Annotated in this window: 43 protein-coding genes, 2 pseudogenes and 1 riboswitch (1 of these 46 running past the window's edge); of the genes and pseudogenes, 43 read left to right on the forward strand and 2 right to left on the reverse strand. The window is 40.2% G+C overall.

The features are described from left to right. The 6 genes and pseudogenes from K364_RS0121535 to K364_RS0121555 all read left to right on the forward strand — a co-directional run. Positions 1 to 1,241 carry the 3' portion of a trimethylamine methyltransferase family protein gene (locus K364_RS0121535; protein ID WP_028309717.1) on the forward strand. The gene continues 244 nt to the left of window position 1, outside the view, so only the last 1,241 of its 1,485 coding nucleotides appear in the window; its start codon lies off the left edge, out of view; it ends in the stop codon at positions 1,239 to 1,241. Between the two features lie 74 nt (positions 1,242 to 1,315). Further along, positions 1,316 to 2,569: an aspartate aminotransferase family protein gene (locus K364_RS0121540; RefSeq protein ID WP_028309718.1), complete on the forward strand. Its 1,254-nt coding sequence runs from the start codon at positions 1,316 to 1,318 to the stop codon at positions 2,567 to 2,569. Positions 2,570 to 2,649: 80 nt separating this feature from the next. Next, positions 2,650 to 4,263, forward strand: coding sequence for a PucR family transcriptional regulator (locus tag K364_RS0121545; protein ID WP_028309719.1), 1,614 nt, complete (start codon positions 2,650 to 2,652; stop codon positions 4,261 to 4,263). A gap of 211 nt (positions 4,264 to 4,474) precedes the next feature. Then, positions 4,475 to 4,900: pseudogene (locus K364_RS28025) on the forward strand (sugar diacid recognition domain-containing protein); the annotation flags it as partial. 117 nt (positions 4,901 to 5,017) lie between these two features. Beyond that, positions 5,018 to 5,326, forward strand: a pseudogene (locus K364_RS28030) (methyl-accepting chemotaxis protein); the annotation flags it as partial. Positions 5,327 to 5,470: 144 nt separating this feature from the next. Further along, positions 5,471 to 7,816: a Lon protease family protein gene (locus tag K364_RS0121555; protein WP_035270636.1), complete on the forward strand. Its 2,346-nt coding sequence runs from the start codon at positions 5,471 to 5,473 to the stop codon at positions 7,814 to 7,816. 47 nt (positions 7,817 to 7,863) lie between these two features. On the opposite strand, the gene K364_RS25220 is transcribed toward K364_RS0121555, so the two are convergent. Further along, positions 7,864 to 9,204 (reverse strand): histidine kinase, encoded by a 1,341-nt coding sequence (locus K364_RS25220; RefSeq protein WP_051534314.1) that lies wholly within the window; start codon positions 9,202 to 9,204, stop codon positions 7,864 to 7,866. Positions 9,205 to 9,387: 183 nt separating this feature from the next. On the opposite strand from K364_RS25220, the gene acpS reads away from it, so the two are divergent. From acpS to fdhF, 16 genes are all read left to right on the forward strand, one after another. Beyond that, the gene (gene acpS / locus K364_RS0121565) at positions 9,388 to 9,759 is read left to right on the forward strand and encodes a holo-ACP synthase (protein ID WP_028309722.1); all 372 of its coding nucleotides are present in this window, start codon (positions 9,388 to 9,390) and stop codon (positions 9,757 to 9,759) included. A gap of 11 nt (positions 9,760 to 9,770) precedes the next feature. Beyond that, positions 9,771 to 11,342, forward strand: coding sequence for a bifunctional ADP-dependent NAD(P)H-hydrate dehydratase/NAD(P)H-hydrate epimerase (locus tag K364_RS0121570; RefSeq protein ID WP_028309723.1), 1,572 nt, complete (start codon positions 9,771 to 9,773; stop codon positions 11,340 to 11,342). Between the two features lie 2 nt (positions 11,343 to 11,344). Continuing rightward, entirely contained in the window at positions 11,345 to 12,463 is a 1,119-nt protein-coding gene (alr, locus tag K364_RS0121575) for an alanine racemase (RefSeq protein WP_242841765.1), read from the forward strand. 122 nt (positions 12,464 to 12,585) lie between these two features. After that, a complete protein-coding gene (locus K364_RS0121580) occupies positions 12,586 to 13,155 on the forward strand; it encodes a xanthine phosphoribosyltransferase (protein ID WP_028309725.1) in 570 nt (189 codons plus the stop codon). Between the two features lie 96 nt (positions 13,156 to 13,251). After that, the gene (locus tag K364_RS0121585) at positions 13,252 to 13,527 is read left to right on the forward strand and encodes a CopG family ribbon-helix-helix protein (RefSeq protein WP_028309726.1); all 276 of its coding nucleotides are present in this window, start codon (positions 13,252 to 13,254) and stop codon (positions 13,525 to 13,527) included. A gap of 1 nt (position 13,528) precedes the next feature. Next, entirely contained in the window at positions 13,529 to 13,879 is a 351-nt protein-coding gene (locus K364_RS0121590; protein WP_028309727.1) for a type II toxin-antitoxin system PemK/MazF family toxin, read from the forward strand. Positions 13,880 to 13,956: 77 nt separating this feature from the next. Then, positions 13,957 to 14,658: a gamma-glutamyl-gamma-aminobutyrate hydrolase family protein gene (locus tag K364_RS0121595; protein ID WP_028309728.1), complete on the forward strand. Its 702-nt coding sequence runs from the start codon at positions 13,957 to 13,959 to the stop codon at positions 14,656 to 14,658. Positions 14,659 to 14,684: 26 nt separating this feature from the next. Then, a complete protein-coding gene (locus tag K364_RS0121600) occupies positions 14,685 to 15,881 on the forward strand; it encodes an amidohydrolase (RefSeq protein WP_242841766.1) in 1,197 nt (398 codons plus the stop codon). A 106-nt stretch (positions 15,882 to 15,987) separates the two neighbouring features. Then, positions 15,988 to 16,470, forward strand: coding sequence for a tRNA (adenosine(37)-N6)-threonylcarbamoyltransferase complex ATPase subunit type 1 TsaE (tsaE, locus tag K364_RS0121605; RefSeq protein ID WP_028309730.1), 483 nt, complete (start codon positions 15,988 to 15,990; stop codon positions 16,468 to 16,470). After that, positions 16,451 to 17,155 (forward strand): tRNA (adenosine(37)-N6)-threonylcarbamoyltransferase complex dimerization subunit type 1 TsaB, encoded by a 705-nt coding sequence (gene tsaB, locus K364_RS0121610; RefSeq protein ID WP_028309731.1) that lies wholly within the window; start codon positions 16,451 to 16,453, stop codon positions 17,153 to 17,155. The genes tsaE and tsaB overlap by 20 nt, the downstream gene beginning before the upstream one ends. Further along, positions 17,156 to 17,647, forward strand: coding sequence for a ribosomal protein S18-alanine N-acetyltransferase (gene rimI / locus K364_RS25225; RefSeq protein ID WP_051534315.1), 492 nt, complete (start codon positions 17,156 to 17,158; stop codon positions 17,645 to 17,647). Positions 17,648 to 17,651: 4 nt separating this feature from the next. Further along, positions 17,652 to 18,659: a tRNA (adenosine(37)-N6)-threonylcarbamoyltransferase complex transferase subunit TsaD gene (tsaD, locus tag K364_RS0121620; RefSeq protein WP_207640898.1), complete on the forward strand. Its 1,008-nt coding sequence runs from the start codon at positions 17,652 to 17,654 to the stop codon at positions 18,657 to 18,659. A gap of 268 nt (positions 18,660 to 18,927) precedes the next feature. Continuing rightward, positions 18,928 to 20,259, forward strand: a complete 1,332-nt coding sequence (locus K364_RS0121630; RefSeq protein WP_028309733.1) for a radical SAM protein — start codon at positions 18,928 to 18,930, stop codon at positions 20,257 to 20,259. 280 nt (positions 20,260 to 20,539) lie between these two features. Continuing rightward, positions 20,540 to 21,031: an NADH-quinone oxidoreductase subunit NuoE gene (gene nuoE, locus K364_RS0121635; protein ID WP_028309734.1), complete on the forward strand. Its 492-nt coding sequence runs from the start codon at positions 20,540 to 20,542 to the stop codon at positions 21,029 to 21,031. A gap of 15 nt (positions 21,032 to 21,046) precedes the next feature. Further along, on the forward strand, positions 21,047 to 22,834 hold the full coding sequence (nuoF, locus tag K364_RS0121640) for an NADH-quinone oxidoreductase subunit NuoF (protein ID WP_028309735.1): 1,788 nt from the start codon (positions 21,047 to 21,049) through the stop codon (positions 22,832 to 22,834). Between the two features lie 67 nt (positions 22,835 to 22,901). Beyond that, positions 22,902 to 25,592: a formate dehydrogenase subunit alpha gene (gene fdhF / locus K364_RS26485; RefSeq protein ID WP_084296146.1), complete on the forward strand. Its 2,691-nt coding sequence runs from the start codon at positions 22,902 to 22,904 to the stop codon at positions 25,590 to 25,592. A gap of 105 nt (positions 25,593 to 25,697) precedes the next feature. Here the strand turns inward: fdhF and K364_RS0121655 are convergent, their stop codons facing one another. Continuing rightward, a complete protein-coding gene (locus tag K364_RS0121655) occupies positions 25,698 to 26,519 on the reverse strand; it encodes a patatin-like phospholipase family protein (RefSeq protein WP_028309738.1) in 822 nt (273 codons plus the stop codon). Between the two features lie 55 nt (positions 26,520 to 26,574). Further along, a riboswitch (molybdenum cofactor riboswitch) is annotated at positions 26,575 to 26,691 on the forward strand. Between the two features lie 103 nt (positions 26,692 to 26,794). Between K364_RS0121655 and K364_RS0121660 the strand changes: the two genes are divergently transcribed. From K364_RS0121660 to K364_RS25240, 21 genes are all read left to right on the forward strand, one after another. Further along, positions 26,795 to 26,974 carry a hypothetical protein gene (locus tag K364_RS0121660; protein WP_028309739.1) on the forward strand — a complete coding sequence of 60 codons (180 nt, stop codon included), beginning with the start codon at positions 26,795 to 26,797 and terminating at the stop codon, positions 26,972 to 26,974. After that, complete coding sequence (locus K364_RS0121665) at positions 26,974 to 28,191, forward strand: molybdopterin molybdotransferase MoeA (protein ID WP_035270640.1); 1,218 nt, start codon at positions 26,974 to 26,976, stop codon at positions 28,189 to 28,191. The genes K364_RS0121660 and K364_RS0121665 overlap by 1 nt, the downstream gene beginning before the upstream one ends. Before the next feature lie 5 nt (positions 28,192 to 28,196). Further along, a complete protein-coding gene (locus K364_RS25230) occupies positions 28,197 to 30,164 on the forward strand; it encodes a molybdopterin biosynthesis protein (RefSeq protein WP_051534317.1) in 1,968 nt (655 codons plus the stop codon). Then, entirely contained in the window at positions 30,137 to 31,111 is a 975-nt protein-coding gene (moaA, locus tag K364_RS0121675) for a GTP 3',8-cyclase MoaA (protein ID WP_028309741.1), read from the forward strand. Before K364_RS25230 ends, moaA begins: the two co-directional genes overlap by 28 nt. 1 nt (position 31,112) lies before the next feature. Continuing rightward, positions 31,113 to 31,604: a cyclic pyranopterin monophosphate synthase MoaC gene (gene moaC, locus K364_RS0121680; RefSeq protein WP_028309742.1), complete on the forward strand. Its 492-nt coding sequence runs from the start codon at positions 31,113 to 31,115 to the stop codon at positions 31,602 to 31,604. Positions 31,605 to 31,641: 37 nt separating this feature from the next. Further along, complete coding sequence (locus tag K364_RS0121685) at positions 31,642 to 32,559, forward strand: MOSC domain-containing protein (RefSeq protein ID WP_028309743.1); 918 nt, start codon at positions 31,642 to 31,644, stop codon at positions 32,557 to 32,559. Positions 32,560 to 32,813: 254 nt separating this feature from the next. Further along, positions 32,814 to 33,896 (forward strand): rhodanese-like domain-containing protein, encoded by a 1,083-nt coding sequence (locus K364_RS0121690; protein WP_028309744.1) that lies wholly within the window; start codon positions 32,814 to 32,816, stop codon positions 33,894 to 33,896. A 104-nt stretch (positions 33,897 to 34,000) separates the two neighbouring features. Beyond that, a complete protein-coding gene (srrA, locus tag K364_RS0121695) occupies positions 34,001 to 36,208 on the forward strand; it encodes a respiratory selenite reductase catalytic subunit SrrA (RefSeq protein WP_422857249.1) in 2,208 nt (735 codons plus the stop codon). After that, positions 36,208 to 36,750: a 4Fe-4S dicluster domain-containing protein gene (locus tag K364_RS0121700; protein ID WP_028309746.1), complete on the forward strand. Its 543-nt coding sequence runs from the start codon at positions 36,208 to 36,210 to the stop codon at positions 36,748 to 36,750. Before srrA ends, K364_RS0121700 begins: the two co-directional genes overlap by 1 nt. A gap of 17 nt (positions 36,751 to 36,767) precedes the next feature. Further along, positions 36,768 to 37,928, forward strand: coding sequence for an NrfD/PsrC family molybdoenzyme membrane anchor subunit (nrfD, locus tag K364_RS25235; protein ID WP_051534318.1), 1,161 nt, complete (start codon positions 36,768 to 36,770; stop codon positions 37,926 to 37,928). Continuing rightward, positions 37,921 to 38,544, forward strand: coding sequence for a TorD/DmsD family molecular chaperone (locus tag K364_RS0121710; protein ID WP_028309747.1), 624 nt, complete (start codon positions 37,921 to 37,923; stop codon positions 38,542 to 38,544). Before nrfD ends, K364_RS0121710 begins: the two co-directional genes overlap by 8 nt. An 11-nt stretch (positions 38,545 to 38,555) precedes the next feature. Then, on the forward strand, positions 38,556 to 39,332 hold the full coding sequence (locus K364_RS0121715; RefSeq protein WP_028309748.1) for a rhodanese-like domain-containing protein: 777 nt from the start codon (positions 38,556 to 38,558) through the stop codon (positions 39,330 to 39,332). A 3-nt stretch (positions 39,333 to 39,335) separates the two neighbouring features. Then, positions 39,336 to 39,812 carry a rhodanese-like domain-containing protein gene (locus tag K364_RS0121720; protein ID WP_028309749.1) on the forward strand — a complete coding sequence of 159 codons (477 nt, stop codon included), beginning with the start codon at positions 39,336 to 39,338 and terminating at the stop codon, positions 39,810 to 39,812. A 327-nt stretch (positions 39,813 to 40,139) separates the two neighbouring features. Beyond that, entirely contained in the window at positions 40,140 to 40,430 is a 291-nt protein-coding gene (groES, locus tag K364_RS0121725; protein WP_028309750.1) for a co-chaperone GroES, read from the forward strand. 23 nt (positions 40,431 to 40,453) lie between these two features. Further along, on the forward strand, positions 40,454 to 42,082 hold the full coding sequence (gene groL / locus K364_RS0121730; RefSeq protein ID WP_028309751.1) for a chaperonin GroEL: 1,629 nt from the start codon (positions 40,454 to 40,456) through the stop codon (positions 42,080 to 42,082). Positions 42,083 to 42,348: 266 nt separating this feature from the next. Next, positions 42,349 to 42,588 carry a toxin HicA gene (locus K364_RS0121735; RefSeq protein ID WP_028309752.1) on the forward strand — a complete coding sequence of 80 codons (240 nt, stop codon included), beginning with the start codon at positions 42,349 to 42,351 and terminating at the stop codon, positions 42,586 to 42,588. Between the two features lie 23 nt (positions 42,589 to 42,611). Beyond that, on the forward strand, positions 42,612 to 42,983 hold the full coding sequence (locus K364_RS0121740; RefSeq protein WP_028309753.1) for a type II toxin-antitoxin system HicB family antitoxin: 372 nt from the start codon (positions 42,612 to 42,614) through the stop codon (positions 42,981 to 42,983). Between the two features lie 424 nt (positions 42,984 to 43,407). Further along, a complete protein-coding gene (locus K364_RS0121750) occupies positions 43,408 to 43,629 on the forward strand; it encodes a 4Fe-4S dicluster domain-containing protein (RefSeq protein WP_028309754.1) in 222 nt (73 codons plus the stop codon). Continuing rightward, entirely contained in the window at positions 43,619 to 44,752 is a 1,134-nt protein-coding gene (locus tag K364_RS0121755; RefSeq protein ID WP_242841767.1) for a 2-oxoacid:acceptor oxidoreductase subunit alpha, read from the forward strand. Before K364_RS0121750 ends, K364_RS0121755 begins: the two co-directional genes overlap by 11 nt. Next, positions 44,753 to 45,574 carry a 2-oxoacid:ferredoxin oxidoreductase subunit beta gene (locus K364_RS0121760; protein WP_028309756.1) on the forward strand — a complete coding sequence of 274 codons (822 nt, stop codon included), beginning with the start codon at positions 44,753 to 44,755 and terminating at the stop codon, positions 45,572 to 45,574. It abuts the gene before it with no gap. Further along, entirely contained in the window at positions 45,574 to 46,146 is a 573-nt protein-coding gene (locus K364_RS25240; RefSeq protein WP_051534319.1) for a 2-oxoacid:acceptor oxidoreductase family protein, read from the forward strand. The genes K364_RS0121760 and K364_RS25240 overlap by 1 nt, the downstream gene beginning before the upstream one ends. Positions 46,147 to 46,270: the final 124 nt, after the last annotated feature.

Below are 46,270 nucleotides of genomic sequence, written 5' to 3' on the forward strand. Positions count from 1 at the left end.
ATGATAGGGAAGGTCACTTAGCGGCAAATTTATCTGGAAATAATGTTTATTTTGACCCAGGTTCCTGTGCAATTAAAATGATTGAATCGGACGGCATTACCACTAGAAGTTCCCAAAGCTATGACTTGATTAATATATCAAAGGTCAATGATGCATTAGATAATTTGGCTTTACAGAGTTCAGCTGTTACCCCCTATGATGTTCCCAAGGTAATTGGGGACAGCTTTCGATTATACTTGTTGTTAAAGAATTCTCCCAAGGCTATAATCACCGGTGCTTTTAGTGTTGAAGGCATTTCCAAAATGAGAGATATGCTTGCAGTGGTAAGGGGTGGTTACAAGGAGTTGGAAGACAAACCATTGGCTGTTTTTGATATTTGTGCCTCACCCCCACTTAAGTGGACTAATATTAGTGCTCAAAACATGATTGACTGTGCTCGCTATGGACTTCCGCAAGAGTTTATTACAATGGCCATGCCTGGTGCAGCTTCTCCTGCAACACTGGCAGGTTCAGTTCTTGTTCAGGCAACTGAAACCTTAAGTGGTCTAACCCTAGCTCAATGCACTAGAGAGGGAGCTCCTTGTATCTATGGCAGTGCACCTGTAACCTTTGACATGAGGCATGGAACTACCCCCATGAGCGCCCTGGAGGCAACCATGATTGGTGCAGCTTATGTACAAATGGGCAAATACTATGGCTTACCTACCCACACCTATGCAGGACTTAGTGATTCAAAACTGGTGGATATACAGGCTGGTTTAGAAACTGCAATGAGTGGAATCATTGCTCAACTAGCAGGAGTTAATGTTATTTCTGGTGCAGGTATTCTGGATTTTGTTGGTTGCTTTAGCTTGGAAAAGCTAGTAATTGACAATGAAGTTTGTGGTATGGCCTTAAGGTTAAATAAGGGTATTGATGTTAATGATGAAACATTGGCAGCAGAACTCATTTCCGAATTAGGGCCTGGCGGAGATTATTTACTAGCAGATCATACCTTAAGATGGTATAAAAAAGAGCCTTATCTGCCATCAAAGATTATTGTCAGACAAAGCAACAGTGCCTGGGAGGCTGATGGGTCTAAAGGAAGCTTTGCACTAGCACAAGAAAGGGTAAGGGATATATTAGAAAATCATGTCCCCCATCAGATGAAGCCAGAAAAGGAAAAAGAATTAGACCATGTTGTAAAAGGTTTTATGAAGGAGCATGGCATTAAAGAAATTCCTAATGGACCAAATATGTAAATACTATATTAAGCATATTCATGATATTTTCTAATAAATTTGGTAAAAACTTCTAAAATGAGGAGTGGAACAATGTGGAACAAAAACCAAAGCTAAAACTTCAAAAGTCATTTGATTTGTTTGAAGAGGCCCAGCGTCTTTCTCCGGGAGGCTTAATGGGGATTCGCAGACCCTATAATTTTATACCTGGGGAATACCCAATTTTTATCGACCATGGCTATGGAGGCCACATAGTTGATGTAGATGGCAATGACTATATAGATATGCTTTGCGGCTATGGCCCAATAATCTTGGGATATAATGAAAAGGAAATTAATAATGCGGTAATTGAGCAAATGGATAAGGGATTCTGTTTTGCTCTGGTTCAGCCTATCCAAAATGAACTTGAAAAAAGATTAATTGACTTAATTCCTTCAGCTGAAATGGCCATATTAGTAAAGACAGGATCAGACGCAACTGGTGTAGCAGTTAGAATAGCCAGGGGCTATACTGATAAAAATATAATTTTACGTTGTGGTTATCATGGCTGGCATGATTGGTGCGTTGAGGTGCAGGGCGGTGTGCCGGATGCCATAAAGAACTTAACCCATGAGTTCCCCTATGGGGATCTAGACGCTTTGGAAAAACTGCTTAAGGAGCATGGCAATGATGTTGCATGCATAATTGTAACTCCTGTGGGCCACCCCCTGGCAGCCCCTGTTACAGTTCCTCCTGAAGGCTATTTAGAAGGGGTACGAGAACTGGCTGACAAATACAATGCTGTACTAATCTTTGATGAAATTAGAACTGGCTTTAGAGTATCTCTTGGAGGAGCCCAGGAAAGATATGGAGTAACACCTGATCTTTCTACCTTTGGAAAAGCCATGGCCAACGGCTATGCCATAAGTGCGTGTGTTGGCAGGGAAGAAATAATGAAGGTAGCAGAAAAAAAGGTGTTCATAAGCTCTACTTTTTTTCCCAACAGCCTGGAAATGGTGGCTGCAATGAAGTGCATTGATATATTAGAAAGAGAAAATGTTATTGATAGTCTCTGGAAGCGTGGGGAGATGTTTTTAGACAGACTTGGCAGCATTGTCACAAAATCACAGGTTCCTGCATTAGTATCTGGGATACCTCCAATGCCCTTCTTGACCTTTGAAAAGGCAGATGACCTATATAAAGAGCGCAGAAACTGTTTCTACACAGAGACAATTCGAAGAAATTTATTTATTCAACCATACCACCACTGGTATATTGCCCATAGACATACGGATCAAGACCTGTACTATGCATTAAATGCAATTGAAGAAGCCCTGGATATTGTTCGTAAAAAGTACCCTGTAACATAAACTTTCACATGGTCCAATTTAAAAGTGCATACTAGGAGCCTATCCTTTTATGCACTTTTATTGGGTTAAGGAGGAGCAAAATGTCATTTACCATAGAAAATATTCTTGACATTGATAATTTAAAGGGAGTTAAGCTTGTTGCAGGGGATAGAGGACTTAATAGACAGGTGAAATGGGTAACAATACTAGAAGTTCTAGATGAGTTAACCTATTTAGATGAGGGAGATTTGCTTGTAACAACTGGCTATGGACTTGCAGAGGACCAAGAACTGCAAAATAGCTTAATTGAACTGCTTGATAAGAAAAATATGGCAGGAATTGCAATCCAGCCAGGTTTTTCTCTTGCAGAAATTCCTGCAGCCTTGCTGGAGGAGGCAGACAAAAGGGGCTTTCCTGTCTTATACCTGCCAAAGGATTTTTCCTTTAGCAGATTTACACGTCATATATTGAAGCATCTTATTAATCACCAGTTTTATTTATTGGAATACTCACAAAAGATTTATAAACAATTAACAAAGCTTGTATTAAACAACCAGGGGCTAGACAGCATTGCCGGAACCCTTATGGAGATGATTAAAAAGCATGTAGTTATCCTGGATTTATTTTACAATCCAATTGTCCAGAACTTTACTTCAACTAAAGACCTTAAATTATTCTTTTGTCTTACCGAGGAAATAAAAAGCATTTCAAACCTGATAAGTGCCAAATCCCAATATGTTAGATTAAATAATGGTGATCAGGTTTATCTAGTTTCTATTACTACAGGGTCTGAGACTATGGGTTACTTATGTGTTTTAAATCCAGAGGATTCCCTGGAGGAAATGGATGCAATAGCAATAGAGCATGCAGCAACCCTGGCCGCCCTTGTAATGTTAAAGGAGATTGCAGTGAGAGAGACAGAAAATAGCTTAAGGGAGGATTTTCTAGAAGAAACATTGAAGGGAGTAAATCCGCCACAGATACTTGCAAAAAAGGCTGCCACCTTTGGTTACGATAAGAATAAGGGTTACCATTTGATCCTTTTTAATTTAACAAGTTGGGAGATAGTGGCTAATTGTAAAACTGAAAACCAATTGTTTAACCTAAAAAAGTATTTATTAACCTCTATTGAGCACTGTATTTCCAAGTACGGCCTTAGATACATGTATAAGTTCTCCCACGATAAAATACTGCTATTGCTCCAGGTAAGTAATGAAGATTTTCCCCTTGTTGAAAAAGCATCTCAAGAGATTATTGATATTATAAAAGCTAAGTATGGCAGCCATGGGATTGTGGCAGGTATAAGCAATTATTACAGCAAGCTTGAAAATCTAAACCTTGCATATCAAGAGGCATCCAGGGCAATAGAGTTGAGAGGAATAGCTAATAAAACGGTGACTTTATTTACAGATATTGAAATATACAATTTATTTTATGAAATTGCCCGCCAGGACTTTTCCCAAAGCTTTTTTAAAGAGAAGCTGGGCCTCTTAATAGATTATGATAAAAAGAATGGGTCCCAAATGGTGACAACCCTTGAACACTTTCTTGCCTGCAACTGTAATTTGCAGGAAACGTCAACAAGCCTGTATGTACATCGCCATACGTTAAGATATAGATTACAAAGAATAAAAGAAATTACAGGCCTAGATCCTTTAATACCGCAAGATAGACTAAAACTTCAAATGGCCCTAATGCTTTTAAAAGTAATATAATAGCAATTGGTGATAAAACCAAAGCAGTCACTCTAGAATGGCTGCTTTTGTTTTCTTTGGGATTTTTGAGCAAATAAAAAATAATCCATATATTTGGTAGGAAAATTAAATATTTTGTCAAATTGAATATAGGAATATATGAATTTGTTTTTGTGTTTGCTTAAAATGAGATGAAGACAGTGACCGGTGAAGAAACAAAGGGGGGTTGAAAATGAGTAAAGAAGAAAATGGACACTGGACGCACAGGGTTAAAAAGGATCTGGCACAAAGAGTTGTAGATATAATTCATAATATTACCAAGAACAACGTTCAATTCATGGGAAACGGCGGGGAAATAATAGCTACCACCCAACCAGAACGACTGGGAACTATACATGAAGGAGCAAAAAAGGTCATGTCTGGTATTAGTGATTTTGCTGCAATAACTGAAGAGGATGCAAAAAACATGACAGGGGTTTTACCAGGCTATACAGGTCCTATAGTTTTAGATGGAGAAAGAATTGCTTGTATTGGCATAACTGGAGATCCATTATTAGTTAAGCCTCTCCAGGAATTGGCTTCTGTAATCGTAGTTGAGGAAATAAAGAAATCCCAAATAAGCAGTTTGGTTCACAACCAGATACAAAACATCTCTGCAGTTATTCAAGAATTGACGGCAAGTGCTGAGGAAATAGCCTCTTATACAAAAGAGACAGAAAGCATTAGCCTTAAAGCCTTGGAAAAGTCTAACAATACAAATGAAATAATAGAAATAATCAGAACCATAGCCGACCAGACAAATCTACTAGGGCTAAACGCTGCAATTGAAGCTGCCAGGGCAGGTGAACATGGACGTGGCTTTAGCGTTGTAGCTGAGGAAGTAAGAAAGCTATCAACTAAATCCAAGGAATCAGTAAACAGCATAAACCAAACCATTATTGAAATCCAACGTGTAATAAATGATATATCAAGCATAGTCAAACAATCAGCTGAGATAACCGGACAGCAGTCCATGGCTTTACAGGGGCTTTCAGAAAGCATGGTAGGGATCCAAGAGGCAACAAATAAGTTGTTACAAAAGTAATAACCATTTATTTCCCACTTGCAAAGAATAGTAGTTAGTGGCGTTTAGACATGGGATAACATAGAATAGATAACAGGATATAAATAAAGGATAATAGTAGTCAATACCGAGCTTATATATGACTGTCTAAGAGGATGTGAATTGATGAGGAGATTTAGAGTTGGTATAGACGATTTAAGAAAGGTTTGTAAACCGGCTTCATTAGGCTTTAAAACCACAAAGGATGTAAAAACATTGGAAGGTATTATAGGTCAGGAAAGGGCAGTAAAGGCAATGAATTTTGGCCTGAGAGTAAACAATAAAGGATACAACATATACATGGCTGGAATAAACGGAACTGGAAAAACCAGCTATGCCAAGTCGCTGGCCTACAATGTAGCTTCTAAGGGGCAGGTGCCAAATGACATATGTTATGTATTTAACTTTAAGGAAATAGACAGGCCCATAATCATTGAAATTCCCCCTGGAACAGGAGAAAAGCTTGCTGCAAATATGGATGAATTAGTTGAAACTGTTAAAAAGGGGATTTCAAAGGCATTTACCGGCGAGGAATTCGATACCCAAAGAAGACTAATCAGAGATAAATATCAAAAGGATACCAGTGAATTATTACAGGAGTTGGATAAAATAGGCAAGGAAAAGGGCTTTGTTGTACGTCAAACATCCAAGGGTCTAGTTAGTGTTCCATTGGTGGATGGTAAGCCTGTAGACCAGATGGAAGAAGAATTAATAACTGAGGAAATTACAAAGGAAATTCAAGAAAAAATTCCAGAAATGCAAAAGCTCCTGGACGAAGTAACAAGAAAAATAAAGGTATTAGAGAAGGAAGCTTCTATGGAGCTTGTCTCCATAGAAAAAAAGATTGCCATGGCAGTAATTAAGCCCGAAATAGATATGGTGAGAGAAAAGTATAAGGATTATCTGAAGATACAAGTTTATTTAGACAATGTTGAAAAGGATATGGCAGATCACTTAAATGTCTTTAAGATAAAAGAGGAGGATCAATCACTAAATCCCTTATTACCCCTGCAGATGGAAAGCCATTTGAGCAGATATAAGGTTAATCTATTTGTAAATAATGCTAACCAGGAAGGGGCACCTGTAGTATGTGAAACCAATCCCAACTATTACAATCTATTTGGGAAGGTTGAAGGCAAGGCTAACATAGGCGGAATAAGCACAGACTTTTCCATGATAAAGTGTGGTTCTATACATAAAGCTAATGGAGGTTATCTTATAATACATGCCAAGGAGCTTCTAAAAGATCCCTTTGCCTGGGACGCCTTAAAGAGAACCCTGAAAAATCAGGAATCAGTAATTGAAAACATTGGAGAGCAATTCAAAATATTTCCAACTGCCACCATCAAGCCGGAAGCAGTACCTATTAATGTAAAAGTTATTCTCATTGGAAGCTCGTACATTCAGCAGCTGCTGTACAACTATGATGAGGATTTTAGCAAGCTCTTTAAAATTATTGCCCAATTTGATACTTCCATGGAAAGAAATAAGGATAATATACTCATGTTCTCCCAGTTCGTGAGTTCAGTATGCCAACTGGAGAAACTTAAGGAGTTTGACAAAACAGCCGTTGCCAGGATCATTGAGTTCAGCTCGAGATTAGCAGGCCACCAGAAAAGGCTTTCAACAAGATTTAATGAAATTGTTGAAATTGTCTATGAGGCAAGTGCATGGGCTGAAATAGAACAGAGCCAGGTTGTAAGCTCAACCCATGTGGAAAGGGCAATAGAGGAAAAAATTAATAGGGCAAACCTGCTTGAGGAAAAAATTCAGGAAAACATAATTGAAGGACAAATTCTTATTGAAACAGAAGGTGAGGTTGTTGGTCAGATAAACGGCCTTTCTGTATATAATCTAGGGGATTATTCCTTTGGAAAACCTTCAAAAATTACAGCCAGGGTATTTAAAGGAAAGAAGGGTCTTATAAATATTGAACGTGAAGCGAAAATGAGCGGAAAGATTCATGATAAGGGCGTTCTTATTCTCTCAGGATATATAGGTGGCAGGTATGCAAGAAAATCACCCCTGAGTATTAGTGCAAGCATTTGTTTTGAACAAAGCTATGGTGGTGTTGATGGGGATAGTGCTTCCTGTGCTGAGTTGGTTGTGCTTCTCTCAGCTCTTACTGATATTCCAGTTAGACAGGATCTGGCTATAACCGGAGCAATGAATCAAAGAGGCCAGGTTCAGCCAATTGGTGGTGTAAATCAAAAGATAGAGGGCTTCTATGAGCTGTGTAAAGAACGAGGTCTTACTAAAACCCAGGGAGTAATAATTCCAAAGCAAAATATCGTTAATCTAATGCTGAGTAAAGAGCTTGTAAAGGACTGTAAGGCAGGCAAATTTCACATCTACTCTTTTTCCCATGTAGATGAAGCCATAGAACTCTTAACCGGATTTTCTCCAGAAGAATTTTTTGAAAGGGTGCAAACAAAACTTGAGGAATTTGCCGGGGACCAGGATATTGATTAAATTAAGGGCCCTTATGCATCCACTTTGAAAGCATAAGGGCTCTAATACTATTGAGACTGTAGGGTGATCTCATTAATATATACATTTGATGTGTTAGGGCTATTCTCGTCAGATATTGAAGCCTTGATAGGAATTCTAAGCTGAACTGTGGTTCCTTGATCGGAACTTGAACAAATTCTCAACCCATAGCTTGGTCCATAAAGACTAATTAGTCTTTCGTGTACATTACTTAAGCCTACCCCATTTCCAGACCCATAACCTGGCTGAAGAACCAGGTGAATTTTTTCTTCGGGAATGCCAACACCGTCATCAGATACCATCATTACTAGAGTATCTTCCACCATACTGGCGGAAATCTTTAAGGTTCCTCCACCCACCTTGGGGGTTATCCCATGCTTTACAGCATTTTCCACAATGGGCTGAAGGCTGAGAAAGGGTATTTTTGTATCAAGCAGGCAATCGTCAATATCCTGGACGATTTTTAGTGAATCCTCAAAGCGAGCTTTTTCCAGTGTTAAATAAGTGTGAATGCACTCTAGTTCTTCCCCAAGGGTTATATAGTGTCCTCGTCTTCTGAGAGTTTGCCTGAAAAAGTCAGCCAGATGGATTAGAAGCTGCCTAGCCTTTTCAGGATTGGTTCGACTGTAAAGGACAATGGTATTAATTGTATTGAAAAAGAAGTGTGGATTAATTTGTGCATGTAAAGCATCAAGTCTGGCTTTAGTTAGAAGCTGAGACTGTCTGTCAAGCTCAGCTAATTCAGTTTGCATACTTAATAACTGTCCGATGCCCAAGGCAAGTCTAACTGATTGATCGGGAAGGGGGCCTGGACGAGTATCATATAGCTTTAGTGTCCCTATGACCTTGCCCTTAACCTTAAGGGGCACTATTATGGCTGCACCCAGGGGACAGCTGCAGTCCTTAACGGGACAGTTAAATCCTTCCGAGGTTTCAATAACCTTATATTTCCCGGTTTTTAAAACCTCTTTGGTAGCTGATGTAACTATGGGATCTCCAGGACGGTGCCTTTCGCATCCTACACCCAGAAAAGCCAGGATTTTTTCCTTGTCAGTTATAGCAACAGCCGGCAGCTGGCTGATCTTTTTTATAATTTCAGCCGTATTTTGGGCGGTGTTTTCGTCTAAACCATGCCGTAAGTAGGGGAGTGTCTCGTGGGCGATAAAAAGGCTTGTATTTGTGGCCTGCCTGTTTTCATCTTGACTTTTTGACGGCTTTGTGTATAACTTTAGTATTAACCAGAAGAAAGTAACGTTAGCAGGAATCAAAAGAAATGCCTTCAAAGCTACCTCCAGGGGAGCTGCTAGGAGAAACAGCCCTTCTAACAGGGAAAAAATTATAACACATAAAAAGATTAAGGTTTTGGACATTAAGGTTCCTCCACAACATGAATAGTTACATGAATAGTTAATTGTTATTGTCTCATAATTCTACTTTTTGTCAATCAACTCCTGCAAAATAAAAGATTTAAGAAGGAATTACCAGGATAATGTTGAAAATGATAGTGTGTAATATTTAAGCTTCACATATATAGTAAAGGAGAGAAGGTTTAGGTGGTAAAGGGAATAGGTACCGATATTGTTAGTATAGTAAGGATTAAAAGCTCCATAGCAAAATTCAAGGAAAAGTTCCAAAATAAGATATTTACCATGGATGAATGGAATTACTGCTGGAACAAAAAGAATCCCTATCCTTCCCTGGCTGCACGTTTTGCCGCCAAGGAGGCAGTATTAAAAGCCTTAGGAACAGGCAAGGGTAAGATAAAGTGGTTGGATATTGAGATCAAATTAGATCCTAAAGGTAAACCTGGTATTAACCTGTCTGGGTTGGCTGCTGAGACAGCAAGATCCCAATATATTAGCAATTTTAATTTAAGCCTGTCACATTGCTCTGAATATGCGGTAGCCTTTGTTGTAGCCGAATAGGGGGAGAAAAAGTGAAACTTGTTACTTCTACTGAGATGATAAATATAGATAGTACTGCAATAAGTAAATATGCTATACCTGGAATTGTATTGATGGAAAATGCAGGTTTGGCCGTGGTAAAGAAGATAGCTCAGATTTTTGGACATGACCTAGGCAGAAAGAGAATCATGATTTTTTGCGGTAAGGGCAATAATGGTGGAGACGGAATGGTCATTGCCAGACATCTTATCAATAAGGGTGTGGAAGTAAAGGTCTATTTATTGTGCAGTCCAGCAGAGATTAAAGGTGATGCAGCAGCAAATCTCACAATCCTACAATCCATGGGAGCCAAGATATATCCAATTATCAATGATAAAGATCTGCATAGGGTAGAAATATCCATGATGTATGCCGATTTAATTGTAGATGCTATTTTTGGTACTGGACTTAAGGGCGAACCCAGGGGCATAGCTGCAAAGCTTATCAAGCTCATAAACGAATCCAGGAGATTAACACTAAGTGCAGATGTGCCGTCTGGCCTGGAAGCTGATACTGGAAAGGTACATGGTGAGTGTATTAATGCCAATCATACCATTACCTTTGGTTTGGCCAAGATTGGTATATTTATTGAACCGGGGTGCAGGTATAGTGGAGAGATAGAAGTGGCTGACATATCCCTGCCACGACAGCTTTTAAATAGTCATACTTTAAATCGGGAATTAATAACTAAAGAATGGGTTAAGAGCAAGCTTTCAAAACGGGACCATAATACCCATAAAGGCACTTATGGTCACGTTCTAGTATTAGGAGGCTCACCTGGGATGACAGGTGCCGTTTATTTGGCAGCCACAGGAGCCTTAAGGGCTGGTGCCGGCCTTGTTACTGCGGCGGTACCCCGATCTCTAAATCCTATTCTTGAACAAAAGCTTACTGAGGTTATGACACGACCGCTGCCTGAGAGTGAAAAGGGCCTCCTTGGCAGAGATTCTCTGGAACCTATTTTAGATGTGGCTGAAAAAGCAGATACTATAGTTATAGGTCCTGGAATGGGTGTTTCTGCTGAAGGGGAAACATTATTAAAGGAGCTATTGCCCCAATTAAAAATTCCTGTAATCCTGGATGCTGACGGTTTAAACCTTTTTAATAAAATAATAAGGGACAAAAAGGAATTTTTTAAGCAAGTACAAACAGGTATGATTTTCACACCCCACCCAGGTGAAATGGCCAGACTATGCAAATTAGACAGCCAGGAGGTACAAAAAGACCGCCTCTCAATTGCAGAGGGTTATGCCAAAGAGTGGGGCGTCACCCTTGTACTCAAGGGCTCTAAAACCATTATTGCCTCGCCAAGGGGTAGAACCTATCTAAACATTAATGGAAATCCAGGTATGGCCACAGGTGGTTCTGGGGATGTTCTGGCAGGTATAATAGGAGCACTTCTAGCCCAGAAACTTGACATTGAAGCAGCGGCCTCTGTTGGTGTCTTTCTCCACGGATATGCAGGGGATAGGGCAGCAGAACAATTAGGTGAATACTCGTTGACGGCAATGGATATTATTGATTATCTCCCATGTGTATTAAGAGAATTAACTGAGGGTGAATAAATTTGCGACCAGCAAAAGCTGAAATAAATCTTAATAATCTTGCTCACAACGTTAGGGAATTAAGAAAACTGTCAAATTCAAGGCACTTCATGGCTGTTGTAAAGGCTGATGGTTATGGACATGGAGCTGTACAGGTTGCTGGAACAGCCCTGGAAAGCGGTGCTGATAATTTGGGAGTTGCTGCAATACAAGAAGGTATAGAGCTTAGAGAGGCTGGAGTAAAGGCCCCCATACTGATCTTTGGATGGACTCCCCATGAGTATGGAGATGTCCTTGTAAGATACGATCTTACCCAGACAGTGTTTTCCATGGAACAGGCTGAGCAGCTTTCCAAGGTCTCAAAACGTATTGGAGAAAAAATAAATATCCACTTGAAGATAGATACAGGTATGAACAGGCTTGGATTTCAAGCCACTGAAAAGTCAGCTGACGAGATAAAAAAGATTTTTGCCGCAGGGGGCTTAAGAGTACTGGGAGCCTTTACTCATTTTGCTGAGGCAGACAACAGATTCTCAGACTTTACTTCAATCCAGTTTAATCTATTTAAAGCCTTTATTTCAGAGCTAGAAAGTCAAGGTTTGGAATTTCCTGTTAAGCATTGTGCCAATAGTGCTGCCATTATTGATTATCCTGATACACATCTGGATATGGTCAGGGCGGGAATAAGTATATACGGGCTGTATCCTGATTTAATCATGAAGGATAGGATAGTGCTAAAGCCTGTCATGAGATTCCTGGCCAGGATTGCTCATATAAAGGATATTAGCAAGGGTGAAACGGTAAGTTATGGCAGAACTTTTAAAGCACAAGAAAATAAGAGGATAGCAACTATTCCCATTGGCTATGCCGATGGATATAATCGCTTGTTATCGAATAAAGGTAAGGTTATAATAAATAATAGTTTTGCTCCAGTTGTGGGAAGAGTCTGCATGGATCAATTCATGGTAGATATAACCCATGTTCCGCAAAGTATACGGCCAGGTGATGAAGTCATTCTTTTTGGAGCAGATGATAAAGGGCTAGAGGTTAGTGTAGATGAAATTGCCCAAATTACGGGAACCATAAACTATGAGATAGTCTGCATGGTCAGTAAAAGGGTACCAAGGATATATAAGACATAGGGACGGTCTTTTGTCTTATTTTCAAGTGTGATAAGGGGGACATGCTTATCACTGCAATAAAATGATATTTACTGCCGTATATATTTACAAAATTGGGAAACAAATATATAGGAGAGAACAATATGGAACTGCTAAAAGCAAAAATATTAGAAGAAGGTCATGTTTTATCGGCAAATATTTTAAAGGTAGATTCTTTTCTAAACCATCAAATGGATCCTGTTTTAATGTATAAAATTGGCCAGGAGTTTGCAGAAAGATTTAATGGCGAGAAAGTCACTAAGGTTTTAACTGTTGAAGCATCAGGTATTGCAGCAGCATTAATGACTGGTCTTGTATTGGAAGTGCCTGTCCTTTTTGCCAAGAAAAAAAAGCCTTCAACCATGAGTGAAGCCTTTTTTACCGGCCGAATACATTCCTATACCAAAAACGAAACTGTTGACATAGTTGTAGCTAAAAAGTATTTAAAGATGGAAGATAGAGTATTGATTATTGATGACTTTTTAGCTACAGGGGAAGCAGCCAGGGGTATGATTGAAATTGTCCATCAGGCAGGCTGTCATTTAGTTGGTGTTGGTATATGTATTGAAAAATCCTTCCAGGAAGGTGGAAGACAATTAAGGGAGCTAGGGGTGAGGGTTGAAACACTAGTAAGTATAAATGCATTGAATGATGGAAAAATTGACTTTGAATAGAATTATTGTTATTATTTGTCCTTGAACACATATAGCATAAAGGATATAATATAGTATAGCATATGCGCGGAAGTATTGTTGCAGGGGGTGCCCTTATTGTCTCGTGTCAAAAGGATTATGATAAGTATACCAGAAAACCTATTAAAGGAAGTAGATGGATTAGCTAATAGAGAAAAAAGAAATCGCAGCGAATTCATTAGGGAAGCTATGAAGTTATATATATCTGAACAAAATAAAAGGAATATTAGGGAGCAGATGAAAAAGGGTTATCAGGAGATGGCCCAGATTAATCTATGTTTAGCTGTGGAAAATTACGAGGTAGAAAATGAAGCACAGGAATATTATGAAGAGAAACTAGCGGAGTGTAAATAGAATGCATGTAAGAAGAGGAGATATTTTTTATGCCCAATTAAATCCAGTTGTTGGTTCTGAACAAGGGGGAACAAGACCTGTGCTTATCATTCAAAATGATATTGGAAACCAGTACAGTCCCACCACCATTGTTTTAGCAATCACTTCACAGATTTCCAAGGCAAAACTGCCAACTCACATTGAAATGCCAAGTAGTAAAAGTGGTCTTGAAAAAAACTCTGTTATCCTGGCAGAACAAATACGCACAATTGATAAAAGTCGATTAAAGCACAAGGTGGCTTATTTGGATGAGGAGTTTATGATTAAGGTGGATAAAGCTCTTGAAATAAGCTTGGGCTTAACGGAGATCTAAAAGTTTTTTCATGTCTACTTGATGTAGGCATTTTTATTTTCCCATTAGAATATGTAATGAAGCAAGGGGGGATAAAAATGGCTGCACCAAAAATTGGGATTACCTGTGGTGAAGATGTCAAAGAGGGCAAGGTTTTTTTAACAAATTACTATTTAAGATGTGTACAACGGGCGGGGGGCATCCCCTGGTTAATTCCATCAATAGAAAAGAATATAAGTGACTATTTGTCTAACCTGGACGGGATAATATTATCAGGAGGAGTTGATGTTGACCCATTATATTTTGGTGAAGAACCAATAATTGGAATGGGTGAAATAACGCCAGGGAGAGATAACTTTGAAATTAAACTGACACAAGCAGCAATCATCTTAGACGTGCCAATTCTAGCAATTTGCAGGGGTGTTCAGGTATTAAATATTGCCCTGGGAGGTAATATATATCAAGATATATTATCCCAGGTGCCAGGTGTATATAAACATACACAATATGCTCCCAAATGGTACCCAACCCATACTATACATATAATTCGAGACTCAATTCTAGAAGGCATATTTAAATCAGAGACAGCTAGGGTTAACTCATTTCATCACCAGGCTGTAAGCAGCCTGGCAGATGGCATAGTATCCATTGCCAGTACTTCAGATGGGATTGTTGAGGCCATTACAATGCCAAATAAAAAGTTTGTGTTAGGTGTACAGTGGCACCCTGAATGTATGGCAGACAGATTTCAGGATCAGCAGCAGATATTTAATGAATTTGTTAAAGCCTCCACTAGATAATGGTTATACAATATACATCAAGAGTAATGATAGAATATATGAAAGAAGGTGATATTTTGCTGGCATTGACAAATGGACGTATCATTACAGTTACAGGCCCTGTATATGAAAAAGGGACAATAGTAGCTGACGGTGATAAAATAAGCAGGGTGGGTTTGACCACTGACGTTCAAATACCATCAGGAAGCAGGGTTCTGGACCTTGCTGGAAAAACAGTTGTCCCCGGCTTCATTGAAAGCCACTGCCATGTAGGCATAATGGAAGAGGTGTATAGAATAGAGGGTGATGACTTAAATGAGACATCCAATCCAGTTACCCCTACTTTAAGGGCAATAGATGCAGTTTATCCCGGAGACCTGGCCTTTAAGGATGCCCTTGAGGCCGGAGTTACTACCATACACACCCTGCCTGGGAGTGCCAATGTAATTGGCGGCATCACACTTATAATGAAGACTCACGGACTGGTTATTGACAACATGGCAGTAAACCCCTGTGCCGGTCTTAAGGTGGCATTTGGTGAAAACCCAAAGCGGATATATGGAGACCAATCAAAAATGCCAAAAACACGAATGGCTACTGCAGCCATGCTGAGAGAACAAATGGTTAAAGCAATGAGCTACAGGGATAAAAACCAAAAGGCCAAATGTGATCCAGACAAGAAGCCTGAGAGGGACCTGGCCATGGAGGCGCTAGGCATGGTTCTAGATGGTACAATTCCCTTGAGAGCCCATGCCCATAGAACAGATGATATTATGACTGCAATTCGTATTGCAGAGGAATTTAAAGTTAAAATTATTATTGAGCATGGTACTGAGGCCCATTTAATAGCAGATGAGATTGCCGACAGAAGCATTCCTGTAGTTACCGGACCCAGCTTTACATCAAGAGCCAAGGTGGAGCTTGGACAAAGGACCTTTGAGACCCCCGGCATTTTATCCAGAAGGGGAGTCAAGGTAGCAATCATGACAGATCATCCTGTTATTCCCATTAATTATCTGCCACTTTGTGCTGCCCTGGCTGTTAAGGCAGGCATGGATTATGATGAGGCGTTAAAAGCCATAACAATAAATGCCGCGGAAATTCTTGGCATATCCAACAGGGTTGGGAGCATAGAGGAGGGCAAGGATGCGGACCTGGTTATTATGGACGGTGACCCACTAGAAATAAAAACAAAAGTCCTTGAAGTATTTATTAATGGTAACTCAGTGTACCAAAACAACTAGATTATTAGTATAAGGCCCACTGCCATGGTGGGTTTTCATTACTTTTTCCTTTACTTTGGCAATGGCCATTGGATATTATATGAGGTAGTGGAGGAGGCTCGGATCAATGATGGCTTTTCATGTTAATAATGAGACACAAACTTTAAAGCTGGGACAAGTTATTGGGCAAAACATGGTCCCAGGCATGGTAATTTGCCTCAAGGGTGATCTGGGTGCGGGAAAAACAACCCTGACCAGGGGAATTGTTAAGGGAGCCGGTATTGACAGCCATGTCACAAGTCCTACCTTTACAATTATCAATGAATATGAGGGTAAGTACAAGCTATATCATATTGATACTTATAGAATAGAAAGCCTGGATGAGATGATTGATCTGGGAGTTGAAGATTATCTTCCGGCAGGGGATGGAGTAACAGTAATTGAGTGGCCCGAGCTTATTGAGGATCTGCTCCCTGAAGATAGACTTATTTTAAATATTGTGCCTGAGGGAGTTCATGAAAGAAAGATTACAGTGCAAATACATGGGAAGAGCACTTCCTATGAAAAGCTTTTACAGGAGTTGAAAAACCATGATAGTATTGGGAATTGATAGCTCTACTCAAGTAAACACTATTGCCCTACTTCAAGACGGACAATTGCTTTGTGAAGCAATCTTAAATACCCGCAAAAACCATTCCCAGAGGCTTATGCCCATGATAGATATACTCCTAAAGGAGGCAGGGCTGACAATAGAAAATGTAGATGGTGTGGCTGTTTCCTCAGGTCCTGGCTCCTTTACAGGTTTAAGAATTGGAATGACAACAGGCAAGGCACTTGCCTGGTCTCGAAATAAGCCCCTGGTTGGCATTCCCAGCCTTGATGGAGTAGCATTTAACGCCCAGGGAGTAACAGGAACTATCTGCCCAATATTAAATGCCAAACGTAACGAAGTATATACTGCCCTCTATAAAATGGTCAAGGGAGAACTGCAAAGAATTTCTGATTACATGGCAGTGGAACCCCTAGAACTAATAAAGAGATTACAAAATCAGAGCCAGGTTACCCTATTGGGAGATGGAATTGAGGAGTTTATTTCCATATTTGCAGAAAACCTTGGGGACAGGCTTGCAGTACCCTCATCTGCAAACAGACTTCCAAGGGCTTCCCACATTGCCTATCTGGGGTGGAGACGTCTGTTAAAGGGAGAGGCAGATGATGTAATTAATCTGGTCCCTCTTTATGTAAGAAAGGCAGATGCAGAGATTAAACTGGAGTCAAAGGGACGGAGTACATAAATGGGTGAAGAATATACAATTAGAAAAATGATGTTTGATGATATAGAGCAGGTGCTGGAGGTGGAAAGGTTTTCATTTCCAAGTCCCTGGTCAAAGAAAGCCTTTGAGGCAGAGCTGCATGATAATCTCTTCGCTCACTATTTTGTTGCTGTACAGGGTGAAACTATAGTAGGTTATGCAGGAATGTGGATGGTTTTAGATGAAGCACATGTGACAAACATTGCGGTCCGCCCTGCCTTCAGGGGATTGAATTATGGCAAAAGACTTACCCAAGAGCTTATCATTCAAGCCTTTAAGCTGGGAGCTAATCGAATTACTTTAGAAGTAAGGGTATCCAACATGGTTGCAAGAAACCTTTACAAGGGCCTGGGTTTTCGTGAGGTAGGTATTCGCAAGGGTTATTATTCTGATAATAATGAAGATGCCATAATCATGTGGAAAAATATTCAGTTGAGTAATGATTATGTATCTTGTGATGAAGGCAGGGGGTGATACCATGTTGGTTTTAGGAATTGAGACAAGCTGTGACGAAACATCAGCAGCTGTTATCAGCAATGGAAATAAAATATTGAGCAATGTCATATCCAGTCAAATTAGCACTCACCAGCCCTACGGCGGTGTTGTTCCAGAAATTGCCTCGAGAAAACACCTGGAAAATATAATCCCTGTAATTAGTGAGGCAATGGACCAGGCTGATATATCTTTTAAGGAGCTTGACGCAATAGCAGTAACCTATGGTCCTGGTCTGGCAGGGGCCCTGCTGGTGGGTGTTTCTGCTGCTAAAGCCCTGGCTTATTCCCTTGGCAAACCATTAATAGGAGTAAATCATCTAGATGGTCATATTTATGCAAGCTTTCTTGAGCATACAATCCAGATGCCTCTTGTTTGCCTGGTGGTTTCTGGGGGCCATACAAGTCTTGTTTATATGGAAGACCATGACCATAGAATCTTACTGGGTGCTACAAGGGATGATGCCGCTGGAGAGGTTTTTGATAAAATTGCCCGGAAGATGAATTTAGGATATCCAGGGGGTCCTATTGTTGAAAAGATGGCCCTTGAAGGACAGGAAACAATTGACTTCCCAAGGGCATGGCTTGAACCGAACAGCTTTGATTTTAGCTTCAGCGGTTTAAAGACTTCAGTTATAAATTATCTCCACAAAAAAGAACAAATAGGAGAAGAAATAAATGTTCCTGATATAGCTGCAAGCTTCCAGAAGGCTATATTTGAGGTTCTCATAACAAAAACCATCAGGGCTGCAGAAGCCAAAAATGTTAAAATCATAGTGCTGGCCGGTGGAGTTGCAGCTAATACCTATTTTAAAAACTTGATGACACAGGAGGCAGGCAAAAAGGGGATAAAGGTATATTATCCATCACCAGTTTTATGCACAGATAATGCAGCCATGATTGCCTGTGCAGGCTATTACAACCTTTTAAGGGGCAAAACCGCCAATCTTGATCTTAATGCTGTTCCCAATCTCCAGATGGAGCTTGAAATGTGACAGGATTTCTAAATCTAATTGCAAGCCATTTACAGGTACCAGGTCCCATAAATACTTAGGACTTAAGTACCTGTTAGGAATAATTAGTAACATGTAATTGTGAGGAATGTGGAAAACTCCTTCAGGTTTTGGGGGTCAATTAACTTGACTGTGGATGATGGATTATAGAATAAAGGTTCGATTGCCTGTGGATATGTGGATAAATACTGTGGATAAAGAGTATGCTGTAAGAAAAAGTGTGGAAAGCAGGTTAACATAAAAAGACAAAATGGATTATCAAAAACAATTACTATTACAAAATGTCCATAAATTTAATATCTTACCGGTCACCTCAGTATGCAACACCTCGTGTATTTTTTGTTCCCATAAACAAAACCCCGGCAATTTACAGGTATACAGTTTTGGCAGCCTATCCATGGAGACCATTGATTTGCTGCTGTCTTTTTTGGACAAGAACAAGAAAATCATCATCGGGGAATCGGCTACAAGGCTTATAGAAGGGGAACCCTTCTGCAATCCGAATTTTAAGGAAATTTTATCTAAATTAAGACGCACTTTCCCAGATACACCCCTGTCAATCACCACTAATGGCATAATCCTTGATGATGAATGGTTTAAGTTTTTAACAGATATTAAACCATTAGAGATAAACTACTCAATAAACTGTATAAACCCAAAAAACAGAAAAATCATCATGGGCAGCAGAGTAACAAATAATCCTGAATATGTCCTGGGAAAACTGGCATCCCACTCAATCAATTATCATGGAAGCCTGGTGGCCATGAACTGGTTGACAGGCTGGGAGGAGCTTGAGGAAACCATCGCCCTGGTGGACAAAAATGCTGGCTCAACAATACGTGTGTTTCTTCCTGGTCATACAAAATTAGCACCACAAAGCCTTAGGTTTCCCCAAAGTTATGAATATGAACTAAGGGATAGTGTGGAAAAGCTTAGAACAAGATACAGTATTCCAATAACCCTGGAGCCGTCCCTTATTACCAATTTGGAACCTGAAGTAATTGGAGTTATCAAGAATTCACCAGCTGCTTTATGCGGAATTATCAAGGGGGATATTATAAAACAGGTGGATGGTGTTAATGTTTTAACAAGATATGACGCTTTTAGCCTTGTGAGAAAAAAGGCCAATACGAATTTAAAGCTTTTAAGGAAGGGAACTGGGATTCACATAGAGATGCTTAAAGCAGCAGGGGAAGCCTCGGGACTTGTAATGGACTATGACATTGACAGCTCAATTAGAGAGGATATTAGAAGAATTTGTATTAGGAATAGAAGAAAAAAAATTTGGATTATGGCTTCTAAGCTGGGTGCTCCCATTCTCAGGGAGCTTTTAAAAGACATGGATGCAGAAGCAGAGGTTGTGGAAACAGAAAATTTATTTTTTGGCGGCTCAATTGTGTGTGCAGGCTTATTGACAGTTGATGATTTTCTAATGGCTTATGAAAAGATCAGAGCTAGAGCTGCACAAGGGAACGTATTAGTCCTGCCGGCCATAGCCTTTGACCAGCAGGGCAGGGATTTAACAGGCTGCTATTATCATGAGGTTGAGAAAGAAACAGGCATAAGTACTATATTACTTTAATAACCTTTCCATGGATAACCATGGACTTTCAAAAATTATTAAGGTATTCTACTTACATTGAAAGGTTTTGTGAAAGTTAATTTTTTTATGTTTTATGTAAGGCTAATTAATAAAAGGAATCTATAATTTATTGTCGAATACCAGTTTTTATAGGTTTTTTCCTGGAAAACCTATACCTACTTTATGTAAAATATTAGTATATATTTAATTTTACTAGCAGTTGAAATTTATAGTGAATTCATAAATTTTGGGTTTTTGGAGAATGGAAGGAGGCAAAAACATGTGTCAATGCTGCTGTTCCAATCAGACAGTTGTGGATCCTAAAAGCCAACAACTAGAAGAGGCGCTAAAAAAGTACAGCGGTAAAAAAGGAGCGCTAATACCAGTACTACAAGAGGCGCAGGATATATATGGGTATCTACCGGAAGAGGTCATGGTGGAAATTGGGGAAAAGCTCAGTATTCCTGTAAGCAAGGTCTATGGTGTAGCTACTTTTTACGCTCAGTTTCACTTAAAACCAAGGGGCAGAAACATCATTAGAATTTGTTTAGGAACTGCGTGTCATGTAAGGGGAGGAGCCAAGATCTTAGAAAAACTAGAAGAGACACTGCAGATAAAAGACGGCGAGACAACGCAAGACTTGGAATTCACGTTAGAATCAGTTGCTTGTATTGGGGCCTGCGGTCTTGCCCCTGTAATTATGATTAATGACGATACACATGGCAGGTTAACTCCTGATGCTGTTTCTAAAGTGATAAAACAATATCAGTAGGGAGGTGCTCTTAAGTTGGATAAAAAACGAATTCTGATTTGTGCTGGTACAGGCTGTGTTTCTTCTGGCTCCAACAAGGTTGAAGCCAAACTAAAGGAAACAATTAAAGAAAAAGGGCTGCAGGATGATGTTCAAGTAGTCATTACTGGCTGCCACGGCTTTTGTGAACAGGGTCCTCTGCTAATTGTAGAACCAGAGGATTTATTTTATTGTCGAGTAGAAGAAACGGATATAGATGAGATTGTTGATAAAACACTAGTAAATAATGAGGTAATAGATAGGCTGCTATTTGAAGATCCCCAGAAAAAAGAAAAAGCTAAAACCTTCCATGACATTGATTTTTACAATAAGCAACAGAGGCTTGTATTAAAAAATTGTGGTCATATTAATCCTGAAAATATAGATGAATATCTAGCCCAGGATGGGTATGCTGCCTTAGAAAAGGTCTTGAAAAATATGAATCAGGTAGAAGTCATAGAAGAAGTTAAAAAATCCGGCCTCAGGGGAAGAGGTGGTGGCGGATTTTCCACTGGTTTGAAATGGGAATTTACTTATAAAGCTCAAGGTGATAAGAAATATGTGGTTTGTAATGCAGATGAGGGTGACCCTGGTGCTTTTATGGATAGAAGCCTTCTGGAGGGGGACCCCCATATCATTATTGAGGGTATGCTCATTTGCGGCTATGCTATTGGGGCAGATGAAGGCTATGTATATGTTCGAGCTGAGTATCCACTGGCAATAAAGAGGCTGCAGAGAGCCATCAGCCAGGCTGAAGAAAGGGGCTACCTTGGGACTAATATTCTGGGTACAAACTTTAGCTTTAAACTGAATATTAAAGCTGGTGCAGGAGCATTTGTTTGTGGTGAAGAAACTGCCCTGTTAATTTCAATAGAAGGCAACAGGGGAATGCCTAAAGTAAGACCTCCCTATCCTGCTACAAAAGGCCTATGGGATAAACCTACCACAATTAACAATGTAGAAACCTTCGGTAATATTCCGGTGATTTTTAGAAAAGGTGCAGAGTGGTTTGCAGGTATAGGAACAGAAAAAAGCAAGGGAACAAAGGTTTTTGCTTTAACAGGTAAAGTTAATAATACTGGCCTGGTGGAAGTTCCCATGGGGATTAGTATCAGGAAAATAATCTTTGATATAGGCGGAGGTATCAAGGATAATGGCCAATTTAAAGCCGTACAAATTGGCGGACCCTCTGGTGGATGTATTCCCTCAGAGCTTTTAGATCTGCCAGTTGATTATGATTCCCTGACACAAGCAGGGGCCATGATGGGCTCAGGAGGGCTTGTCATCATGGATGAAAAAACTTGTATGGTTGACCTGTCCAGGTTCTTTTTAAACTTTACACAAAAGGAATCATGCGGCAAATGCACGCCCTGCAGGGAAGGCACCAAGAGAATGCTTGAGATACTAATTAGAATTACCGAGGGTGCAGGAGTACCTGAAGATATAGAAATTCTAAAAAAACTAGGTGAAAACATTAAAAAGACTTCATTATGCGGATTGGGTCAGACAGCACCAAACCCGGTGCTTTCAACTTTAAGGTACTTTGAAGATGAATATTGGGCACACATAAAAGACAAGAAGTGCCCCGCTGGTGCATGTAAAGAGCTGGTAACCTACAGGATTAATCCAGATCTTTGTAACGGATGTACTTTATGTGCAAGGAGCTGTCCTGTTAATGCAATTACAGGGGAAAAGAAAGAAATTCACTTTATTGATCCTGATAAATGCACAAGATGTGGTGTCTGTATTACCAAGTGTAAAAAAGGCGCTATATATTTAGCTTAAAATCTAGTATTAATGGAGCTTTCACTTTCTAAAGGAGAAATATTAGTAAAAAAGGAGGGTGTCTAAAATGGGTAATGTATCCTTAACTATTGATGGGAAACAGGTACAGGTGCCTTCAGGAATTACAGTTCTTGAGGCAGCTCGCCTGACAGGAATAAATATTCCCAATCTTTGTTATGATAAGGAATTGACAAGTCCTGGGGCCTGTCGCTTATGTGTTGTTTCCATTGAAGGCGCAAGGAATTTACCTGCTTCCTGTGTTACAGAAGTATGGGAAGGCATGGTTGTTAATACTGCAACACCAGAGGTTTTAGAAGCAAGGAAAACAATTCTAGAGCTGCTCCTTGCAAATCATCCTAATGACTGTATGACCTGTGAAAAAAGCGGGGAATGCCGCTTACAGGATTATGCTTATGAATATGGAATTAGAGAGGTATCTTATAAGGGTGAAGTAACTTGTCATGAATTTGATGATACAAATCCCTTTATATTTAGAGATAACAATAAATGTATCCTTTGTGGCAAGTGTGTTAGAGTTTGTGATGAAGTTGTGGGAAGACATATTTATGGATGGGCAAATAGGGGTTTCCAGACCAGTGTGGTTCCTACACTAGGTAAGGATCTTGAGAAAACTGATTGTGTTTTCTGTGGAAGCTGTGTATCTGTATGTCCGGTAGGCGCTATAATTGAAAAGGATATGATGGGCAGGGCAAGAAAGTGGGAGCTTGAGAAGGTGAAAACCATCTGCCCATACTGTGGCACAGGATGTACAATTGAACTTAATGTTAAAGCTGGAAAAATCCTTGGGGTGACCTCCACAGAAGAGGGTACGGTTAATGGAAGGGCCCTTTGTGTTAAAGGACGCTTTGGTTATAGCTTTATTCAGCATCCAGATAGATTAAAGACGCCGCTGATTAAGGAAAATGGTAAATTTAGAGAAGCAACCTGGGAGGAAGCCATTAAATTTACTGCTGGAAAACTATCCAAGGTTAAAGAGCAGTATGGCAATGACAGCTTTGCTGCCTTAACATCAGCAAGGGTTACCACTGAGGATAATTACGTTTTTGGTAAATTCGCACGCGCGGTGATAGGGACTAACAACATTGATCACTGCGCCCGTCTCTGACACTCTGCTACTGTCGCTGGTCTAGCGGCTGCATTTGGTAGTGGAGCAATGACTAATTCAATTGATGAGATAGCAGATGCTGACTTCATATTCGCTAGTGGAACAAATACCACAGAAACCCATCCAATTATTAGTTTGAAAGTTAGAAAGGCCCTTGACAGTGGTGCAAAACTGGTGGTGGCCGATCCAAGAAAGACTGAAATGGCAGAGCTGGCACATACCTATCTGCCAATTGCTGCAGGCAGCGACCTGGCATTATTAAATGCCATGGCCCATGTCATTATCAAGGAAGAATTATATAATAAGGAATTTGTAGAGGAAAGAACAGAAGGCTTTGAGGAATTAAAGGCAGGTATTGAAAAATACACTCCTGAATACGCTGAGAGCATTACAGGCGTTGCTGCAGATGTTATCAGGCAGGTTGCCAGAGACTATGCTGTTTCTGAAAAGTCAACAATCCTTTATACCATGGGGATTACCCAGCATATTACCGGTACAGACAATGTCCTGGGAATTGCTAACCTGGCCCTTTTAACTGGACACATTGGCAGAAAATCTACAGGTGTTAACCCACTTCGTGGACAAAACAATGTTCAAGGTGCCTGTGATATGGGTGGTCTTCCAAATGTTTACCCTGCATATCAGCCTGTAAATGATCCAGAAGTTAGAGCCAAATTTGAAAAAGCCTGGGGAGTCCAGTTAAACCCAAATCCAGGCTTAACCCTTGGGGAAATGTTTAAAGAGGCGAGACATGGAACTATCAAGTCCATGTATATTATAGGTGAAAACCCTGCTATTAGCGATCCTGATACAAATCATGTTGTTGAAGCTCTAGAAAAATTGGAATTTCTAGTTGTTCAGGATATCTTCCTAACAGAGACTGCCCAGCTTGCAGATGTTGTACTGCCAGCGGCCAGCTTTGCAGAAAAGGACGGTACCTTTGTCAATACTGAAAGAAGGGTGCAGAGGGTGAATAAAGCCATTGAGCCTGTTGGAAACAGCAAGCCTGATTGGGAGATTATACAGCTAATAGCACAGGAAATGGGTTATCCAATGAACTACTCCTCGCCAGCAGAGATCATGGATGAGATAGCAGCTGTTGCTCCCTCTTATGGAGGTATAAGCTATAAAAGATTGGCACAGGAGAAGGATGGCTTACAGTGGCCGTGCCCAACAGCAGATCATCCAGGTACTGTCTTTCTCCATTCTGGGAAGTTTACAAGGGGTAAGGGAAAGATGTTCTTTGTTGAATATGTTCCTCCTGCAGAGCAGACAGATGAGGAATATCCCCTTGTACTGACAACTGGAAGGAAGCTGTGGCACTATCATACCGGCACCATGACCAGACGCTCTGCGGGCTTGGATTGGAAGCTTCCTGAAGAAAGAATTGAGATTAACCCGGCAGAAGCCAGGAAGTACTGCCTGCAGACTGGTGACAGAATCAGGCTGTCATCCCGCAGGGGAAGCATTGAATCAACTGTAGAGGTAACTGATAGGGTTCAGCCTGGTCTGGTATTTGGATCCTTCCACTTTAAAGAAGCAGCTATCAACAAGCTGACAAATACTGCCTATGATCCAAAGGCCAAGATACCTGAGCTAAAGGTATGTGCAGTAAAGCTAGAAAAAATTTAAGGAAAGGGGACACACCTGCTGAAGATGGAGTTATTCTCCAAGGCAGGAATGTCCCCAAATTTCAAGAATAAGGGGCCTTGCCTGCATTACAGGTAAGGCCCTATCTTAAACTAACAACTCTTTAAGAGCTGTTAGATTCTCATAAACAGCTTTTTTACCTATTTCCACCAATTCGGTAGTTTTATTAATCTCCCAGAAGTTGACTTTTCCTGTATTAGGCTCTATTATTATATTAGCGTAGGATGTAAGAATTGTTTCGCTAAGTCGTTTGCCCATGATGCTGATTGTCTGCATTATAAGATGAGGTGCACTGTCTATATTAGAGGATAAGCCAAAGTTTAGATTTACACCTACTATTTTTTCTGCACCCAAGTGCTTTAAGATGTCAGCAGGCACATGACTTACCAGAGAACCATCTACAAGGGTATCCTTACCTATTTTTTTTGGAACAAATATGGCTGGTATTGAAATACTGGCTCTTACTGCCTCCCAGGGTTGAGCCTGACTTGAAAAAGTATAATCCTTTGCTCTGGCTTTGGCCAGGTCTGAACTGGTAAATACTATTCCCCTGCCGGTTTCCACGTTTGTGGTAACCACAGCCAGCTTTGGTGAAAGCTGATTAAAGCTCTTACCCCTGGTTAAGGCTCTTAAGGCTACTTCTATGTAATCACCCTTGATTAAGCCTGCAGGAAACTTTAAAGCTTGTGTAGAATACCCTTTAGATAAAAGACTGTTTTCATATTGTGATACTAGCGACACCATTTTTGCTGGCGGTATTCCTGAGCAGTATAATAGTCCAACTATTGAACCGGCACTACTGCCGGCAATAATATCTGGATACAATGCGTTTTCTAAAAGACCCTGGAGGATTCCTATGTGGACGGCTCCACGGATACCACCGCCACTGAGGGCAAGACCAAATTTCAATGTAATCACTCTCCTTATGTAATGTATGCAGCTAAGCGTAAGGGTGTTACAAAAGAATAGAACTATCTCCGAGTCAATAAGTCTAAGGCTTTTGCTATGACTTTTGACCTGTAGGTATTAGGGGAAACCTTAATGCCTCCCGTATTTGGAAAGGAGGACTTGAATATAAGGCACCTTTCCTGAATAGGTGTTTTTTATTTTGCTGTACAGAGGGGGCTATCATGGGAATGGGTTTATTGGTGCTCCTCATGTAATAAAATAGGGAGGTGTATAAGATGGTTGAACAGTTGGACAAGATAGCCAGAGAAATGCAGTATATTGTTAAGGACGGAAAAATAACCTGTGCTCAGGCAAGGAAGCTGGCAGAAGACTTGAAGGTTTCCTATAGTGATGTGGGAGCCGCTGCCGATGAGCTGAAAATAAAGATTCATAAATGTCAATTGGGGTGTTTTTAATGCTCAATGTTTTAACAGTGGATGAAGCAATAGCTATTATCAATAAAAACTTTAAACCGTCTCTTGGTATTGAAAGGGTGGACTTGCTTAATGCATTAGGCAGGTGCCTTGCAGAGGATATTTATTCCAGGGAGTCAATTCCCGGGTTTACAAGATCCACAATGGACGGATTTGCAGTAAGCTCCTTTGATACCTTTGGAGCTTCCCCTTCCCAGCCCAGCTATTTGCAGGTGGTGGGAGATATTAAAATGGGAGAAGTTCCTAATGCAGTCCTTAACCCAGAGGAGGCTTTTAAAATTGCTACTGGAGGAGCCTTGCCTGGGGGAAGTGATGCTGTTGTAATGCTTGAGGAAACTGAATGGTTGGATGATAATACAATTGGTATACTCAAACCCGTAGCTCCAGGAGAAAATGTTATATTTAAAGGAGAAGATGTGAAAGAAGGGCAAAGGGTGTGCTGTAAAAACAGCATTATTAGACCCCAGGATTTAGGTGTACTTGCAGGAATAGGGATTACAAAGGTCCCTGTATTTAACAGAATAAAAATTGGCATTCTAAGCACGGGCAACGAAATTGTGGCACCTGAAATTAAAGAACTGCAGCCAGGAAAGATAAGGGATATTAATTCTTATACCATATATGGCCTTGTAAAGGAAATGAATGCGGAAGCCAGCTTTTATGGAATAGTTCCTGATGAATTCCAGATGCTTAAAAAAACAACAGAAAGGGCACTTAATGAAAATCATATAGTTGTTTTATCTGGTGGAAGCTCTGTTGGAACCAAGGACTTAACAGCTAGAGTATTGGAGGAGCTGCCCGGCTTCAAGCAGCTTTTCCATGGCATATCAATTAAGCCGGGCAAACCAACCCTGGCTGCTGCCAATGGGGATAAGCTTATTGTGGGGCTGCCAGGTCATCCTGTTTCAGCCATGGTTGTTTTTGATGTTATCATAGGCCCTTTCTTAACAGATAAATCAAAGGCACCTAAATGTACTGCCATCATGGGTTCTAATGTGGCTTCTTCCCCAGGGAGGCAGGATTATGTAAGGGTAAGGCTAATAGAAGAGAGCGGATATTTAAAAGCTGAGCCTATTTTAGGCAAATCAGGACTAATATCAACCATGTTAGACAGTGAAGGCTTTGTGGTAATACCATTGGATAAAGAAGGAATAGCAGCAGGTGAAAAGGTAGAAGTAGAATTATACGGGGGCAGGTGAAAAGGATGGGGAGAAAGATTTATCTAGAGAACAGGTCTAGGGATGAAGCACTGCAAAATTTAATTGAAGAATTAGAACTGACCAATTTTTTTGTGCAGGAGGATGAGGAGATTTTAGTTGATGAAAGTCTCGGCAGAATCACTTCCCAGCCCGTATATGCCAGGGTTTCAACCCCCCATTATCGTGCTTCTGCTATGGATGGAGTAGCAGTTATTGCGTCAAAAACATTTGGTGCGGCAGAAACAAATCCTGTTACTTTAAAACTTGGAGCTGATGGGGTAGTTGTGGATACAGGAGATCCCATTCCAGATGAATTTGATGCGGTAATAATGATAGAACATGTAAATTTTATAGATGACAACAGGTTCCAGATTATTGCCCCGGCCTTTCCCTGGCAGCATGTTAGAGCAATTGGGGAGGATATGGTAAAGCAGGAGATGCTTTTACCCTCAAACCATGGGATAAGGCCTTATGATGTTGGAGCAATGGTAGCTGCCAATGTTGACAGGGTTAGGGTAAAAATTAAACCAGTGGTAGGTATTATCCCAACGGGAGACGAGTTGGTTGAGCCAGGGACCCAGCTAAAGCCGGGAGACATAGTTGAGTTTAACAGCAGGGTAATGTCTGGTCTTGTTGTCCAGTGGCACGGAAGGGCTGAAGTTTTTCCTATTATACCTGATAAATATGACAAAATTAAAGAGGTGGTTATTCAGGCCCTGGATAAATGCCATATTGTGGTGATAAATGCCGGGTCATCGGCAGGTCGGGATGATTATACCTCCTCGATTATTGAGGAACTGGGAAGGGTATATACCCATGGAATTGCTATTAAACCAGGCAAACCAGTTGTCCTTGGTATAGCTTCCGGAAGGCCTGTAATAGGTATTCCAGGCTATCCAGTTTCATCGGCACTTACCTTTGAGCTGTTTGTTAAGCCGTTAATATACAGGAAGCTGGGAACTGAAATGAAGGAGAGACAAAAGGTAAAGGTGACGGTAGCTAAACCCCTTTATTCAACCCTTGGTATGGAGGAAATGATAAGGGTGAAGATAGGCAGGGTTGGAGAAAGGCTGGTGGCAGCACCCCTGGAAAGAGGTGCAGGTGTAATGATGTCTTTGGTAAGGGCAGATGGTATTTTAAGGGTGCCTCGTTTATCTGAGGGTATAGAGGTTGATATTCCTGTTGAAGCAGAGCTACTAAAGCCTTTGGGAGTAATAGAAAAAGCTGTCTTAATGTGTGGAAGTCATGACTTAACACTAGATGTGGTTAACGATTTATTTCACAAATTTTATCCTGGGTATTCACTTTCATCCAGCCATGTAGGCAGCCTGGGGGGCATTTCGGCCTTAAAGCGCGGAGAGGCCCATTCGGCCGGCATGCATTTGCTTGATCCAGAAACAGGAGAATACAATGTATCATATGTAAAAAGACTTTTGCCAGATGAGGAGGTTCTGCTGGTGAATCTGGTTTATCGTCAGCAGGGTTTAATGGTAGCCAAGGGCAATCCCCTTAAAATCAGGGGATTAGAAGCCTTAACTGAACCTAATATCAAGTTCATTAATCGGCAAAAGGGTGCAGGAACCAGAATACTGCTGGATTACCTACTTGCAAAGGAAGGTATTAAAGAAAGCCAGATCTCTGGATACAGAAAGGAAGAGTACAATCACCTGGCAGTTGCGGCAGCTATTGCAGCAAATACGGCCCATGTGGGCATGGGGATAATGGCAGCTGCACAAGCCCTGGATCTGGACTTTGTTCCCCTTATAGAGGAGCGATATGACATCTGTATACCCAAGGTATTCTTGAAGGATGAAAGGATAAAGAAGCTGCTGCATATTATCTGCAGTGAAGAATTTAAAGAACAAGTAAGCAAACTGGGAGGGTATGGAACAAAACAAACAGGAAAAATAGTATGGTCTAGTTTCCCTGTGGAGGAGGGGATGTTATGCGAGATCAATTTGCAAGAAATATAGATTATTTACGACTTAGTGTAACTGATAGATGTAATCTGCGTTGTCTCTACTGCATGCCCGAGGAAGGAGTCAGCCTTAAAAAGCATGAGGAAATACTTACCTTGGAAGAACTCCATTTAATTTCTCAAGCAGCTGTTTCCATGGGCATAAAAAAAATCAGGCTGACAGGAGGAGAGCCTTTAGTTAGAAAGGGTATTGTGGATCTTGTTGCAATGATAAAAGGGATTAGCGGTTTAGAGGAGCTTAGTCTAACTACCAATGGAACCCTGTTAAAATCACTTGGCCCTGCCTTGAAAAAGGCTGGCCTGGATAGAATTAACATTTCACTGGACACCCTTGATGCACAAAAGTATCAGCAGATTACCAGGGGTGGAGATGTAAACCAGGTTTTAGACGGTATTGATGTGGCATTGGAATTAGGCCTTGAGCCTGTAAAAATAAACTGTGTTTTAGTAGATGGTTTTAATAATGATGAGATTCACAAATTTGTCTTATTGGCAGAAGGCAAACCACTCCATATTAGATTTATTGAGTTAATGCCCATTGGAGAAGGTCAGAAGAAGCAGGATGGCTATTTGCCCCTTGAGCCTTTAAAAAAACAGCTCATAGAGGCCTATGGTCTGCTGCCATCATCAAAGGTGAAGGCCAATGGACCTGCTGATCAATTTGTACTGCCAGGAGGTAAAGGTACTATTGGTTTCATTGGTGCGGTAACCAATCATTTTTGCCATAAATGCAACAGACTCAGGGTGACTGCAGATGGCAAAATTAAACCATGCCTTGATAGTGGTTTTGAGGTGGATTTAATAGGCGTATTAAGGGGGAAAGGCTCCCAGAAAGCATTAAGAGATGTGTTTTTGGAGGCAATTAATGCAAAACCCTCAGGTCACAACATGAACCTATGGGAATATGGCCAGAACAGGTTAATGTCCCAGATTGGAGGTTAGGATGGAAGGTTTAACCCATTTTGACAAGACTGGAAATGCTATCATGGTGGATGTATCTGGTAAGAACCCAACTGCGCGAACGGCGACAGCCCAGGGAAGAATATCCATGAAGCAGGAAACTCTAAGGACTATCGAAGAAGGCAAAATTGGCAAAGGGGATGTTTTAGGTGTGGCCAGGGTAGCAGGAATAATGGCTGCAAAAAAAACCTCAGAACTCATACCAATGTGTCATCCCCTTATGCTTACCAAATGCAGTGTGGATTTTGATTTTGAAAAAGACAGTAATTCAATAAAGATCATGGCAACAGTAAAAACAATGGGACAGACTGGTGTCGAAATGGAGGCCCTTACAGCTGCTTCTGCTGCAGCATTGACAATATATGATATGTGTAAGGCCATAGATAAGGACATGGTTATTGGTGATATTTGTCTGCTTGAAAAAACGGGAGGCAAAAGCGGAACCTATATACGACATACCATCTCAGGCACCTGACATGGATATGAGACATGGGATATTGGAGGTGGATTATTTGGCAAAGGTAGTTGCTGTTTGTGTTTCGGAAAAAAAGGGTCAAAGAAAGACCAATGTAGATGAAGGAACCTTGATTGCAGGAAGGGGCCTGGAAAGTGATGCCCACGCAGGAGACTGGCACAGGCAGGTTAGTCTCCTTGCCCTTGAGAGTATTGAAAAGATGCAGCGCATGGGTCTTGATGTGGGTCCAGGAGACTTTGCTGAAAATATCACTACCCAGGGAATAGATCTATTGGCATTGCCTGTTGGTTCTAGATTTAAAATTGGCAGCGAGGCCTTGCTCAGGGTAACCCAGATAGGTAAGGAGTGCCATACAAGATGCGCCATTTATCACCAGGCAGGGGATTGTGTCATGCCAAAGGAAGGAATATTTGCAGAGGTGTTGATAGGTGGTGAAATCAAAGTAGAAGATGAAATTACTGTAGTTCCGGGATATAGGCTTGGCATCATTACGGCCAGTGATAAAGGTGCCAGGGGTGAGAGAGAAGACAAAAGCGGAGAGGTTATCATGGAAAAACTAAAGGGCCTTGCTGATGTGGTTGATTATAGGATAGTTCCTGATGAGAAGGAGGATCTGGAAAAGGCACTTAAGGAAATGGCAGATGAAATAAAGGTGGACTTAATTCTTACTACTGGAGGTACTGGTTTTAGCCTAAGAGACATAACTCCAGAAGTAACTTTATCTCTATGTGACAGAGCAGTTCCAGGCATACCTGAGGCAATGAGGGCTGCCAGCTATAAAATAACCCCAATGGCCATGCTTTCAAGGGCTGCGGCAGGAATTAGAAAGCAAACCCTGATTATCAATTTACCAGGCAGCCCAAAGGCTGTTTCTGAATGTCTGGATGTGGTGCTGCCAGTATTAGGTCATGGGCTGGAGATTTTAACCGGCAAGGGCTCAGAGTGTGCAAGGTGACTACGAACAAATAAGAATAGGTAAAGACACTCAAACTAGAGTTGGGTGTCTTTTTTTCTCTTTAAATAAAACAAAAAACATTTAAAAAAATACTTAGTATAGAAGGAAATAACAATAATAAGTAGAAGTAATACATATAAAAAGTTCACTTTTACATTATTATTAAAAACATATAAAATGCCAATCAATTTAGCAGTAGATACTTAGTATAATAGAAATGTCATAATAGAATAATTTGCTGGGAGGGAAGGTGCGTGTTTAAGAGATCTTTAATATTAATTATCATGGCAGTTGCAATTTTCTCATTAATTCTAGGCTGTGATAAAGAACCAGGGGCAGTTATTGATGATGAAAAAAAGGAATATCATGATGTATTAATGGAATTGGTTAAAAGTACTAATAAATTTATTGCAAATAGGGAAGTGCCTGTATTTAGTGCGAGCGAAATTTTTGAAAAAGTAATAATGAGACCTGACCCAGATTACTATATTGTAGATTTAAGAGAATCAGAGGATTTTTTGGCAGGAAGCATACAAGGTGCAGTTAATATACCTTACAACACAACCTGGATGCCAGAGCAGATAGAGAAACTACCAAGAGATAAACTGATAATCTTGGTTGGTTATACTGGCGCAGAAGCTAGTCAAACGGCAGCCTTTTGGGGAATGTTGGGGTTTGATGTGGGAGTTATGAACAACGGTATGCTTGGCTGGATAAATGAAACTCCTGAAGTATGTGAATTGGGAGATAATCCTGTTGTTACAACCCCAACAGGATTAAACCAGACATTTTCTCTGCCGGTTATTGAGGTTAGTGGACATTTATCTTTAAATGAAGTGCTAATATTAAAAAATGAAAGTATTTTTCAAAATAACAGAGCTGGTGGTTTATCTGGAACCCAAGTTTACGAGAAAAATTTAGAGGAACAGCAGAGCTATTTTATTTTAGATGTACGACAAAGAGAGCACTACTTGTCAGGTCACATAGAAGGTGCTGTTAATATTCCCTATGGCTTACTAGGTATAGTTTCAGAACTGCAAAAGCTGCCAACGGATGAACAAATTATTGTTGTATGCTATTCAGGGCACCTTGCAAACATGGCGGCAAGGCTGTTAAATCAACTTGGTTATAATGCAATTGCTATGACCTATGGAATGAGTGATTGGACAACTCAGGTTGAGGTTATTGGGCTGCAGCCTGTACGTTGCGCTTGGGTTTCTTGTTATGGTGATGCTAATTTTGAGAGGGGCTTTCCTGTAGAAAAGGTAGAATGTGATTGGGGTAATCTGCCAACGGTAGTTACCAGGATTAATGTTTTAGATACAGGCGCTGGATGAAGCTGATTTTTAAAGTCCCCGTGAGGGACTAAAATAACTGAAAAATTGTTAAATATAGTTAAAAGAAGGCCTATAAATAAAGTCTTACTTTAAAGAGAGGAGTCATGAAAGTGAAACAGATCAAAAGGCGGACTTTTTTGAAAATGGCAGCAGCTGCAGGTGCCATAAGTATACTGCCCATTCATTTTAGTCTAAGGGAGTTTTCCAGGGCTGCTGAGAACTCACCTATAAAAAGAATTCCAACCCTGTGTAATGGCTGTTCTAATATGTGCGGAATGTATGTCTATGTTAAAAATGGTCGGATATGGAAAACAGAGGGGCACCCTATACATATGAAAAGCAGAGGCAGAATATGTGCAAGGGGGCATGGCATGGTAATAGATGTGTACAATCCTGATAGGGTAACCCAACCAATGAAGCGAATTGGTGAAATGGAATTTGAACCAATTTCATGGGAACAAGCTTTTAAAGAAATTGGAGAGAAGCTTAACAGTGTTATTGAACAGTATGGTGGCGATTCTTTCGTTTGGATGGAACATGGTGTAAGGGGAAAACACTACGCAGATATTTTGTTAGAATTTCTAGGTTCACCAAACTATATTACACATTACGCAACGTGTTTTACATCAAAAACCAATGTATGGCCCAAAATGGTGGGAACGAATCTTTATGGAGATCATGAGAATACCAAATACATGCTTTTCGTAGGTCGGAATTTTGCTGGGGGAATTATTCCAAATGGCATGAATCAAATTGTCAAGGCTAAAGAAAAGGGCGCAAAACTTGTGGTTGTAGATCCCAGGCATTGTGAGCTTGCCATATTAGCGGATGAATGGATACCTATTCGTCCTGGTACTGATTTAGCATTCTTTTTGGCAATTGCTAATACCCTAATAACTGAAAGACTTTATGATAGGCAATTTGTTGCAAATTATGTCGAAGGTTTCGATGAATTCTGGCAGGCAAATAAACTTTGTACTCCAGAATGGGCGGAAGAAATTACTGACGTACCTGCCGATAAAATTAGACAGACGGCAAGAGATATGGCTAAAGCAGCGCCTAGAGCTTTTTTGGAAACAGGTTATCATGGACTAAATGCACACTATATAAATAGTGTTCAACAGGCTCAAATGAATGTTGTTATTAATGCTCTGTTGGGCAACATGTTTAAAAAAGGTGGCCTGTTGCCTTCAGCGGAGATTACCTTAGGGTCGTTAGATGTGGAAAAGCCGCCAGAAAAGGAAAAAGGTCCCAGGGTAGATGGGGCTGGTGAAGCAGGGAAATATGCGACAGTAGAAGCAGGCAGGGGTATACCTCAATTAGTGCCCCAATTGGTGGATGAAGGCAAGGTTAAGGCTCTTTTTATTTACCATTATAATCCATTAAGAACCGGACCAGATCCTGAATACCAAAAGAAAATGAAAAAGGCAGACCTTGTTGTTTCCATACCTATTGATTGGAATGAAACATCCCTTTATGTTGCTGATTATATTCTGCCTGAAAGCTACTTTTTAGAAAGAACCGAAAGACCCCTTTTATGTCATGGACATATAACTCATCCTTATCCTCAGGTGGCCTGGAGGCAGAAAGTCATTGAGCCAGTTCATGACACCAGGCCACTTCTTGATATTCTTAAGGGTATTGCTGCTGAAATAGGTGCCATGGAATACTTTGATTTTACAGTTGAGCAGGAGGCTGCTGCAATGATAGAACCTCTTGGGATATCACTTGATAGGCTTAAGGATGCAGGATGTTTGGAATTTCCAGCAAGTGTAGAAGAAGGCATGCCAAAGATTAGGGGTAATCCTGCCCTGCGTACACCATCTGGAAAGGTAGAGTTTTCAGTGGGAATTTACAAAGTTAATGGATTCTCAGGAGTGCCAAGGTGGATACCTCCTAAGGTAAATCCTGTTCATGAGGACGAATTTCGTCTAATCCATGGCAAACAACCCTGGCATTCTCACCACGTTACAAGCAACAACCCTTACTTAATGGCCATAACAGAAGACTATAATGGTACTTGGATATGGATGAATAGATCCAGAGCTGAAAAATTAGGCATAAAAAATGGTGACTTAATTACAATTGAATCAGAAAAGGCAAAAAAACAGATTAATGTGAAAGTAACAGAACTGCTTCATCCTGATTGTGTATGGGTTCCATCTGCCTATGGCGGTTTTTCCAAGAAGGCAAGGACAGCATATGGAGTCGGGTTAAATTATAATGATTTTCTTCCAGCAATGGTTGAGCCCATAGCTGGTAGTGTTATGGGTCAGGAAGTAATAGTTAAGGTTCGAAAGGGGGGTGTTTAATGGCTAAATTTTCCATGCTGATAGACCCTTCCAGATGTACTGGATGCGGTGCCTGCAGAATTGCATGTCAAATGCAGTGGCAGCTACCGCCTGACATGGCTTTTAACAGGTTAGAGTATAGAGAAAGGGGTTCCTATCCTAATGTACGGCAGGAAATAGTGCCTGTACAGTGTCAACACTGTGATAATCCTCCATGTTTACACGTTTGTCCTACAAGGGCTACCTATAAAAGATCAGATGGGATTGTCCTGGTGGACCATAAGAAGTGTATCGGCTGCAAATATTGTATGGTTGCCTGCCCATATGGGGTCAGAACCATGGACAAAGAAAAACATGTGCCAGAAAAATGTAAATTTTGTGCAGATTATGTGGTAAAAGGTGAAAAGCCTCCCTGTGTCAGCACGTGTATGAATGAAGTAAGGGTGTTTGGCGATGTTGAAGATAAAAACAGTAGAATCAGCAGTCTCTTGGCAAAGAGAAGCTTATATCAGCTCATACCAGAAAAGGGTACACAACCTAGAATTTATTACGTGAAAAAGTAGGAAAGGTGGTGAGGTATGTGACCAATCAAAGATTAATAAAAACTATTTCTATAATTTTGATTTGTGTAGGTTTAATTGGTGCCTTGACTATACTAATATATGGCGAAAAGTATCAGGGTGTAAGTGACATGGTGCCTTGGGGTTCGCTAATTTCTATTTATATATTTTTTGCCGCTTCTAGTGTGGGTTTGACCCTTATAGCTTCTCTTTGGTATATATTTAAAATACCTGCCTTCAAGGTTCTCACAAAAAGGGCTCTGGTACTAGCAATAATTTCAGTTGTACTTGGGTTTATTGCCATTGGCCTTGAACTGGGTAATCCTCTAAATATGATATGGTTAATATTTTCGCCAAATATAACATCTGGGATATGGTGGATGGGTACTTTATATGTTCTTTACCTTGGATTTAGAATGTTGACTGTTTATTTTCTGTACAAAAATCATGAGGCGCGGGTGGTGCTTTTTAGTAGAATCACTGTGGCTGCAGGTATACTTGCAGTAAGTAATCTAGGTGCAGTTTTTGGAAATCTTCATGCAAGGCCTTTTTGGCAGGGAACTGCCATGCCCATATATTTCATGATTGTCGCTTTACTATCTGGTGCTGCAATTATGGCCATAACATATTACCTTGTAGAAAAATTTAAGCCTGAAGGAGACGGCGGGGAGTCAATAGTTCCTATTCTGGGGAAAGTGCTGCTGGTATCCATTGCTGTTACAGGCTTCTATAAATTCTGGAATATGATTAGCTATCTTTATGGTCAGGTGCCAGGAAAATTTGAGGCGGCCATGGCTTTGTTGGCAGGCCCCTTAAGTTTTAGTTTTTGGGTACTGGAAGTTGGCCTGGCCCTGGTTATCCCGGCTATTATACTAGCCACTTCAGGCTTTGCTCCATTAAGGGTATTTGTTGCTTCTTCCATACTACTTGTGGGAGTTTTCTTCATGCACGTTAATTTTATCACGGCGGGGCAGATAGTTCCCTTGGAAATAGTGCCAGGCCAAACTGAGATGATTTATCATTCATATGTAATGATGCCAGCAGAATGGGCAGTCTTTCTAGGAACAATAGGAGGGGGTTTACTTCTGGTCTTATGGGCAGAAAAGAAGTTTTTCTCTAAAGATATTTTCCCTACAGTAATAAGTGAAAAAACACAAAAAGAGGTAACGGATAATGTTTAAACTGTCAGAACCGAAACAGGCCTTGTTTCTTACTCTAGCTGAATTTTATAAACACCCTGATGAAGGGTTTTATAATGAACTAAAATCTGGTTCATTATTTAAACAAATTGATGGCTATATTAAAGAAGCCGGATTTACATGTTGCAAGTACCAATGGCCAACTTATTTTATGGATTTTCAAAGCTTTAAACAGGAATTTGTGCGATGCTTTGTTGGCCTTAATGAAGCCTCTGCTATTCCAGTGGAATCAATTTATAAGAAATGGACCAATGATGAAAGCGCCCAGACAATTATTGCAGGCCAGAAGGGGTATTTGATGGGGGATGCAGCTGTTCATATTCATTATCTGCTGGAAAAATTCCAGATTACTATACCACCTCAATTTCAGCAAAAGCCTGATCATTTGACCATACTTTTGGAACTATTGTGTTTTTTCATGGATAATATTGGAGCCGAAGAGGTTTATCAATTCCTGTCGGAGCATTTCGACTGGCTCCCAGAATTTTATGATAAGCTTAACAAAATAAAAGCTGATGAGGTTTTCATATTAATTACCAGGGTACTCATGGACACTATAGAATGGACTATGGATGAGTATAGAACTTACATATATTAAGGGGTGAGGAAATGGCAAGAAAATTTTTGTTAGGTTTATTATTGGTGATTCTAGCATTGGGAACTGCAGGATGCGGCAGTGGGCCCATAGCTGTTGTGGAAGCCCCAACAGCTAGCGTTGATACTGAAATTGATAAATCCAAATACATTATTACTCCAGATGCATCGGAACCTAATAATGTGCCCATTGAAGAAGATCTAAGCTATGTGGATACTGCCTATATGATGAATCTCATGAAAATAAATGGTCCGACAAGTTCCGAAAGGACATCATATGAACAGTATCCTTCTGATTGGACTTTTGTGCTTGTAGATTCTAGACCAGCTGTAAGGTTTACAGAATCACATATAAATGGCGCTATTAACATTCCAGATGCTCAATTTGAAGTGTTGGCCTGGATGCTGCCAGAGGACAAAAATAAAATGCTTATTTTTTATTGTGGAGGCTTAGACTGTCATCTCAGCCCAAGTTCAGCACGTAAGGCAAAGGAATTAGGCTATACTAATGTACACGTTTATCAAGAAGGCATAACCTTTTGGAAAGAAGCAGGAAATTACCTGGTAACTACTGCTGAGTATGTGGCCACTCTTATTGGCGCTGAGCGTATTAATGACACAGGTAAAAAGCCCTTTTTAATTCTTGATAATCGTCCTTATAATGTATACTTTAATTCTCATATCCCAACAGCACTCTCAATGGATGATAAGATTTTCATTGAAAAGTACATGGCAGCCATGCCTGTTGATAAAGGTGCCGAGATCATAACGTACTGTGGTGGCTTTTTCTGAAGCATGAGTCATAATGTTGCCAGGGTCCTGGCAACCCATGGTTATACAAATGTAAAAGTTTTTGCAGGTGGAGTTCCATCCTGGAAGCAGATTGGAATGCCCTTGTTTGGGTCTGAATCATCAGCAGGCTCATTTGATATAAGTGGCGGAAAGCCTGATAGAAAGGTGACCGCTGCAGAATTTGTGAGGTTGGTCCGAGAGGGTACAAATATATATGTATTGGATGTTCGTAATGACCAGGAAAGATCCAGTGGTTTTATTTGGGGTTCTATCCATATTCCAGACTCTGCAATTCATGCCGATCCAAGTGCAATAGCATATAAGCTTCCAACAGATAAAAATGCCACTATTCTAATACACTGTGCTACAGGTGCAAGGGCAGCAGGAGTTGTAGAGAAAATAGTGGAGATAGGTTATCCAAATACCCTATACCTTGACAGCAGGATAGTGATAAATCAAAATGGTGACTTTAGCTTTTAATTGATTAAAACCTGACACATCTTAAATTAAATTATAGTTATTTTATAGTCAAATCATGTATATTTTTGTGCTTTTTGTGGTAATATTTTGATGGAGAAGGTATTAATAAGAAAATATAGGGAAAAGTAATTCTGATTGGAAGATTTGAGGGGTTATCGCAGCAAAAACCAGGGCAAATCAACAATAATTGTCTATTTTAACAAAATTCAAGACTTGCACATAGCCAACCCCTCTAATATTATAATTATTGAGTGTTAGCACTCGCCATTAATGAGTGCTAATAATAAATATAAAATTAAATACATATATAAAAAAGGAGGTACAAGTATGAGAATTAAGCCATTAGGTGACAGAGTTGTAGTAAAAGTTTTACCAAGTGAAGAAACTACTAAAAGCGGTATAGTTATTCCGGATACTGCAAAAGAAAAACCCCAAGAAGGTGAGGTTGTTGCAGTAGGTTCTGGAAAAGTACTTGAAAACGGTCAGAAGGTTGAATTAGAAGTTAAGGTAGGAGATAGAGTATTCTACTCAAAGTATGCTGGAAATGAAATTAAATTAGATGGCCAGGATTACTTAATTTTAAATGAGAGAGACATACTTGGAATCGTTGAAAAATAATTAAAACAAGGAGGGACAAATAAATGGCTAAACAAATTGTTTTTAAAGAAGATGCAAGATATGCTTTAGAAAGAGGCGTTAACGCTTTAGCTAATGCAGTTAAAGTTACATTAGGTCCAAAAGGTAGAAATGTAGTTTTAGAGAAAAAATTTGGTTCACCTACTATTACCAATGATGGTGTAACAATTGCCAGGGAAATTGAACTAAAGGATCCATTAGAGAACATGGGTGCTCAATTAGTGAAAGAGGTAGCTACCAAGACTAATGATGTAGCTGGAGACGGTACTACCACAGCTACTCTTTTAGCGCAAGCTATTATTAGAGAAGGTTTGAAAAATGTTGCAGCTGGTGCCAATCCAATGATTATTAAGAAAGGCATCCAGAAGGCTACTGAAATTGCAGTAGAAGAATTGAAAAAGCTTTCAAAGCAAATTGAAAGTAAAGAAGCTATTAGTCAGGTTGCTTCAATATCTGCTAATGATCCTGAAATTGGAAGCCTTATTGCTGATGCAATGGAAAAGGTTGGTAAGGATGGGGTTATTACCGTTGAGGAATCTCAAGGTATTGGAACTTCTCTAGATGTAGTTGAAGGTATGCAGTTTGATAGAGGATACATTTCACCATATATGGTTACTGACACTGAGAAAATGGAAGCTGTATTAGATGATCCATATATTTTGATTACAGATAAAAAAATTGCTGCAGTAAATGAAATTCTTCCAATTCTTGAAAAAGTAGTTCAATCAGCCAAGCCATTGTTAATAATCGCTGAAGATGTGGAAGGCGAAGCCCTGGCAACCATGGTTGTTAACAAAATCAGAGGTACCTTTACTTGCGTAGCTGTAAAGGCTCCAGGCTTTGGTGATAGACGTAAAGCCATGCTGCAGGATATAGCAATTTTAACTGGTGGACAGGTGATTTCTGAGGAAGTAGGCATCAAGTTAGAAAGTGCTACAATGGATATGCTTGGAACCGCACGTCAAGTAAAAGTTGCTAAAGAAGATACTACAATTGTTGAAGGTAAAGGTTCTTCAGATGCTATTCAAAAGAGAATAGCTCAGATTAAAAAGCAGCATGAGGAAAGCACTTCAGAATTTGACAAAGAAAAGCTGCAGGAAAGATTGGCCAAGCTTGCAGGTGGTGTGGCTGTAATCCAAGTTGGAGCAGCAACAGAAACTGAAATGAAAGAGAAGAAGCATAGAATTGAAGATGCCCTGGCAGCTACGAGAGCAGCTGTTGAGGAAGGTATTGTCTCTGGCGGTGGAACAGCATTTATCAATGTACTGCCAGCGCTAGAACAAATCCAAGCTGAAGGCGATGAAATGACAGGTGTGAAAATTGTCAAGAAGGCTTTAGAGGAACCAGTAAAGCAAATTGCTTTCAATGCAGGAGCAGAAGGATCAGTAGTAGTAGAAAAGGTTAAGGCATCAGAAGTAGGAATCGGTTTTGATGCATTATCAGGCGATTATATTGACATGATTGGTGCAGGTATAGTTGACCCAGCTAAAGTTACCAGATCAGCTTTACAAAATGCTGCCAGCATAGCCTCCATGCTCTTAACTACCGAAACTTTAATTGCTGATATTCCAGAAGAAAAAGATGCACCTCCAGGAATGCCAGGTGGAATGGGCGGAATGCCAGGAATGATGTAGAAGTAACCTATTTTGACCACATAATAGCATAAAAAAAATTAGAGGCTGTTCATTAGTTCACTGAACTTCTGGGCAGCTTCTTTAGTAAAATTGCAAGTTTTTTGCAAGTAATTAGATGGTTAAACATGGTATTATGATACAAACAGAAATAGGCACCTCGCAAGGGGTGTTTTTTGTTGTTAGAAAAAAAGAATAGTTTCACTTGACATCATATGTAATGTCATATATATTATAACTGTAAGGGCTGGTAAAAAGGATGTGATAGAATGTCCAAGAAAGAGAAGCTTCTAAAGAAGATAAGAAATAATCCTAGAGCTGTAAGATTTGAAGAACTAGATAAAATACTTATAGGGGTAGGTTTTGAAAGAAGCCAGCCAAAAGGCGGTTCCAGTCACTATACATATACTTTAGAAGATAAGTTGATAACTATCCCATATAAAAGACCCCATGTGAAAGTTGTCTATGTAAAAGTAGCTATTAGAATTCTAGAGGATTTGGGATATTAATAAGTTTAAAGGAGTTGGGTTTAGTGAAAAAAGACTTAAATTATTATCTGTCCTTAAATTATCCATTTAAAATAGAAGCTTTATCCAAAGAAGATGGTGGAGGTTTTTTAATTACTTATCCAGATCTGCCAGGGTGCATGAGTGACGGTGAAACAATCGAAGAAGCAGTAGAAATGGGCCAAGACGCTAAAAGAGCTTGGCTTGAAACAGCACTGGAAAAAGGATTAGAAATACTCGAGCCTTTTACTACAACTGAAAAATATAGTGGTCGAATTACAGTTAGGACACCCAGGAGCCTTCATAGGAAACTAATTGAAGAGGCTCAGGAAGAAGGCGTAAGCTTAAATCAATATTTAGTGTATCTTTTAAGTAAGGGTAAATCTAAGAGTGTGTAAGAGCCTATCAAGGCTCTTTTCTTTTGCCCAAAACAAACTTTGCATATTGTCCGTGCTGCGGGTGGTCGAAGTGTGGATAGAATGGTTTAACATAAAACTAATACAACGATTTTTGTTAAGCCAGGAATGATGCAGACAGTCTCATTTTGATACATGTATCAAAACGAGACAACATGTTTGCCAGGTGTTTTCAAACTCTTCTCTCAAAATGAGAGATTCAAATACTACCATACAGATACGGCGAGTTTAAGCTGCTCGCCGTATTTTTTATTATTTCTTTTAATAGCAACTATTTTAAATGTTGCTATATGTTGCTTCTGCTGTAAAAACATGCATGACTGCTTGCATATACTGGCTACTATTTTTGGCACGGTTTTTGCTATATAATTAAATGCAAGGCCACATGAAACAGGGGTGAGAGTATATGACTGATAAAGGAAAAAAGAAGGGCCTAGTACACATTAAAAGGGAATGGTGTAAGGGCTGTGGAATATGTGTTCACCTATGCCCAAAAAAAGTATTAGCATTAGATGAAATGGGAAAAGCAAAAGCAGTAAAGCCAGATGACTGTATAGCATGTAAAATCTGTGAGATGCATTGTCCCGATTTTAGCATCTGTGTAGAGGAGGTCCATGATGCCAACTAAAAAGCGCTTGGTTCAAGGTAATGAAGCCTGTGCAGAAGGAGCTTTAGCAGCGGGAGTAAGGTTTTTTGCGGGATATCCCATAACACCTTCAACTGAAATTGCTGAAATATTAGCAGAAAAGCTTCCTCACTATGGAGGACATTTCCTGCAGATGGAAGATGAAATAGCTGCCATGGCAGCAGTAATTGGGGCTTCTTTAACAGGAGTTAAGTCACTTACTGCTACAAGCGGCCCAGGCTTTTCTCTTAAACAGGAAAATATTGGCTATGCCATAATGACTGAGGTCCCCTGTGTAATAGTTGACGTACAAAGGGGAGGTCCTAGTACCGGGCTGCCAACAGCACCCTCCCAGGGTGACGTGATGCAGGCCAGATGGGGTACCCATGGGGCACATCCAGTAATAGCATTATCACCTGCTTCTGTAAGTGAGACCTTTGATTTAACTGTAAAAGCAGTTAATTTCTCTGAAAGATTTAGAACTGCAGTAATTATTCTATTAGATGAAGTTATTGGTCATATGAGAGAAAGTGTAGAACTACCATCCCATTCTGAGGTGCAAATAGTTAATAGGAAAAAACCTAATGTTCCGCCAGAGGAATATCTGCCGTATAAGCCTGACGAGGATGGCGTTCCGCCAATGGCCAACTTTGGTGAAGGATATAGATATCATGTTACAGGGTTATCCCATGATGAAAGTGGTTTTCCAACTGGAAGTCCAAAGTTAACCAAGGAATTAATACTGAGGCTCCATGATAAAATTGAAAAATATAAAGATGAAATTACCATTACAGAAGAATTCATGGTTGAAGATGCTGAAGTAATAATTTTTTGTTATGGATGTATTGCCAGGCCTGCAAGAAGGGCAGTAAAGGAAGCCAGGGCAGCAGGCCAAAAGGTTGGAATGCTTAGAACGGCTACAATTTGGCCATTTCCTGATAAAGCTCTCCTAAAGGCCACAAAAAATGTTAAGGCAGTTATAGTCCCAGAAATGAATATGGGGCAATTGCTGGAGGAAGTCCAAAAGCACCTGGGCTGCAGGATAAGAGTTGAAGCTGTAGATAAGGTAGATGGAGAGCTTATAACTCCGGGAGAGATACTGGAAAAGGTGAAGGAGGTATTGTAGATGTTATTAGCTGAAAAGTATCTAAGGATGAACAAAATGCCTCATATCTGGTGCCCTGGCTGTGGAAATGGCATTGTGCTGCAGGCTATTATCAAAGCAATTGATGAGCTGCAGTTAAGTAAGGATAATACAATATTTGTTTCAGGGATAGGCTGCTCTTCAAGGGCACCAGGATATCTGGACTTTAATACTTTACACACCACTCATGGAAGGGCATTGGCCTTTGCAACAGGCGTAAAGGTTGCAAAGCCAAAGCTCAATGTGATAGTAATCATGGGTGATGGTGACGCTACTGCCATAGGGGGTAACCACTTTATCCATGCGGCGAGGAGAAATATAGACTTGACTGCCATTGTATTTAACAACAATATTTATGGAATGACTGGAGGTCAGTATTCCCCTCTTACACCTACAGGAAGCAAGGCTACCACCTGTCCCTATGGAAATCTAGAAAGAAACTTTGACATTGCCAAACTTGCCATAGCTGCAGGGGCTACCTATGTGGGCAGAAGTACAACTTATCATGCAAAGATGTTAAGTGATCTTATAGTAAAAGCTGTTCAAAATAAAGGGTTTAGTTTGGTGGAGGCTATCACTGCATGTCCTATAGGATATGGCAGGAAGAATAAATTGGGGTCACCAGTTAAGATGATGCAGGCCCAAAAGGAAAACAGTGTAATGGTAAAGGCGGCTGCAAAAATGCAGCCTGAAGAGTTGATTGACAAAACAATTATTGGGGAACTCTATAATCAACAGGCCCCAGAGTTTTGTGATCAATATGAAAAACTGTTAAGTACCTTTCATGAAAGGAGAAATTCCTGATGAATAAAGAAATAAGATTAAGTGGTTCTGGTGGTCAAGGGATAATACTGGCTGGAATAATTCTAGCAGAAGCAGGTATTATTGATGGTAAAAATGTCATCCAAACTCAATCATACGGACCCGAGGCCAGGGGAGGGGCAAGTAAGGCAGAGGTTATTATTAGTGAAGATTTCATTGATTACCCAAAGGTAATTGTTCCTGATATTGTTCTGGCAATGACCCAGGAATCAGCTGATAAATATGCCGCATGCTTAAAGGAAAATGGAGTTATATTGGTTGACAGCACCTATGTGACAAAAGTGCCTTCCGGCTTTAAGAATGTCTACCAAATTCCTATTACAAGAATTGCCAAGGATGATGTGGGCAGAGAAATTGTATCCAACATGGTAGCTTTAGGTGCTTTGGTTGGTCTTACCAGGGTAGTAACCTTTGCAGCCCTGGAAAAGGCTGTCCTTGCAAGAATACCAAAAGGTACAGAGGAGCTAAACAGAAAAGCTCTCCTATTAGGTTATGAAGAGGGCGTTAAATTGTTAAAAGAGCAAAAGAAAACCATGGTTAAAAAGTGTTCATAAAGTGTTTATAAATTCATCTAAATTTTTCTAGATAACTCGTGGTCATAAATCATAGTAGTTAACGTAGTCAACGTAGGTATATTTAACGTGGACTACACTCAAAACTCGTGATGTATAGTCAAGG

The sequence above is a fragment of the Desulfitibacter alkalitolerans DSM 16504 genome, from assembly GCF_000620305.1.
Lineage (GTDB): Bacteria > Bacillota > DSM-16504 > Desulfitibacterales > Desulfitibacteraceae > Desulfitibacter > Desulfitibacter alkalitolerans.

Bases quoted from the DNA above. Each gene is read 5' to 3' on its own strand.
- srrA (WP_422857249.1), top strand. From the start codon at position 34,001: ATGAAAGTGAAACAGATCAAAAGGCGGACTTTTTTGAAAATGGCAGCA.
- groES (WP_028309750.1), top strand. From the start codon at position 40,140: ATGAGAATTAAGCCATTAGGTGACAGAGTTGTAGTAAAAGTTTTACCA.
- moaA (WP_028309741.1), top strand. From the start codon at position 30,137: ATGCGAGATCAATTTGCAAGAAATATAGATTATTTACGACTTAGTGTA.
- K364_RS0121660 (WP_028309739.1), top strand. From the start codon at position 26,795: ATGGTTGAACAGTTGGACAAGATAGCCAGAGAAATGCAGTATATTGTT.
- K364_RS0121590 (WP_028309727.1), top strand. From the start codon at position 13,529: ATGCATGTAAGAAGAGGAGATATTTTTTATGCCCAATTAAATCCAGTT.
- K364_RS0121750 (WP_028309754.1), top strand. From the start codon at position 43,408: ATGACTGATAAAGGAAAAAAGAAGGGCCTAGTACACATTAAAAGGGAA.
- K364_RS25230 (WP_051534317.1), top strand. From the start codon at position 28,197: ATGGGGAGAAAGATTTATCTAGAGAACAGGTCTAGGGATGAAGCACTG.
- K364_RS0121710 (WP_028309747.1), top strand. From the start codon at position 37,921: ATGTTTAAACTGTCAGAACCGAAACAGGCCTTGTTTCTTACTCTAGCT.
- K364_RS0121580 (WP_028309725.1), top strand. From the start codon at position 12,586: ATGGAACTGCTAAAAGCAAAAATATTAGAAGAAGGTCATGTTTTATCG.
- K364_RS25220 (WP_051534314.1), bottom strand. From the start codon at position 9,204: ATGTCCAAAACCTTAATCTTTTTATGTGTTATAATTTTTTCCCTGTTA.
- nuoE (WP_028309734.1), top strand. From the start codon at position 20,540: ATGTGTCAATGCTGCTGTTCCAATCAGACAGTTGTGGATCCTAAAAGC.
- tsaB (WP_028309731.1), top strand. From the start codon at position 16,451: ATGATAGTATTGGGAATTGATAGCTCTACTCAAGTAAACACTATTGCC.
- K364_RS0121700 (WP_028309746.1), top strand. From the start codon at position 36,208: ATGGCTAAATTTTCCATGCTGATAGACCCTTCCAGATGTACTGGATGC.
- K364_RS0121720 (WP_028309749.1), top strand. From the start codon at position 39,336: ATGAGTCATAATGTTGCCAGGGTCCTGGCAACCCATGGTTATACAAAT.
- K364_RS0121630 (WP_028309733.1), top strand. From the start codon at position 18,928: ATGGATTATCAAAAACAATTACTATTACAAAATGTCCATAAATTTAAT.
- K364_RS0121735 (WP_028309752.1), top strand. From the start codon at position 42,349: ATGTCCAAGAAAGAGAAGCTTCTAAAGAAGATAAGAAATAATCCTAGA.
- K364_RS0121715 (WP_028309748.1), top strand. From the start codon at position 38,556: ATGGCAAGAAAATTTTTGTTAGGTTTATTATTGGTGATTCTAGCATTG.
- tsaE (WP_028309730.1), top strand. From the start codon at position 15,988: ATGATGGCTTTTCATGTTAATAATGAGACACAAACTTTAAAGCTGGGA.
- K364_RS0121760 (WP_028309756.1), top strand. From the start codon at position 44,753: ATGTTATTAGCTGAAAAGTATCTAAGGATGAACAAAATGCCTCATATC.
- K364_RS0121545 (WP_028309719.1), top strand. From the start codon at position 2,650: ATGTCATTTACCATAGAAAATATTCTTGACATTGATAATTTAAAGGGA.
- K364_RS0121595 (WP_028309728.1), top strand. From the start codon at position 13,957: ATGGCTGCACCAAAAATTGGGATTACCTGTGGTGAAGATGTCAAAGAG.
- K364_RS0121555 (WP_035270636.1), top strand. From the start codon at position 5,471: ATGAGGAGATTTAGAGTTGGTATAGACGATTTAAGAAAGGTTTGTAAA.
- K364_RS0121665 (WP_035270640.1), top strand. From the start codon at position 26,974: ATGCTCAATGTTTTAACAGTGGATGAAGCAATAGCTATTATCAATAAA.
- moaC (WP_028309742.1), top strand. From the start codon at position 31,113: ATGGAAGGTTTAACCCATTTTGACAAGACTGGAAATGCTATCATGGTG.
- rimI (WP_051534315.1), top strand. From the start codon at position 17,156: ATGGGTGAAGAATATACAATTAGAAAAATGATGTTTGATGATATAGAG.
- K364_RS25240 (WP_051534319.1), top strand. From the start codon at position 45,574: ATGAATAAAGAAATAAGATTAAGTGGTTCTGGTGGTCAAGGGATAATA.
- K364_RS0121755 (WP_242841767.1), top strand. From the start codon at position 43,619: ATGCCAACTAAAAAGCGCTTGGTTCAAGGTAATGAAGCCTGTGCAGAA.
- K364_RS0121600 (WP_242841766.1), top strand. From the start codon at position 14,685: ATGATAGAATATATGAAAGAAGGTGATATTTTGCTGGCATTGACAAAT.
- groL (WP_028309751.1), top strand. From the start codon at position 40,454: ATGGCTAAACAAATTGTTTTTAAAGAAGATGCAAGATATGCTTTAGAA.
- tsaD (WP_207640898.1), top strand. From the start codon at position 17,652: ATGTTGGTTTTAGGAATTGAGACAAGCTGTGACGAAACATCAGCAGCT.